Below are 57,671 nucleotides of genomic sequence, written 5' to 3' on the forward strand. Positions count from 1 at the left end.
CCCAGCCCACTGACCCTGCCGCGCCCTGGGTGCTGCTGCACCTGGCGTTCACCCCGCGCCGCGCCGTGGCGGCCAAGGGCGGCACCGTGCGCTTTGCCAGTCTCGTCGGTCGCGCCGAAATCTGGCTCGACGGCGTGCGCGTCGCGCTCAAGGCCGATCCCGCCCCGGCGCCGCTGGCCATCACCCTGCCGCCGGGTAATGGCGAACGCCTGCTCGATGTGCTGTTTGACAACCGCGTCACGCCCGGTCGCTGCGGCCTGGCCGGCATGGTCAGCCTCGGCACTTAAGCCGGCACCACGCCCCGCCCTGGCCACCGTTCATAGAATGGCTATTGACCGTTAAGGAAAAACTTGCGAGCCTAATATCAACTTGAAAGGTTGAGTTATGGCGAATCCGTTTCCGTTCCATGACTTGGCGCGGCGTGCCAGCCATGATGATCTGCCCGTGGCGATCATCGGCGGCGGGTTCAGCGGCACCTTGCTGGCTATCCACCTCGCCCGGCGCGGGGTGCGCGTGGTCATCGTGGAGCGTGATCCCCAGGCGCTGGCCCATGGCCTTGCCTATGGCGCCTGTGGGCCACAGCACCTGCTCAACGTGCGCGCCGGCAACATGAGCGCCTTGCCCGATGATCCCACCCATTTCCTGCGCTGGCTGGGCCACGGCGAAACCGACGCGGCCAACCGCTTTGCCACCCGCGCCAGCTATGGCGCCTATATCGCCAGCCTGCTGGCCAGCGCGCGCGCCGCCATGCCCGATCGCATCACGATCGCGATTGCCAGCGCGCAAGGCGTCACTCCGCTGGGCGATGGCACGCTCCAAGTCGCACTCGATCAGGGCGCGCCGCTCCATGCCCGCGCCGTGGTTCTCGCCCAAGGCAACCTGCCGCCGCAGCGCCACCGCGCGCTGGCCGCCCTGGCACCGCCCCAGGCGCTGCCCGATCCCTGGGCGCCCGGCGCGCTCAATGCGGTCGCGCCTGATGCCCGCGTGCTGCTGCTCGGCACCGGGCTTACCGCGATCGATGTGATCCAGTCGCTCGACGCGCGCGGCCATCGCGGGCCGATCGTCGCGCTGTCGCGGCGCGGTCTGGTGCCGCGCGCCCATGCCGCCAGCGGCCCGGCGATTTCACCGCAGCCGATGCCCGCCGCGCGCGGCAGCGCCTTGCTGCGCCACATTCGCGCCCGCGCCCGCGCCGTGGGCTGGCACCATGCCATCGATGAACTGCGCCCCCATACCCATGCCTTGTGGCAGGCACACGATGGCGCGGCGCAGGCGCGCTTTCTGCGCCATGCCCGCCCCTGGTGGGACGTGCACCGCCATCGCATGGCCCCGGCCATTGCCCAGCGGATCGAGGGGCTGTGCGCCGCCGGGCGCCTGCTGGTTGTTGCCGGCAGCCTGCAACAGGTCGTGCCCGATGGCGATGATGGCCTGCTCGCGCAATGGCGCGCACGCGGCAGCGACAGCGTGGCCACGCTCGCGGTCGATCACGTCGTGGTCTGCACCGGCCCCGGCGGCGATCCCGCGCAAAGCCGCGATCCCCTGCTGCGCAGCCTGCTCGCCGCCGGCCTGGCGCGTCCCTGCCCGCTGCATCTGGGCCTCGATGTCGATGATCACTGGCGCCTGCGCGATGCGCGCGGCCGCGCAGCCTTGCCCATTCACGCCATGGGCGCGCTGTCCAAGGGCCTCAACTGGGAAATGGTTGCCGTGCCCGATATCCGCCTCCAGGCACAGCGCCTGGCCGATCACCTGGTCGCGGCGCAACCCGCCGTCGCGGCCTGATCGCCTTCACCACCACAGCCGCACGCCGGCCAGCGCGCGCAGCACCGAGGCACGCTCTCCCACCGAACGCGCCGCGCGCGCGCTGCCGCCCAGGCTGCGTTCCCAACCCAGACCCACATAGGGCGCAAAATTGCGCTTGATTTCATAGCGCAGGCGCAGCCCACTCTCGATGCGGTTGATCCCCGCGCCCTCGCCCAGATCGGGCATGCCTTGCGCCGCCCAATCCATTTCCACGCGCGGCTGCAACACCAGGCGCTGGGTAATGCGCTGGTCATAGCTCGCCTCGGCCCGGCCGGTCAGCTCGCCCCGCGTCGACAGGAAAACCGATGCTTCCACGTCGAACCAATAGGGCGCCAGCCCTTCGATCGTCAGCGCGGCATGGGTGCGCCGCTGGCCCGTACCCAGCACGCCCCGGTCCAGATCCTGGCGCACCGCGGCGCGCAGGTTGAACCACGGGTCCAGTGCATGCAGCCAGCCTGCCTGCACCTCGGCGCGGTCCACCCGCCCGGCAAAGGCCCCTTCCCCGCGCGATTCCAGCGCCAGGCGGTCGCTGTCCCCGCCCCACCAGCCCTTGGCTTCCCAGGCATAATCGCCGCCGCCGCGCGCTTCCAACTGGTCGACCATCACCTGGCTCACCGCCATGCCGCCATTCTCGTGCACCAGGGCCGCCCGCGCGCGCGCCATCGCCTGCGGATCGAACAGGGCATCGGCAGCATGGTCGCTCGGTGGCGGCGGCGGCGCCGCAGCATCCTGCGCCCGCGCCACGCCCGCGCCGCCCAACACGACAGCCAGCGCGATGGCCAGACCGCGCTCGCTCATGCGGCCTGCTCGCGCACCGTCACCACGCGAAACATGCCGGCATGCATATGCAGCAGCATGTGGCAGTGAAACGCCCAATCGCCCACGGCATCGGCGGTCAGGTCAAAACTGGCCTTGCCACCGGGCAGCACGTTGACGGTGTGCTTGCGCGGCGCCGCCTCGCCCGCACCGTTCACCAGGTCGAAGAAATGGCCATGGATATGAATGGGATGGGGCATCATCGTGTCGTTGATCAGCGTCACCCGCACCCGCTCCCCAGCGCGAAACGCCAGCGGCGCGGGGTTCTCGCTCAGCTTCACCCCGTCGAACGACCACATGTACCGTTCCATATTGGCCGTCAGGTGCACGTCCAGGCTGCGCGTCGGCGGCGCCTGCGGGCGCGGCACGGCGGCCTTGAGATCGGCATAAGTCAGCACGCGATGGTCCACGTCTTCCAGCCCGTTGGGCCGGTCCGCCAGGCGGTCGGCCGGCGCGGCAGACAGCGTCGCCACCCCCGGCCCCAGGCGCAGGCCCGGCGGCGCGAGTGACTTGTCCCGCATCTTCATCCCGCCATGGCCGCCGTGCATGGCATGCCCGCCCTGCCCCGGCGCCGGCATCGGTGCCGAAAGGTCCAGCGTACCGGCGGCCATGTCCATCCCGGTCATGTCCATCGCGCCCATGCCCATGTCGCGCATGGTCAACAGCGGCCGCGCGCGCAGCGGCGGGATCGGCGCTGCCGTGCCCGCAGGCGCGCCCAGTGGCGCCAGCGTCGCCCGGCACTGCCCCGATCGATCGATCGCTTCAGCAATGATCGCAACGGGTTGCGCGGATTTTGGCTGCACCAGCACGTCATAGGTCTCGGCAATGCCAATCTGCAATTCATCGGTGTCCACCGGCACCACATCCTGCCCATCGGCCGCCACCACGCGCATCGGCACGCCCGGCAACCGCAGGTTGAAATTGGTCATCGCCGCGGCATTGATCACGCGCAGCCGCACCGCCTCGCCCGGCACAAACGCCCCGGTCCAGTTCGCCGCGCTGTCGTGCCCGTTGATGCAATAGGTATAGGTCGATCCGGTCACATCGGCGATGTCGGTCGGGTCCATGCGCATGCGGCCCCAGTTCAGGCGCTCGCCCAGGGGCTGGTCGCGGCCGGCCAGCAAGCCCGCCAGGGTCTGCTGCTGCCGGTTGTAAAATCCGCCCTGCTGTTTCAACCGCTTGAGCAGCACGTGCGGATGCACATCGGTCCAATCGTGCAGCATGATCACATGCTCGCGCGCCGTCTCAGTGGTGGGCACGGCCGGGTCGATCACGATCGGGCCGAACAGGCCCATCGCTTCCTGCATCCCACTATGCCCGTGATACCAATAGGTTCCGGCTTGGCGCACGGTAAACACGTGGTCAAAGCTCTGCCCCGGGGCAATGCCGGGATAGCTGATGCCTGGCACCCCATCGAACTGGAACGGCACCAGCAGGCCGTGCCAGTGGATCGAGGTATCCTCGGCCAAGCGGTTGTGCACGCGCAGGCACACCTGCTGCCCTTCGCGCAGGCGGATCATCGGCCCCGGCGTGGTGCCGTTGACAGTGATCGCATGGCCGCTGCGCCCCCCGACGCGCACGGTGGCTTGGTCGATCACCAGTTCGATCAGATCACCCGACAGCGCGGTTGCTGGCGCGCCCATCGCCCCCTCGGCCATGCCCGGCATCATGCCAGCAATGGCGGTGCGCGCGCGTGCCAGATCGGGCAAAACCCCGCCCAGCCCGGCTCCAGCCAGTCCCGCCAAAATCGTGCGCCGATCCACTCTATCAGTCCTTTTCGCCAAGCTGTTGTGCAAGCTTCTTTCTTGCGCGGTAAACTCTTGTTTCAATTGTCTTTTCGCTAACATCCAACATCATGGCAACCTCGCGCTGCGGCATCCCTTCCACGCCATGCAGCACGATCGCCTCGCGCAGCGGTTGCGGTAGGGTATCGATCGCCCGCGTCATGCGTGCCAGATCGGCACGCCCTGCCGCTTCGCGCTCCGGCCCTGGTGCGCTGTCCGGCACGTGCTCTACGGCGGCCTCGCCCTGCCCGCGCCAGCCCAGAAACAGCCGCCGCACCACCTGCCGCCGCCGCCAGTCGCGCCCCTTGTTCAGGGCAATGCGCGCCAGCCACGCCGCCAGCGGCCGCGCCGGATCATAGCGGCGCAGCGCGGCAAAGGCGGCGATGAACGTATCCTGCGTCACGTCGAGCGCGGCATCGGCCTGTCCGGTCTGCGCCCAGGCCACACGATGCACCACGGCGCGGTGACGCGCCATGAGCTGGCGATAGGCCTGCTCCTCGCCCGCCAGCGCGGCGCGCACCAGGGCGGCATCATCGGCCTCGTCCAGAGGATCATCACGCACCGCCGCGCGGCCGCTCAGGGCCGCTGCGAAGCGCTGGGCGCAGGGGATTGCATCAGGGCAGCCACCATCGCCTGGTCAAACCGCGCCTGCTGATCGGGGCGCAGCAGCGCGCGCATCGCAAACAGGTGTTGCAGGGTTTCCTTCTGCAACATGCCCATCGCTGCATGCGAGCGATCTACCGCCGCGGCCACGCGCGGGCCATAGCCGCGCTCGGCCACGATCGCCTGGGCCAGATCGCGGTTATCCTGCGCCATTTGCGCGCCATAGCGGGCCTGCGCGGCCGCATAATCGCCCTCCAGCCGCGCCATGGCCTGTTCCTGCCCGGCATCAAGCGCCAGATCGCGGTGGATCAGCGTGTGAAAGGCGTTTTCCGCAGGCTGCGCGGGCTTAAACAGCATGCGCCCCACCCCCACCCCTGCCAGGGCCGCTGCAAAGGCCAGCAGGGCCACAAACACCATCTGGCGGGCGCCCATCACCCCGCCCCCATCAGCACAACCGAGGGCGCCTGTGCGGGCAAGGCCAGGGGGCTCACCAGCCTGGCAGGCTCATGACGCGGGCCAAAGGCATGCCAGGGCTGCTGGGCCACTCCGCCCGCCAGGCCAACCACCAGCGCCAGCGCCCCGGTCCAGGCCAGTTGCCGCCGTGCCTGCGCGCGTGCCTGATGACGGTGCAGCCCGCCGATCACCGCCTGTTCCAGCGCCGCCCAATCCGCCACGTCGTCTGCCCGCCTGGCCGCTGCATGGCGCAGCCCGGCCAGCCCTTCCTCCACACTGCCCATCGCCCGTGCTTCTCCTGTCCTTGCCCTGCCTGCCCCCTCATACGCACCGGCGTGGCTTGTCCCTCATCCCGTCGCCACATTTTTTGCACATCGGCCAAGGGGTGATGATCGACGCTGCGTATCAGCAGGCAGCCCCGTTTCGAAAGGATCGTCGATGTTCATGCGCCATGCTGCCCTCCCCCTTGCGCTCGCCGCGCTCTGCGCTGCCGCCCCTGCTCTTGCCCAACCGGCACTGACCGCCGCCAGTCCCTCGGCTGATGCGGTGGTCAGCGCGCCAACGGTCATCACGCTGTCCTTTACGGAGGCTGTGGCCGTGCCGCCCTCCTCGCTTGCTCTGGTGATGACCGCGATGCCCGGCATGGCCAACCACCAACCGATGAAGGTCACCGGCTTTGCTACCGCCCTTGCTGACGAGGGCAAGACCCTCAAGGTTACCCTCCCCCGCGCCCTACCGGCCGGCACCTATCGCCTGACCTGGCATGCCGGCTCCAGCACGGGCGAAAGTGCCGATGGCAGCTACAGTTTCACGGTGAAATAGGAAACTGGCGCAAAGGCCTCTTCAAGCCGCTGAAAAACATGAGATTTCCTACTTCGGCCGGTTTTGCTCCCTTTTCGCGCAAAGCCGGCCGAAATACGTTTGCGGCTCGGCGCGGCTCAAATTCAGGCTATCTTTCTAAAAAGAATGGATAATTCTGATAGCGCCCAGTTCCGGCTCGGCACCCGCGTCTATCGCTGACCGTATGAATGCGTTCAGTCCGTGGGCTCACGCAGGTTTGATCGACATGCGGTGGAGCCTTGCGCCCTTCCCCCATTTCAACTCGTCAAAAGACACTTCTAGCGGGTTAGATCCTGTTTAGAGTCTTTAGACAAGTTAAGCGCCGCGCTCACTCGCGCGAATCGCCAGAGTTTCGCGATTCGCCTGCAATGCGCTGTTCCTGATAGATCGACGTTCCGTTCCCGATGGATCGAAGCATCGTTCCCAAAGGATCGATCCCCCGTTCCCGATGGATCGAAAGGCCGTTCCTAAAGGATCGAAACACGCGTTTTGCTGTTCCCGAAGGGTCGATCTTTGCCATCAGGCGGGCGGTAACCGCGGCGGATTGAATTTCTTTTCGGGAACGCAGTGCTTTGAACGTTCAATCGCTGTGGATGATTTCACTGTTGTGACGAGGGGACGATCGGCGCACGACACTTCGCGAACGGCGATTGCGAGCAACAGCACGCGACACGTTCTTTCGAGAACGGCATTGGGGCATTGGCGACTCTTGCGAATGCCGTGAACCGCATTTGCATTGCTGTCATGCTGTGTGGATGGCTTATCCCGCGCGTCGCCAAAGACGAACCGCGCGAAGGCGGAAAGCTGGACCCCCGATCAAGTCCGGGGTGACGCAGGTGGTGACATAGGGGGTAGGCGTTGCCTTGGTACTGCTACCCTCCCCTCCCCGCCCCTTCCCTGTCATCAAGCGTCTGCCGGCAACCATACAGATCGCTGCGACTCAGGCCGGCACACCTGCAGGATTACCCGAGGCTGGATTAGCGTCGTTCCTGATGGTGGAGGTAAAGCGCGATCATGGTGTCGCGCTGGGGCCCGCTCCGTGCGCACGGGGCACGGAACGGGCGGCGCTGGTCAGCGCAGGGTGTGGCGGTGCTTTTCGTGATGGCGCTTGGCCCAGCCGATGAAGGCGCGCTGCCAATCGGCGGGGGTGCGCGCGGGGTCGGCCGAAACCCAGCGTTCGAACTCGGCATGGAGCGCCTGGAAGTCCCAGCCCGGGCAGGTTTCGCGCAAGTGGGCCAGGGTTTCGTCGGTCATGAAACCGCGCGTGGCGGCGTGGCTGAGGCCGGCGATGGTGGAGCGGATCAGGCTGCGTGCATCAACGGTGACGGGTGCTGGCGCGGACGCCGCTACATGCCCCGCGTTGCGCGATGCCGGCTTGGCTGGCGCAGGTGCGGGTGCGGGTGCGGGTGCGGGTGCGGCAGTGACTGCGGGCAGGGGGGCAGGTCGTTTCCCCGGGGAAACGACTTCGGCGCCATCCTTGCCATCCACGCGGCGCATGCGCAGCAGCGGCTCGCCGGCCTTGCCCGCTTCAACGCTCAGCGCATAGCCGGGGAGGGCGTCCTTTTCCGCCAGCTTGAGAATCTCGAATTTGAAACGGCGATATTCGCCTTCTGCCCCGGATTTCTCGAACAGCGTGGGCATGGCGATGGCAAAGCCTTCCTCGCCCGCGCCACCGGCATGCTTGCGCGCCACTTTGTAGAGCCAGCGCTCGCGCCCGCCGGTGATGTTGAAGTAGGCGCGATCGATCGCCAGAACGCCGCCCTGCATCATCACGCCTTCCCAGAACCAATTGGACAGCTCCAGCGTCATGCCTTTGGAGCGTTCGGTGCGCTCGTCCACCAGTTGGGTCCAGCCATCGAGCCACGAGAAGGTGGCTTCACGGCGGTTTTCGGCGCGGATGTTGGTCTTGATCGTGGTGGCAACCAGGCGATCGAGCGCCTGGCCAAGCAATTCGTAGGCGCGGCCCGTGGTGGGGCGGCCGATCGCGCGCAGCAGGTCATAGGGCATGATGGTGAGCTTGCGCGGCACATCGTTGACCCCGCGCCGTACCATGTCGGCCAGAACGCTGGCACAGTAGATCAGGATGTCAGCGTCCCAGATCGTGGCCATGCCATAATCGGGATTGCCCGAGACGTGGACCCATAGCTTGCCATCGGGGCTGGTGTAATCGATCGGCTTGGTGCGCTTGGTCTTGGCCAGCGAAAAGAACGGGCGCTCCATCATCTCGCGCTGATCGCGCAAGGGCATGTCGGCCACGTAGGGCAGGAAGACGTCAAAGCGTTCGCTGCTGACGGAAGGTTTGCTGCGAGTCATGCGATGCCGGAGTGAGGGGAGGAGGGAAGGGCGGGTGACAACACAGCCAACCGGTACTGGCGTGGGCCAGCCCGGGGCAAGATGCGGTGGCGATGAAACGTGTGGAGGGCGGCGCTCTTGAACTCCGACGCGCCATGCACTGGCGGCGGACGGAACACGTCACGCGAGGTTCGCGGGAGAACACATGCGCCAGCAAACGGCACGCTGCGCGCGCCGTTCGCCAGGGGAGGGGGGTGCCAGGGAGGGGGCGGTGTTTCCCCGGGGAAACGGGGAAACGATGGCCTCACCGCTGCATGCCCTTGCCTTGGGCTTCGAGTGCGTCGAGCGCGGCGCGCACGCCTTCGATTAGGTCTTCGGTGGTGGCGCCAGTGCCGTTGTGCAGCTTGATCGTCACGCCCTGGCGCCCGGCCGACAGCACCGATACGGCGCGACGGCCGCTCATCGGCGCGTCCCAGCTGAACAGCGGGCCCGATGGGCTGTTGCCGGCCGTGGGCGCAGCCAGCAGGCGCTTGAGCACCTCGGGCGAGGGCACCGTCGGCCGGCCAGTGCTGCGGGCGGCGTCCTGCTCCCGCGCAAGTTGTCGCGCTTCCTTGAGGATGGCGACCTGGGCGTTCTTGTCATCCAGGGCCTGCGCGAGGGCATAGCCGGGCTTGAGCTGGACATCGGCGGGGGAGGCAAAGGCGGCGACAACGGCATCGGGGATCGTTGCCACGCGCAGCATCTTTGAAAGCCAACCCTTTGAAAGCTTTAGCCTTTCTGCCATTCGCGTGAGGTGGTTGCCGTAATGGTCCTTGAGCGCGAGGGCATAGTTGCGCGCGCGTTCCAGGTCAGACACGTCCTTGCGGGCGCGGTTTTCCAGATCGGCGAGGCGGAAGGCCGCTTCGTCATCAAGCTGGGCCACCTGGGCCAGGAACTGGAACTGCGGATAGGAATTGGCGCGCAGCCAGGCGATCGACCAATGGCGCCGTGTGCCGGCGATGACCTCGTAATCATAGGCCGGATCGTTTTCGATGCGGCGCACCACGGCGGGCACTTTCTGGCCGCCTTCGGCGATGATCGAATCGATCAGTTCGCGGCAGGATTCCTCGCTCAGATGCGCATAGGACCGGGCATTGCCTGCCCATACCCGCACCCGCGCGGGATCGAGCAGCAATTGCGTGACCTGGCGCACTTCGCCGCTGGCGACGCGGGCCAGCGCGCTTTCGCGGTTGAGCAGCGTGGTGCCGCGCAACGGGCCAAGGCCTGGCGCGGCCTGGCGCGGTGGGGAGGCCGGGGCAGGGGACACAGGCGGCGTGGGGGCAGGCTTGGCCTGCGCACCCGGCACGGGCGCTGGTTCATCCGCCACGCCCGAGGGACGCGGCGCGGGCGTGTTGTCGATCACCACCGGCGCAGGGGTGGTGTCTGGCGTTTCTTCGTCTTCCGCCAGCAGCGCGGCGAGGTAATCGGATTGCTTGCGCGCCATGGCTTAGAACCTTGCGAAGGGCGGGAAGGAGGGGAGGGAGGCGGCGCAGCGGCGGGCGGCGTGATCAGGCATGAAGCACATCCTCTTCCCGCGCCGGGGCAACGCGACCCCAGCCCGCGCGCACCAGCTGTTCGAGCTGGCCCAGCGCCTCGTCGAGGTTGGCGCGGCAGCGCTTGTGGGTCTTGGCCGTGCCGATCGGCTTTTCCAGTTCGTAGATCGTCATCATGCGCAGGGCGGCGTGGCTGATTTCCGCGCTTTCCAGGATGGGAACGGGCAGGAGTGCCGGGCCAAAGGTCTGCTCCATGATCGTGCGCACCATGGCGTGGCTGGGATCGTTGCCGTCAAACTTGGAACAGATCAGGCGAACAAACTGATAATCCACGGCAATTCCCGCTTCAACCAGCTGCGCGATAACCTGGTCCATCATCGAGAGGAACTGCACGGTGGAGCAGAAATCGGGCGTGGTGGCAGCCAGCGGTACGAGCAGGGCATTGGCCGCCTGCATCACCGCGAGCGAGATCGTGCCGAGCGCGGGCGGCGGATCGAGGATCACCACGTCATAATCGCGGGCCAGATCGAGCAGCCCCTGCTTGAGCTTGCGAAACCGCGCGGCGAGCACCGACTGGCCATCGGCGCCGGCCGCGGCGAGTTCGTATTCCACGTCGAACAGTTCAAGGTTCGAAGGGATGAGATCGACATTGGGCCAGGGCGTGCGCTTGACCGCATAGAGCAGATCGGCCTGGGTCGGGTCGATCGACAGATAGGGGTAGAGCGTTTCCTCGCGCGTGATGTTGAAATGCGGATTGAAGCCGAACAGCGTGGTCGTGGTCGCCTGGCTGTCGCAATCGACCACCAGCACGCGATAGCCTTGCACGGCGAAATAGTGAGCCAGGTGAGTGGTCACGGTGGACTTGCCCACGCCGCCTTTGAAATTCTGCACCGCGATCATGGCCGGCACATCGTGCGGCCCGCGCGTGGGCATGGCGCCGAGCACTTCGCGCATGTGGAGCATTTCCTGCACGCCATAGCCGATGCGCCGGCCATTGTCGCCCGAAGGCGGGGGCGGCAGGCGCCCATCGTCCTCGGCCATGCGGATGCGGTTGGTGGAACAGCCCATCAGCTGCGCGGCTTCGGCAATGCCAAAGCGCACGTTGAGTCCCTTGCGGCTTTCGGGCAGAAAGGCCTTGCGCCGCAGGCGCTCGATCATTCGTTCGCCGGCCTGGGCCAGATCGCCGATTTGCCCCACGATTGCACTGCTATCAGCCATCATTCGCCCGTTTGAAGCTGTTGATGGGCATGCATAGCAAATTTCATTCAATTGAGCAACGCGTGGCTTGGCAATCTCTCGCGCGCACAAAAAGACCGCAGCATGCATCCCTTGGCCGGCTTGGGCGCCGTTCGGCATGCTTTTGCGATATCCATTTATCTATCTGATATTAAGCGCTATTTATGAAAATCGAACGGATGCGCCGGCGCTCGCTCGTTCAAGCAAGCTTTTGGCGAACGGTCGAATTTGCCGGCCCGGAGGCGCGTCGGCGGGGCGCCTGGGCGAGAATCACGGCAGCGGCTCGCGTGGCGGAATATCGATCGCGTCACCGGGATGAAGCGCGCGAAACCGGCCCGGTGCCACGCCTTGCGCGGCCAGCGCGGCATCGAGCTGGCGCAGGGGATCATGGCGCGGTTCGTCTGTCAGCTTGAACGTGCCCCAATGGATGCCGAGCGCCCATTGCGCGTCGAGATCGTGCATGATCTGCACCGCTTCGGCGGGATCGGTATGCTGCGCCGCCATGAACCACCGCGGGTCGTAGGCACCGATCGGCAGTAGCGCGCAATCGACCGGGCCAAACTGCTGGCGTAGCTGGCGAAAGATGGCGCCCGTGCCATAGCCGGTATCGCCGGCGAAATAGATCGTGCGCCCCGACGCCTGGATCATGAACCCGCCCCACAGCGCCATGCGGCGATCGCGTGGCGAGCGCGAGGACCAGTGCAGCGCCGGCACGAGATGCGCCAGGGCCTGCCCGGTGGCATCGAGCGGGTGGGCTTGCTCCCAATCGAGCGGCGCCAGGCGTGCATGGCGGATGTGGCGGCGCACGATGCGATCGTTGCCCAGCGGCGTGATGATCAGCGGCGCGTGGGCGCGGTGCAGGGCCTTGAGCGTGGCCACGTCAAGATGATCATAATGGTTGTGCGAGAGCAGCACGGCATGGATCGGCGGCAGATCGGCCAAGGCGACGCCGGGCGCCGTCACGCGGCGCGGGCCGGCAAAGCTGACCGGGCTGGCGCGCACCGCCCAGACCGGATCGGTCAGGATGTTGAGCCCGTCGACCTGGATCAGCACTGTGGCATGGCCTATCATGGTCACGCGCAGGCCGGCGACGGCCATTTCGGGATGGGCCGGCACCACCGGCACATGGCGCGGCCAGGCATGGCGCGGCGCGCTGCGCCGCCAGCGTAGCACATCGCCCAGGCTGCGATCGGTTTCCGGCTCGCCGGCCAGGTTGCGGAAGCGCAGCCCGTCGAAATGATCGCTGACCGGGCCATGATAATAGGGATTGCGCGGCATGAAGCCCTTTCGCGGCGGCGAGAGACCGGCGGGATGGGAGGAGGGACCTGGCAATTGGGAACGGCCTGCCGCGATTTCCAGGGGGCGGGCGCCCGATTGCCATTACCCGGCATTGCAATGCAGGGCCAAGTCGGTATGGACTGGCATTGCGTCGGTGCCGTGCCTTGTTTCTTGCGGGGTGGCATTTCCCCCCTCATGCTCGCCCCGGTGGATGGCTGCGTGCTGCCACTCGCCCCGGGCCGGGTCGTTGCCGCGATTGGAATATTTCTTGGTCCAGACCACGCTTGCCCCGGTGCGGGACGAGACGATCCGCCTTATCGACAAGGCGCGCCTGCCCGATGGCGGCGAACTGCTTCTGCTGCAGAGCGGCGACAGCTTTTCGATCGAACTCGATGATGAAGAGCTGATGGGCAATACCGACCATGTTTCGGAAGAGGCCTTGGCGCTGATGACGGCGCACCGCCTGGGCCGCCACGATGCCGCGGTGTTGATCGGCGGGCTGGGCATGGGCTTTACCCTGGGCGCCGCGCTCGATGCCTGGGGCCCCAAGGCGCGCATCCAGGTGGCCGAACTGGTGCCCGAAATCCTGGCGTGGGCGCGCGGGCCGCTGGCCCATGTCATGGCCGGCAAGCTGGATGATCCGCGGGTGAGCGTGACGCTGGGCGATGTGCACGACGTGATCGCGCAAGGGCGCGGCGCCTATGATGCGATCCTGCTCGACGTCGACAACGGCCCCGATGGCTTTGTGCAGAAGCAGAACGACCGGCTCTATGCCGCGCCGGGCCTGACCGCGGCCTATGCGGCGCTGCGCCCCGGCGGCATCCTGGCGATCTGGTCGGCCGATCCCGATGGGCAGTTCACGCGTGTGCTGTGCGACACCGGGTTTGACGTGGAAGTAGAGTTCGTCCCGGCCTATGAAGGCGCCAAGGAAGACGAGCACTGCCTGTGGTTCTGCCGCCGCGATTGACGAAAGCGCGCCCGGCCTGATCCAGCTGCCGGATTAAATTCCTTCTTTCCGAAAGGTTGGGCACGTTTCCGCCAGCGGTGCGTTGCGCTGGCGGGGGCCTATCTTGCCCTTGTCGTGACCAACACCAGGCAAGCAGGGAAACACCGTGAATCAACCCGCACTCGAGACTCTTTCCCGCGCGGAACTGGAGGCAGAAGTGCTGCGGTTGCGGCAGGCCGGCGTGGTGTCGGGCGATGCCGCCGATGCCGCCGATGCCCACCGCCAGGCGCTGTTCGAGGCGATCGACGACGGCTTTTGCATCATCGAGTTCTTTGATGGCCCGCATGGTCCGATGAGCGACTATCGCCATATCGAGGCCAACAGCGGCTATGAGCGCCATACCGGCATTGCCGGCATTGTCGGCAAGACACTGCGCGATATCGCTCCGGCCGAGGCCGATGGCTGGCTGGCGCTTTATGGCGAGGTGCTGCGCAGCGGCGAGCCGGTGCGGTTTGAGCGCGAGTTCGTGACCGCCGAGCGCTTTATCGAAGTATCGGCGCGGCGCGTCGGGCCGGCCTGCAACCGCCAGGTTTCCGTGCTGTTCCGCGATATTACCGCGCGCAAGGCGCAGGAGGCGGCGCTGCGGCGGAGCGAGGCACTGGCGCGCGATAACGTGCAGCGGGTGCAACTGGCGCTTGCCGCTGGCGCGATCATCGGCACCTGGATGTGGGACATCCCCACCGGGCAGGTGGCCGTGGACGAAGGCTTTGCCGGCGTATTCGGCTTGCCGCCCAGCGCTGACCCGGTGAGCTATACTATCGATCGCCTGCTCGAGGCCGTGCACCCCGATGACAAGCCCGGTGTCGATGCCGCGATTGCCGCATGCCTGGCCGATCTGGGGCACTATCGCCACCAATACCGCGTCAGGGGCCACGAGGGCCGCTATGCCTGGGTCGAGGCGGTGGGCCGGGTGGAAGCCGATGCGCAGGGCCAGGCCCGGCGTTTTCCCGGCGTGCTGCTCGATCTGGAGGCGCGCCGCGCGGTGGAGGCCGAGCGCGACCGCGTGACCGACGAACTGCGCCGCCTGACCGATACGCTGGAACAGCGCGTGGCCGATCGCACCGCCGAACTGATGCACGCCGAGGAACAGCTGCGCCAGGCCCAGAAGATGGAAGCGGTGGGGCAGCTGACCGGTGGATTGGCGCACGATTTCAACAATCTGCTGGCGGGGATTTCCGGCTCCCTGGAAATGATCGGCACGCGCCTCGCCCAAGGCCGCTTTGCCGAGGTGGAAAAGTATCTGGCCATGGCCCAGGCGGCCGGGCGCCGTGCCGCTGCACTGACTCATCGCCTGCTGGCCTTTTCGCGGCGCCAGACGCTCGATCCCCGGCCGACCGACATCAACGATCTGATCAACGGCATGGCCGATCTGGTGCGGCGCACGGTGGGGCCGGCGATTGCGGTGGAATGCGTCGGGGCGGCGGGGCTGTGGACCGCGCTGGTCGATGCCAGCCAGCTGGAAAACGCGCTGCTCAACCTGTGTCTCAACGCCCGCGACGCCATGCCCGATGGCGGCCGCATCACGATCGAGACGGCCAATCGCTGGTTCGATGCACGCAGCGCCGACGCCCACGAAATTCCGCCGGGCCAGTATCTCTCGCTGTGCGTCTCTGACACTGGCGTGGGCATGTCGGCCGATGTCATCGCCAAGGCGTTCGATCCGTTCTTCACCACCAAGCCGCTGGGGCAGGGCACGGGGCTGGGCCTGTCGATGATCTATGGCTTTGCCAAGCAATCGGGCGGCCACGCGCGGATTTATTCGGAGGAAGGCAGCGGCACCACGGTGTGCATCTACCTGCCGCGCTATTACGGCGCGGAACAGGCGCAGGGCGAGCTGAGCGGGCACTTCACGTCGGCTTCCGATCTCGCGCCGGCGCCGGGGCAAGGCACCGTGCTGGTGGTGGATGACGAGCCGCTGGTGCGCATGCTGGTGGTGACCGCGCTGGAAGACATGGGCCATCACGTGCTGGAGGCCGAAGACGGCGCGCAGGGGCTCAAGATCCTGCAATCGGATGCGCCGATCGACATGCTGGTGACCGACGTGGGCCTGCCCGGCGGCATGAACGGCCGCCAGATGGTCGACGCCGCGCGCAGCCACCGGCCTGCCACGCCGGTGCTGTTCATTACCGGCTATGCCGAGAACGCGATCATCGGCAGTGGCCATCTGGAGCCGGGGATGCAGATCCTGACCAAGCCCTTTGCCGTGGGCGATCTGGAGCAGCGCGTGCGCACGATGTTGACTGGACGTTAGGACGGCTGAGGCGCGGGCGGGTGTTATCAAGCGGGACCCCGGATCAAGTCCGGGGTGACGACAAGTTTTTACGTTACCTATATTTTCTCGTCACCCCGGACTTGATCCGGGGTCCCGCTGTTCTGCTTGTGCAAGACGCTAGAACGTCCACACAGGAGCAAAAGCCCCCACCGGCATTGGCCCATGCGCGCCAGATCACGGGCGCGGGTGGGCGCCGGTCTTGACCAGCAGCGCCAGTTCGGTGCGGTTGGCCACGCCCAGGCGGTCATAGAGGCGGTGGAGGTTGATCTTTACCGTGCCCTCGGTCACCCCCAGGCTATCGGCGATATCGCGGTTGCGCAGGCCGGCGGCGACGCCTTCGGCAATCTGGCGGTCGCGATCGGACAAGGCGGCCATGGCGTCTTCGCCCGTGGCCGCAGGGCGCGTGGCGGCGGCAAAGGCGCGCTCCATCAGGTCCATGGCAATGGCGCGCTCTCCGGCCATGACGGCGGTGATCGCTGCTTGCAGCGCGCCGGGCGGGGCATGCTTGAGGACGATGGCATTGACCCCGCGTTGCACTGCCGCAACCAGGCTGGCATCGTCGAGTTCGGCCGCCAGGATCAGCACGGGCAAGGCATCGCCGGCATCGCGCAGCGTGGAGAGGACGCCGACGCCATCGGGCGCGGGCATGCGCAGATCGACGATCGCCAGATCGGGCCGGGTCTGGGCAATGGCGGCAAGCGCCGCCGCGCCATCACCGACCGAGGCAACGATCTCGTGCCCCAGGCGGCCCAAGACCTGTTCCAGCCCGGCGCGCAGAAAGGCATGGTCATCGGCAATGAGAATGCGGGTCATGACAGGTCCAGCGGCAGGGTGAAAAGCAAGCAAGTGTGGCCGGCACGCGTTTCCAGCGCAAACGAACCGCCCAGCGCGGCGGCGCGCGTGGCGAGCGAGGCGGGCAGGGCATGGGGCGGCGGCCCGGCAAAGCCCTGGCCATCGTCGCCGATCGCCAGGCACAGCGCGCCATCGCGTTCGGCAAGATCAATGGTGATAGTGCGCGCCTGGCCATGGCGCACGGCATTGGCCACGCCCTCGCGCACCAGGTGCTGGCATTCATAGACCAGTGCGGTGGATACCGGCAGCGGGGCGGGCGCGGGCGTGGGCGAGACGGCCACGTGCCAGTGACGCGAAAGCTGGCGGGCGAGTGCGGCGATTTCGGCATGGATATCGCGCTGGCCGGGCAGGATCTGCCCATGCCGCAGCTGCGCGATGATCGCGCGCACGTGGTCCTGCTCGCCCGCGATGCTCTCGCAGATTTCGGCGATGGCGTGGCTTGCGGGCGTGGCGGGGTTTTCCCCCTGGTCCAGCCGCAGCGCTTCCAGGCGAAAGCGCGCGCCGGCCAGCGTCTGCACCACGCTGTCGTGCAGGTCGGTGGCGATCTGGCCGCGCAAGCGGGCCATGGCCACTTCGCGGGCGAGGGCGCGGGCTTCCTCGTCGTCCAGCGCGGCGGCCACTTCGCGGGCGAGGGCCTGGGCGAGGAACAGGTCATCGGCATTGAGGCCGGGCATGCCATAGAGCACGAGCTGCCCGCGCCCGGTGCGCCCGGACAGCGGGATCGAGAGGCCTTCGTCTTCCGGGCCGGCCATCACCAGGGCGGGCCACTCGGGGTGGCTGCGCGCCACCAGGCGGCCTGATGCGGTAAGGCACAAGGCCCGCCCGCGCGTGCGATCGAACAGCATCGGCGTGGCCTGCGGCGGGGGCAGGGGTGGGATGGCGGCAGGCCGCGCCGCGCTGCCGGCGGCATGGACGCGGGGATGTGGTTCTGCCGTGGCGGCCCAGGCCAGGAGGCCACCCTGCGCCTGGCACAGGCCCATGGCATAGGCCAGGACCTGGGCCGGCAGCACGGCGTCGTCGCCCGCGTTCCCAGGCAGCGAATCCGCCGGGTCATGGCGCGGCAGGGCGGGGCGCTGCCGCCCCTGGACGAACCAGGCGAGCAGCAGCGACAGCACGCCCAGCGTACTCAGCCGTCGCAGGAACTTGGTGGTATCGATCGGCACGCCGGCCCAATCGACCGCCAGCCCGGCCACGAGAAAACACAGCGCCAGCCCCACGGCTGCCAGCATGGCGTTGCGCCGGCTCCAGCGCGCCAGCGAGGTGAGCGTGAGGAACGCGTAGAACGTCATGAACGCGCTGAAGAAATCGAAGGTCACCGCCTCGGTTGCGGCGAGCCCGATCAGCATGGTCAGCGCATCGATGAAAAAGGCCAAGCCGCCGAGGCGAAATTCGAACCACCAGCTGCGCCAGGCGATGGCCAGCATGACCAGGGCAAAGACCAGATAGCCTTCGAACAGGAACGCCGGTTGCGTGCCGCCGAGCACGGCATGGGGCGGCGCGATCCACAGCCACAGCGTGAACAGGCACGCGATCAACGCCCGAATCGCGGCCAGGAACAGCCCGGAGCGCGAGCGCACGCCGGCGGCATTCATGCCATGGTGTGGTGATGTGGCCCCGGTCATGGCGGCCTCCATGCCACGATCGCTGCGCGGTTCAAAGCCGGTGGTCGGGGCGCGGCGTGAATGTGATGGTCTGTCACACAAGTGCAATTATCGATGGGTACTGGCCCCGTAACGAAAGATACAGACTCGTTGCGGAGGAGTGCACAGTGACTTACCCCAAGGCCGCCCTGGCCTCGTCGATGATGGTGCTTGCCTGGCTCAACGCCGGTGTGGCGCATGCTGCCGAAGCACCGGCCGCTGCGCCCGCAGCCGCGGAAGCCGCGCCCGATGCATCGGCCAGCGCCGATAGCGGTTCGCGCCTCTCTGAAATCGTGGTCACCGCGACCAAGCGCGAGACCAACCTGCAAAAGACCCCGGTGGCGATCTCGGTGGTGAGCGACCAGCTCATCAAGGACCGCCACGTGCAGAGCCTGATCGACCTCGCCGATGGCGGCGTACCGTCCTTGCGCGTCGCCACGTTCGAAGCGCGCCAGTCGGCGCTGACCGTGGGCATTCGCGGCATCGTGCCGTTCGACCAGAACCAGACCGCGCGCGACACTGGCGTGGGCGTCTATATCGACGGCGTCTATCTTGCCCGCTCGCAGGGCCTCAATGCCGCGCTGTTCGACGTGCAGCGCATCGAAGTGCTGAAAGGCCCGCAGGGCACGCTGTTTGGCCGCAACACCGAAGGCGGCGCGGTCAGCATCGTGACCAAGGACCCGACCGGCCAGTTCGACGGCCGCTTTTCGGCAGGCGTGGGCAATTTCGGCAGCCACACCGTGGAAGGCCACCTCGACCTGCCCGAATTCAACAACATCGCCATCAAGATCGACGGCGTGCAGCAGCACCAGGACCCCACGGTAAAGAACCCGCTGGCGGGCCAGGCCGGCTGGAACCAGTATGACCGCACCGGTGGGCGCATCTCGGCCAAGTGGACGCCGATGCCCGGTTTCTCGGCGATCGTTTCCTATGACAAGGCCAAGGACGAAAACACCCCGAACTACAGCCAGCTGATCACCTACAACCCGCAGGGGCGCACGGTTGGCCAGTACATCCAGAATCCCAATGGCAACGGCAAGTATATCCTGGTGGCGCCCGGCACCACCTCGGCATGCTCCTCGTGCATCGCGCCGCTTTCGTCGCTGATGACGCCCACGGGTGACAACCGGGTCAAGGTGGCGCCGATCGGCGTGCCGCAGCAGCCCAGCGTCGATCGCACGCAAGGCACCTCGCTGCACCTCAACTATGACGTGGCGCCGCACATGCAGCTGCGCTCGATCACGGCATGGCGCACGGTTTCGACCGAGCAGTGGGACAACTCGGGCGGCGCCGCGCGCACGATCTTTGCCCCCAACACCGGCTTCTCGCGCTACAGCCTCTCGTACCTCAACCAGCGCCAGTTCAGCCAGGAACTCCAGCTCGTCGGCAGCCTGCCGCAGGTGGATTACGTGCTGGGCGCCTATTACTTCAACGAACGCGCCCAGGAACAGGCATCGACGCCCTCGTCCAACACCTGGAATGTCGATGGCACCGGCTATACCATCAACAGCGAAACCGTGGTTGGCCCCGTCACCTCGTCCAACCAGGGCTGGGCCATCGGGCAGCAGTTCCTGCAGCGCGCCAGCCAGGCCTTTGCCAAAAGCTATGCAGCGTTCGGCCAGGCGACGTTCACCCCCGATGCGCTGGGCGACAAGCTGCACCTGACCGTGGGCGGCCGCTACACCAACGACAAGCGCGATGGCACGCTCTATCTCGTGCAGGGCGCGGCGACCAACTATCAGTTCCACGAAAGCGTCAGCCGGTTCGATCCGCTGATCGTGGCGGCCTATGACCTGACCGATAACATCCACGCCTATGCCAAGTATTCGACCGGCTATCGCGCCGGTGGCGCCAACGACCGTTCGCAGACCTTTGCCGCGTTCGGCCCCGAAGCGGTCAAGGCCTATGAAATCGGCACCAAGATGGACCTGATGGACCACCGCGTGCGCCTGAACCTGGCGGGCTATATGATGGACCGCACCGGCACCCAGACCGATTTCGACAACGTCGATACGCGGCCCTATCTCGACAACGGCCAGCCCAACCCGACGTTCAACCTCCACACCGAGGAAACCCGCAACGCGCCGGGCACCTCGCGCATTCGCGGCGTGGAAGCAGACCTGACGGTGCAGGCAGCCGAGGGCCTGACGCTGAGCGCGTCTTACGCCTATACCTATACCCACGTTCCGGCGACGGCGAACCCGTTCCTCAACAACCAGCTGTACCAGGTCTATGTGGTCTATACGCCGGCCAATGCGGCGTCGGGCGCGATCGACTATGCCCTGCCGGTCAATGCCAATGGCAGCGAACTGCGCGTGCACCTCGATGCCAACTATGCCGATCCGCAGTACAGCTTCCAGAACGAATCGGTGAAGACCGACTCCAGCTTCGTGGTCAACGGCCGCATCGCGCTGGCCTCGGTGCCGCTCAATGGCAGCGCCAAGGCGACGTTCTCGGCCTGGAGCCGCAACCTGTTCAACACCACCTACATCTATCGCCGTTCGGGCGCCAACGATGCGGTGCTGGGCGATTATGGCAACTTCAACCCGCCCCGCACCTTTGGCGGCGAGATCGCCATCAGCTTCTGATCACAACGAAATTCCGAGCCCTCACTGGGCGGGCAGTTCCACCGTGGACTGCCCGCTTTTTTTTGCCCGTTTTCCAGCCCATTTGGGCAGAATCGCGCCAAATTCCGGCGGTGTCTTGCCGTGCGGGCGGTTTGCCCTATTTCGGAAGGTGCGATGAAACCGACCGATCTTTCCCAGCTCAAGGCCAATGCCGCGCACATGGCCGGCCGCCTCAAGGTGATGAGCCATCCCGAGCGGCTGCTGATGCTGTGCCGGATGGACGAGGGCGAGGTGAGCGTGACCGAACTGGTGGCGCTGACCGGGCTGTCGCAATCGGGCGTATCGCAGCACCTGGCGCTGCTGCGCGGCGAAGACGTGGTCAACGTGCGCAGCGAGGCGCAGGTGCGCTGGTACAGCCTGAAGGACCCGGTGGTTTCGGGCCTGATCCACGCGATGTGCGTGATGTGCGAAGCTGGCGCGATCAGCCAGCAACATTCTGCCCAGCAACATTCTGAATGAGAGACGACAGCCAGTTCAAGTTTGCGGCAGCGGCCGCGTCATAGCGTGTCTTCCGGGACGACAAGACCCGAGGTGGGAGACACAAGATGAAGACCATTCGCATTGCCGCCATCATGGCCGCCGCGCTGACCATTGGCGGCACGGCCGCGCAAACCGCCCAGGCCCAGGCCTGGGGCGGATACAACCAGGGCTATGGGGGGCAGGGCTATGGCGGCGGTTACGGGCGCGGCTATTACGGCGGCGATGGGGACCGGCAGGGCGGCCGCATGGCTTTCATCTGTTCGGGCCAGCGCGCCCATGGGCTGGAAGCGCGCCTGCGCCACGAGGTGGACGAAGGCGATATCGATCCGCGCCAGGCCGGCCGCATCCACGATGCGATCGACGATCTCGAAGGGCGCCAGCGCAACGAATGCGGCGAGGGAGACTGGCGCTCGGTCAACCGCATCGCCATGCGCTATGACCGCATCGAAGGCTGGATCAACGCCTCGGCCCATCAAGGCGGCGGCTGGGGCGGGCGTGGCTGGTAAGGTCAGCCGAGCGCAATGGCCTGTTGCGCCAGGCTGGCCATCGCCGGGCGATGGCTGACCAGCAGCAGGCCGGTGCCGGTCTGATCCAGCCAGGCGGCCAGGCGCTGGTGCAGCCGCGCCTCGGTCGCCAGGTCCAGCCCCTCGCTCGGCTCGTCGAGCACAAGCCAGGGCCGGCCTGACAGCAGCGCCCGCGCCAGGGCAATGCGCCGGCGCTGCCCACCCGACAGGCGCGCGCCATCGCCGCCCAGCCACTGGTCAAGGCCGTGGGGCAGGGCGGCCACCACGTCATCGGCGCAGGCGACATGCAGGGCGGCCTGCATCACGGCGCGATCGATGCCGGGCCGCGCCAGGGCGAGATTATCGGCCACGGTGCCGGCGATCAGCGGCGCTGCCTGGGGCATCAGCGCAATGGCCGGCCGCACCGCTGCCAGGCCCAGGTCGCGCGGATCGTGCCCGTCGATCGCCAGCGCCTGTGGCGCATCATCGCGCAGGCCAGCCAGCGTTTCGACCAGCCGCGTCTTGCCCGCGCCCGATGGCCCGGCGATCAGCACCCGCGCGCCGGGGGCCAGGGTTGTGCCGGCAATGGTCAGCGTGGGCCGCGCCGCCAGCACTGGCGCGGGCTGCGCCGTGGCCAGGGTGGCGCCGGCCTGTTCCAGGCGTTCCTGCGCCAGGCAGGTATCGGGCGCATTGGCATCGTGCGTGGCAAGCGCGCTCCACGGCTCCAGCGCGGCCATGGCCGCCAGGAGGGCGAGGGCCAGCAGCGGCGCGGTGCCTTGCGCCACCAGCACGATCGCCGCCAGCGTCACCGCCGCGATCAGCGCCTGCACGGCGGCAAGCCAGGCTTCGGCCTGGGCCACGGCATGGTTGGCGCGGCATTGCGCCGTGGCGCGCTCGTGCAGCGCCTCGGCCAGGGCGGGGGCCAGGCCATAGACCGCGATATCGATCGCCGGTGCGGCCATTTCGGCATAATCGGCGGCCAGTGCGGCATGGGCGCGGGCGCGCTCGGCCTGGCGCGCGGGCAACAGGCGCGTGGCCATCGCCGGGCCGGCCACGCGCATGGCTGCCAGGCCCGCGGCCAGCACGATCAGCGCCGCCACCCCCAGCGCCAGCGCGCAGGCCAACGCGACGATTGCGGCCGCCCACGCCCCTACGCGGGAGACACGGCGGATCGCGGCGTCTTCCAGCAGATCGACATCGCGGCCAAAGCGCGCCGCCATTTCCCCGCTGCGCCCGGCCTCGCGCCCGGAAAGCGCCGCCTGTGCAATGCGGGCAAACAGGCCGGCGCGCACTTCTGCCAGGGCAAACAGCGCGGCGCGGTGGCCCAGCATGCGTTCGCCATAGCGGCTGGCAGTGCGGCCGATCGCGGCGGCGCGAATCCCCGCGCTGGGCAAAAGATAGTTGAACCCGGTGACCGCGAGCGGCCCGCCCAGACCCGCTAGGGCGGCCCCAGCCAGGAACCAGCCGGCAGTGGCCAGTAGGCCCACCCCGGCCAGCGCGGCCACGATCGCGCAGGCCATCGCCGCGCGCAACACGCCGCGCTGGCGGGCAAGCGGCGCTTGCAGCAGGGCGATCATGCCGCGTTCCTGGTGGCGGCGGCGTCAACCGCGCAGCGCGTTTGCGCCAGGGCGGCGAGATCGGCATCGTGGGTCGCGGCCACCACCAGGCGGTCTTGCGCGCAGCGGGCCAGCACGGCGCGCACCGCCGCCGCGCTGGCGGGGTCGAGATCGGCGGTGGGCTCGTCCAATAGCAGGAACGGCCGGCCCGACAGGATCGCACGGGCGAGGCCAATGCGCCGCCGCTCTCCGCCTGAAAGCCCGGCGCCGCGATGATCGATCGCCATGGCAAGGCCGCCGCGCCGCGCCAGCATCGGGCCCAGGCCAAGCTGCGTCAGCAGGTCGACCAATGCGGCATCATCGCGTTGCGCGCCGGGCTGCGCCAGGTGCAGGTTGCTCGCCAGGGTGCCAGGCAGCAGCGACACTGCCTGCCCGGCCCAGCCGATCAGGGCATTGGCCGCGCCGCCAGGCCAGGGTGCCCCGTCTGCCACGATCTGCCCCTCCGTCAGTGGCGCCTGCCCAATCAAGGCAAGCAGGAGTGAGGATTTGCCGCTGCCGGTGGCGCCGGTCACGGCATGAAGGCCAGGGCCACGCCAATCCCAGGTGAGCGGGCCGATCCGCGTGCCATCGGGATAGGCGATCACCACACCCGCGCCGTGCAGGTGGCGCGGCGTTGCCGTTGCCGGTTGCGCTGGCCGTTCCACGATCGGCGCGGCATGGGCCAGCGCCTGGTCGATCGCCGCCAATGCGGCCTCGCCGGTCTGCTTGTCGTGATAGGCGGCCGCCAGGCGTCGCATGCCAAGGTAGAATTCGGGCGCCAGCGCCAGGGTATAGAACGCCCGCGCCAGGGTGAGATGCTCGGGCGCGGGAAACGGCAGCAGGCCGAGCAGGGCAAAGCCGCAATAGACCGCGACCAGCGCCACGCAGAGCGCCGCGAAGAATTCGAGAATGGCGTTGGAGGCAAAGGCCACTGCCAGCACGCCCATCGTGCGCCGCGCCACATCCTGCGTCGCCATGGCCAGTTGCCGACCGATGCGCTCTTCCGCGCCGGATGCCAGGATCAGCGGCAGATGGGCGATGCGATCGACGAACAGGCCCGAGGCACGCTCCAGCGCGCGATGCTGCGCCTGCGCGCGGCGTGCCGCCATGCCCCCGGCCAGAATCAGCCCGAACACGAAGGGCACCAGCGTGGCCAGCATGATGGCGGCCGAAACCCAGCTGGCCGGCGCGACGGCCAGGGCGATCAGCAGCGGCCCCAGCGCGCTGGCCCCGCGCAACGGCAGGAACCGTGCGACCAGCCCTTCGGTGCGATCGATCGTATCGACTGCCAGGTGCACGTCTTCGCCCACCAGCGCCCCGCGCGCGGTGCGGCTGGGCAGCAGCGCCGGCCACAGCCGCTGGCGCAGACCGTGCTGGAACCGCGCCGCAGCGGCCTGCCCGGTCAGCCGCGCGCGGGCAAGCGCCAGAGCGCGCCAGGCGCCACCCGCGAGCAGCAGCGCGGCCGCCGGCCAGGCCGGCAGCGCGCCATCTGCGCGCGCCGCCACTGCCCAGGCCAAGCCTGCGGCCAGGGGAATCGCGCCGGCGCTTTCCGTCAGCCACCAGGCGGTGGGGCGCAGGCTGCGCGGAGGGCGGGTCGCCGGGCGGGAATCGCGGGCAGGTGCGGCCTTGTGAGACAATCTGTCCATCTTCTTATAACAGGAAATCGTGATATAAACGGTAATCGATTCGAGGAAACCCGCGTTTTGCCCGGTTTTCCTTTTCGTAATCGGCGTTTGCGCCAATTAAACCGGCGCTGGATTGATCGCCGTCAAAATGCTGCGGCGCAGCGGGGGCTAAGGGCGGTGGCGTGCCCCTGTCGCGCTTTTGGCAGGGCTTCTCCCGATCGTGCGGCCTGCCGCCGATCGGCAGGGCCCGACGGGGAGCCATAGCAGAGGGAACGCGGCCATGGACATGGCAGTCATCGAATTATCCCGCCTTCAGTTCGCGCTGACGGCCATGTACCATTTCCTGTTCGTGCCATTGACGCTTGGCCTGTCGTTCATGCTGGTGATCATGGAGAGCATCTATGTGATCACCAAGCGGCCGATCTGGCGCATCATCACGCGCTTCTGGGGCAAGCTGTTCGGCATCAACTTTGTCCTGGGCGTGGCCACCGGCCTGACCATGGAATTCGAGTTCGGCACGAACTGGGCCTATTACGCCCACTATGTCGGCGATATCTTCGGCGCGCCGCTGGCGATCGAAGGGCTGATGGCCTTCTTCCTCGAAGCGACCATGGTGGGGGTGATGTTCTTCGGCTGGGACCGGCTCAGCCGGCGCCAGCATCTGGCGGTCACGTTCATGGTGGCGCTGGGCACCAATCTTTCCGCGCTGTGGATCCTGATCGCCAATGGCTGGATGCAGAACCCGGTGGGGGCCACGTTCAACCCCGAAACCATGCGCATGGAAGTGACCGACTTTTCCGCCGTGCTGTTCAACCCGGTGGCCCAGGCCAAGTTCGTGCACACGGTCAGCGCCGGCTATGTCTGCGCGGCCACGTTCGTGATGGGGGTTTCGGCGTTCTACCTGCTCAAGGGCAAGTGGACCAACGTGGCGCGCCGCTCGATGATGGTGGCAGCCGCGTTTGGCCTGGCGTCCTCGCTCTCGGTCGTCGTGCTGGGCGATGAAAGCGGCTATACCCTGACCGACAACCAGAAGATGAAGCTCGCCGCGATCGAGGCGATGTGGGAAACCGAGCCGGCGCCGGCGGCGATCACCCTGGTCGGCCTGCCTGACGTGGCGGCGCGCACCACGCACTTTGCAGTCAAGGTGCCCTATGTCATGGGCCTGATCGGCACGCGCAGCCTGACCGGCAAGATCGATGGGATCGAGGAACTGGTACTGCGCGCCGACGGGCGCATCCACAGCGGGCTGATCGCCTATGACGCGGTGGAGCGGCTCAAGGTCAACCGCACCGACCCTGCCGCCCGCGCCGCGTTCGAGGCGCACAAGCAGGATATCGGCTTTGCCATGCTGCTCAAGCGCTATGTCGCCGATCCACGCCGCGCCGATGACAAGCTGATCCTCAAGGCCGCGTGGGACACCGTGCCCAACGTGCCGGTGATGTTCTTCCTGTTTCGCGGCATGGCGGCGCTCGGCTTTGGCTTCATCGCCTTGTTCGGTGCGGCATTCTGGTGCGCTTCCACCTGCCGGTTCCGGCGGCGCTGGTTCCTGAAACTGGCGGTGGTGGCGATCCCGCTGCCGTGGATCGCGATAGAATCGGGCTGGGTGCTGGCCGAAATCGGGCGCCAACCCTGGGCCGTGGACGGCGTGCTGCCCACGTTCCTGGGTGCGTCCTCACTCACCGTGCCGCAGGTCTGGGCCACGATCATCGGCTTTACCGCGCTTTATGGCGGGCTTGCCGTGATCGAGGTGCGGCTGATGCTGGCGCAGATCCGCAAGGGGCCGATCGAACACCACGACACCGACGATCAAGACGCAACGCAACCCCTGGACGCGGGCTTTGCCCCGCTGCCGGCAGAATAAGGGGCAAGGGCCATGCATATTCCCCTGGATTACGAAACCCTGCGGGTCATCTGGTGGGCGCTGTTGGGCGTGCTGCTGATCGGCTTTGCCCTGACCGATGGCTATGACCTGGGCGTGGCCGCGCTGCTGCCGTTCGTGGGGCGCAATGACGCCGAACGCCGCCTGGTGATCAACGCCGTGGCGCCGCATTGGGAAGGCCACCAGGTGTGGCTGATCCTGGGCGGCGGGGCGATCTTTGCCGCCTGGCCGTTCGTCTATGCCGTCAGCTTTTCCGGGTTCTACCTGGCGATGTTCCTGGTGCTGGCGGCGCTGATCCTGCGGCCGGTGGCGTTCAAGTATCGTTCGAAAAAGCCCGATCCGGCCTGGCGCACGCGGTGGGACTGGGCGCTGTTCGTCGGTGGCTTCGTGCCCGCGCTGGTCTTTGGCGTGGCGGTGGGCAATGTCCTGGCCGGCGCGCCATTCCGCCTCGATAGCGATCTGCGCATGACCTATGAAGGCAGCCTGCTGGGTCTGTTCACGCCGTTCACGCTGCTAACCGGGTTGCTGTCGGTCACCATGCTGGCGCTGCATGGCGCGGGCTGGCTGGCGATCAAGATCGAGGAAGGGCCAGTGCTGAACCGCGCCCGCGCCATTGCCCGCGTCGCGGCGATTGCCAGCATCGCGCTGTTCGTGATCGGCGGGGTGATGGTGGCCAAGGGGCACATGGGCATGGCCCTGGCCGGTACGGTCGATCCGCAGGGGCCGTCAAACCCGCTGCTGTCCGCCAGCGTGGCCAAGCCCGGCGCGTGGCTGGCCAACTATGGCGCGCACCCCTGGATGATCGCGGCGCCGCTGTTGGGCCTGGCCGGGCCGATCGTGGCGCTGTGGGGCATCGCGCGCCGGCAGGGCCTGGTAAACCTGGTGGGCACGGCCATGGCCACCACCGGCATCATCGCCACGGTCGGCTGCTCGATGTTTCCCTATATCCTGCCGTCCTCGATCGATCCGCGCTCCAGCCTGACGGTGTGGAATGCCTCGTCCAGCCATCTCACGCTGTTCATCATGCTGGTGTGCACCATCGTGTTCCTGCCGATCGTGCTGGCCTATACCGCCTGGGTCATGACCCTGCTGAGCGGGCGCATCACCCTGCGCGATGTGCGCACCAATCCTGATTTTTACTGACCCCGATTTCTTCTGAAAGGACGCCGCCATGTGGTATTTCACCTGGGTGCTCGGTCTGGGCCTGGCCGTGGGCTTTGGCATCATCAACGGGCTGTGGCACGAATTCAATTCGCCGATCGACGATGACCCCGCGATTTGACCGTAAAGCCTGATGCGCCGCGCGGTTGCGCGTGGTGACAGAGACCTGAAAACGCGGCGCCCGGCCTTGGCCTGGCGCCGTTTTTCGTTGCCAGTGCAGCAACTTGGCAACAGATCTTTGCGATATGATGCGGTGCTTGCGGATTCAAAGTTGAAAGTCGGTTCACCTTTCAGTATTGTGCCCTCACCAAGCGACGGCAAGGCAAGACCGTCGCGCCAAGGAGAGGACCATGGCCCTGACCGCCAGCACCCGCATTCGTTCGATTTCCGCCATTCTGTTTGCCGGCGTGGCGCTGGGCGCGCTGCCGGCCCCGGCCCTGGCGCAGGACACCAGCGACGCGGCCGCGCAGGCTGGCGCCGCCAGCGACGGCGAGATCATCGTCACTGCCCGCCGCCGCAGCGAAACGCTCAACTCCGTGCCGATCGCCATCACCGCGTTTTCCGGCGATGAACTGCAGGCCAAGGGCGCCGGAGACATCACCGCGCTGGCCGACGAAGTGCCCAACGTGACGCTGGAGCCTTCGCGCGGGACCAACTCCACGCTGTCGGCCTTCATTCGCGGGGTGGGGCAGCAAGACCCGGTATCGGGGTTCGAACAGGGCGTGGGCATCTATCTCGATGATGTCTATCTCAACCGCCCGCAGGCCGCCGTGCTCGATATCTATGACGTGGAGCGGGTCGAAGTGCTGCGTGGGCCGCAGGGCACGCTCTATGGCCGCAACACCATTGGCGGCGCGATCAAGTATGTGACGCGCAAGATCGACGATGCCTTTCATCTGCGTCTGCGCGGCACTTATGGCAGTTATGACCAGGCCGATGGTGTCGCCACGGTCAGCTCGCCGCTGACCAGCGATGGCGTGCTGCGCGCCAGTGGCACGGTGGCGCGGCTGACGCGCGGCGGCTTTGGCCGCAACCTGACCACGGGGCTTTCGAACTACAACAAGGATATCTGGGCCGGGCGCGGCACGGTGGAAGTGCACGGCACCGATTTCTTCGCGCGGCTGACCGGCGACTATACCCACGATATGTCCAACCCGCGTGGCGGCCACCGCGAAATTCCCGGTCAGCTGACCGGGGCGCCGGTGCTGGCCAACGTGTTCGACACCCAGGCCGGGCTCAACAGCCCCAAGCAGGACGTCAAGGCGTGGGGCTGGTCGCTGTTCATGGAAGCCAAGCCGACCGACCACCTGACGCTGCGGTCGATCACCGCGTTCCGCAAGGATGACAGCGCCTCGCCGATCGATTTCGATGCCACCGCCTCGCAAGACGTCGACGTGCCGGCCTATTACCGCAACAAGCAGTGGAGCCAGGAAATCCAGCTGCTCTACAACTCGGGCAAGTTCAACGCGCTGCTGGGCTATTACTATCTCTATGCCACGGCGCTGACGCAGTTCGACGTGCGGCTGTTCACCACCGTGCCGGGGCTGGCGGCGTTCACCGGCGCCAATATCCGCACCGATACTTCGGCCGCGTTTGCCAACCTCAGCTATGATTTCAGCGATCACCTCAGCCTGGAAGCGGGCGGGCGCTATACCTGGGACAAGCGCTATGCCCAGATCCTGCGGCAGAACTACCTGGGGGGCGGCTCGCCGGTGTTTGGCGGGGCGGGCGTGGCGTTTGGCGCGCCCAGCACCAATTTCCTGGGCAGCGCGGACTACAAGAAGTTCACGCCGCGCGTGTCGCTCAACTGGAAGCCGAACACCGACAACACCGTCTATGCGAGCTTCAGCCAGGGCTTCAAGGGTGGCGGGTTCGATCCGCGCGGGGTGGGCGTCAATGCGCCGCCGGGAGTGACCCAGGGCGAATTCCTCAGCTTCCGCCCCGAAAAGGTCAACAGCTATGAACTGGGGGTCAAGACCCGGCTGCTGGACCGGCGCCTGTCGCTCAATCTGGCCGCGTTCCGCATGGACTATACCGATGTGCAGATCCCCGGCTCGGTGGCCTGCACGGTGGGCGGGCTGCCCAGCTTCTGCGGGGTGGTGTCCAACGCCGGCAAGGCGCGGATGCAGGGCGTGGAAGCCGAAGGGCGGCTCAAGCTGGGCGGCTTCACGCTCAATGGTTCACTCGGCTATATCGACGCCAAGTACCTCAAATACATCACGCTGATTGCCGGCCAGCCGACTGATGTGGCCGCCTATCGCAAGGTGCAGAATACCCCGGCGTGGACCGGCAGCGCCTCGGCCAGCTATTCCATTCCGGTGGGCACGGGTGCGGTCGACGTGACCGGCGGCGTGTCGTGGAAGAGCAAGACCTATCAGTTCGAAGTGCCCAACCCCTATCTCGACCAGCCCGGCTATGCCCTGTTCGATGCCAGCGTGTTCTACCGCGCGCCGGGCGGGCGGTGGACCTTTGGCGTCTATGGCAAGAACATCCTCGACAAGCGCTACAAGACCTCGGGCTATACCTATGTTGCCGGCAATCCCACCACCGGGGCGTTGACCTATACCCCGGCGGGCAACCTGATCCCGACGCTGGGCAAGGAAGGCGTGCTGACCACCTACTGGGGCAATCCGCGCCAGGTCTTTGCAACGGCGACGCTCAACTTCTGAGTTCAGCAACTGCAAAAAGGGGGGGATGGGGCAGCGCTGCCCCATCCCCCCTTTGGTCATGGCGCTCAGATGCGCGGTTCGCCGTGATCCTTCACCACGCGGCCGCCCTGCATGACAAAGCGCACGCGCTGCAGTTCGGTGATATCGGTCATGGGGTCCTTGTCGGTGGCGACGATATCGGCGAAGGCGCCCGGGCGGATCGCGCCGATGCGGCTTTCCCCGATCAGGTTGGCCGCGCCAGTGAACGAGCTGCGCAGCACGTCAGCCACGGGCATCCCGGCCTTGACCATCAGTTCGAACTCGCGCCCGTTCTGGCCATGGTGATAGACGCCGGCATCGGTGCCGAACGCGATCTTCACGCCCGCTTTCCATGCGGCATAGAGGTTCTTGGCCATGATCGGCCCTACCGCCATGGCCTTTTCCGCCATCGACGGGCCGAGCAGTTCGGGATGCTTCTGCGCGAATTCCACCACCGTAGCCCCGGCGATCAGCGTGGGCACCAGATAGGTGCCGTGTTGCTTCATGATCGCATAGCTTGTCGGGGTGGCAAAGCTGCCATGCTCGATCGAATCCACGCCGATCTCGCTGGCATGGTCGATCGCCTGGGCGCCATGGGCATGGGCCGCCACGGGCAGGTGCAGGGTGTGGGCAGTATCGACCACGGCCTTGATTTCGGCGTCGGTCATCAGCTGGGCCTGTGGATCGTCACCCACGCTGGCGACGCCGCCCGAGGGCACGATCTTGATCAGGTCGACGCCGTCGCGGAAATGCTCGCGCACTTTCTTCACCGCCTCGTCCGGCCCGTCGACAATGCCATCCTGCCAGCCGGGCTTGGTCAGCGCCGGATCAAAGCCGTTGGCCGGATCGCCATGGCCGCCGGTGGGGCTCAGGATGCTGCCTGAAACCCACATGCGCGGGCCGGCAATGGTGCCTGCCTTCTGCGCGCGCTTGAGCGCCACGACCACGGCGGTATCGCCGCCCACATCGCGCACCGAAGTGAACCCGGCCAGCAGGGTGAGGCGGGCATTGCCCACGCCATCGAGCGTTTCGTCATAGCTGCTATGCGTGACGCTTTGCAGCAGGGCATTGCCCTTGGTGAGATCGAGCGTGAGGTGCACGTGCGCGTCGATCAGGCCGGGCATGACCGTGCCCTGCGACAGGTCGATCACCTCGGTCCCGGCGGGCGTGACAAAGCCATCCTGCACTGCGGTGATCTGGTCATCGTGCACCACGATCGAGACCTGGCTGCGTTCGCCAGGGTTGATGCCATCGATGAGGTGCCCGGCATGGATGACATAGTCGCGCGCCATGGCCGGTCCACTCGCCAGCGTGAATGCCAGCGCGACACCGGCCAGCAAGGTCTTCTTCATTGGCTAAGCTCCCCTGAAACGAATGGCTTGGTTGTTGTGCTTGCGGCACAGCCCTACCCGTCACGCTAGCCAAGCGGGGCGTCGTTTGGCAAGCTGGCGGGCAATGAGGGCAGCACCCGCCGGCCGCAATCTGCAAGCAAAGGAACCGTCATGGCTTTTACGCACACACTCCGCCGCCGGCTGGCGCGGGCCACGGGCCTTGCCCTGACGCTTGCTGCCGTGCCGCAGGTGGCCCAGGCCGCGCCGCTCGATCCCGTGGCGGCGCGCGCCGCGATCGATGCGCAGCTCGCCAAGATCTATCCCTCGCTCGATGCGCTGTACAAGGACATCCACCAGCAGCCCGAAGTCGGCTTTCAGGAAACCCGCACCGCCGCCTTGCTGGCGGCGCGGATGCGGGCGCTGGGCTTTACCGTGACCGAGCATGTCGGCCAGACCGGGATCGTGGCGGTCTATCGCAATGGTGATGGCCCGGTGGTTCTGGTCAGGACCGAGCTGGACGCGCTGCCGCTCGAGGAAAAGACCGGGCTGCCCTATGCCAGCCATTATCAGCAGACCATCGATGGCAAGCTGACCCCCACCGATCACGCCTGCGGCCATGACAGCCATATGGCCTGGTGGGTGGGCACGGCGCAGACGCTGCTGGCGCTCAAGGACAAGTGGCACGGCACGCTGGTATTCATCGGCCAGCCGGCCGAGGAAAAGGCCGGCGGCGCCAAGGCGATGCTGGCCGATGGCCTGTTCACCCGCTTTCCCAAGCCGGACTATGCCTTTGCCGCCCATGTCGGGCCCGATGTGGCCGGGCATGTGACGGTCAAGCAGGGCGCGGTCAGCTCTGCCTCGGACTCCGTGATCGTCACCTTCCATGGCCAGGGCGCGCACGGCTCCATGCCGGACAAGAGCATCGATCCGATCGTGATGGGCGCGCACTTTGTCGATGATGTGCAGACGGTGATCAGCCGGCAGAAAGACCCGCAGAAGTTCGGCGTGATCACCGTGGGCGCGTTCAACGCCGGTTTCGTGCCCAACATCATTCCCGATACGGCGGTGCTCAAGCTGACGCTGCGATCCTATGATCCCGATGTGCGCAAGCTGCTGCTCGATGGCGTGGGCATCACCGCGCGCGCCGTGGCGAGCATGGCCCGCGCGCCCGAACCGGGGGTTGACCATACCGAGGCCACGGCATCGGTGGTCAACGATCCCGCGCTCGCCGGGCAATTGGCCGGCATCCTCAAGACCGCGCTGGGCGATGCCCAGGTGGCGCTGGTGCCGGCGATGATGCCCGGCGGCACCGCGAGCGAGGACTATTCTGAATACGTCAATGCCGGGGTGAGCAAGTCGGTGTTCTTTGGCGTGGGCGGCAGCGATCCGGCGATGCTCGCGCGGCTCAAGGCCGAGGGCAAACCAGTGCCGGTCAACCATTCGCCATTCTTTGCCCCGCAACCCGAACCGACGATCCGCGCCGGGGTGGAAACGCTGACCCTGGCCGTGCTGGGCGTGGCGGGGAACTGATCCCCCGCCACTGCACGTCAGCGCCCGAAGAAGGCCGGGCCGTCGAGCGTGAACTTGAAACCGAACACCAGCGCATCGCGGGTGTTGGTGGTATTGAACGGCGCCCCGGTGTTATCGGGGTGCAGGACATATTGCACATTGGGCGAAATGCGCAGGCCCGGAACCAGATCGGCGCCATAGGCCAGTTCCATCATCACCTCGTGGCGATGCACGTTGTCTTCGCCGCCGGCGGCCAGGCGCGCGGCGCGCATGCGCTGCATCGCCAGGTCGGAAAAGCGCTGGTCGTTGATGACAAAGCCCAGCGTATCGGTATCGCGCCCCTTGAACGTGCCGGTCTGGACGATCCCGAAATCGAGATAGCGGCTTTCCTCCACCTGGCCCGACAGGTTGGTCATCGCCACGCCAAAGATCGACAGCCCGCGCCGGCTTTGCGGATCGGGGCGGGTCAATTGCTGGTCAAAGCGGGCATAGATCCCGCTGCGCCCGTGCAGCGTGCGGGCCGGGCGCCCGGTGAGAATGGCAATGCCGCCGGCATCGTCGCGCAGCGGATCGGCATAGTCGGCGCGGTCGAACCAGCCGCCCAGGATATAGTGGCCGGGCAGGCGGGTCTCGCCCTTGTCATCGGCATAGCCTAGTTCCCACGGCACGATCACGCCCGTGCGGTTGGCCGAGGAGAAGTTGAAGCCATCATCGTTCCAGCGCTTGCGATCGGGGTTTACTTCATAGACCCCGGCATGGGCGAACCAGCGCGGCGCCACCCACAGCTTGGCCTGGGCCATCCAGCTTGACGCCGGGAAATAGGTGAAGTTGCTGTTCTTGAACACGAAGGTGGGGTTGCCGCAGGTCGAATTGGTCTGGAACAGGCAATAGAGCGGCGAATTGAGGAAGTGGATATTGGCCTGGCTGCGCCCGGCCTCGATCACCAGGCGATCGTTGAGCAGCTTCTGCTCCCAGGTCAGGATCGCCAGGTGGGTGTTCTGCGTGCCCCACACTTCCTGGACCGAGGTATTGTTGCCCAGCGCAATGCCCGACAGGCTCTTGCCGTGGCGGTTGGTCACGGCAAAGTGGATCGTGGCGCCACTGATCCCGGCGATGCGATCCATGTCGAGATCGGCACCCACATAGACCTGGCCGGTATAGGCGCTCTTGCGCGCCAGGCCGCCGGTCACGTTGCCGGCGGCTTCTCCGGTATAGCTCCATTGCAGCGTCACGCCCTGGTCGGCCAGCGGTTGCAGTGGTTGGCGCGCGGCGGGCGCCTGCCCGGTTGCCGGAAGCGTCGCTGGAAGCGTTGGCGGGGGCGGGGGAGCGGCATCATCGGCCAGCGCCGGGGCGGCAGAGGCGAGGAGAGCAGGCAGCACGAGGGCAAGGGCGCCTGCGCGGCAGGCACCATGGGGCAGGGCGAACATGGGTTTTGCTCCTTGCGGCCGGGGGCTGGCCGCATGTGAAAGGGTTCAGGCGGTGGCGGGCAGCGCCGTGGTTTCTTGGGCAAGCGGGCGGCGCAGCAGCCCGGCGAGCAGTGCGGTGGTGAGCGTGCCGGCAGCAATCGCCACGGCATAGGCGCCAAGGTGCGTGACCGCGCCGGGGATCGGCAGCACGAACACGCCGCCATGCGGCACGCGCAGTTCCACGCCCATCGCCATCGAAATCGCCCCGGCCAGGGCCGATCCGGCAACGAAAGCCGGGATCATGCGCAGGGGATCGCGCGCGGCAAAGGGAATTGCGCCTTCGGTGATGAACGCCAGGCCAAGCACCGCCGTGGCCCCGGCGCCATCGCGTTCCTCTGCCGAAAAGCGGTTGCGGAACAGGACTGTCGCCAGCGCGATGCCAAGCGGCGGGGTCATCCCGGCGGCCATCGTCGCGGCCATCGGCGTGTAAACCTGGCTGGCGATGAGGCCGACGGAAAAGGCATAGCTGGCCTTGTTGACCGGGCCGCCCATGTCGAACGCCATCATCGCGCCCAGGATCAGGCCCAGCGCAATGGCGCTCGATCCCTGCATGCCGCGCAGCCATTGCGTCAGGAACGACAGCACGGCGGCCACCGGCGTGCCCACGGCATAGACCATCAGCAGCCCGGTGAGCAGCGTACCGAGCAGCGGCAGGATCAGCATGGGTTTGAGCCCAGCGAGGTTACGCGGCAGGCGGATCGCGCGGTTCAGCGCGTACACGCCATAGCCGGCGATGAAGCCCGCGACGATTCCGCCGAGAAAGCCCGCGCCCTGGCTGGCCGCGATCATGCCGCCGATCATGCCCGGGGCAATGCCCGGCCGATCGGCGATGGAATAGGCGATATAGCCCGCGAGCGCCGGCACGATCAGGGCAAAGCCGCCCTTGGCGCCGATCTCGAACAGGGTGTGCGCCAGGGTGCCGGCGGCGGCATCGTCATTGGCGTGAATGCCGCCCAGGGCAAAGGCCAGCGCGATCAGCAGGCCGCCCGCCACCACGAAAGGCAGCATGAACGAAACCCCGGTCATCAGGTGCTTGTAGGGGCCGGTGCGCTCTGCCTTGGCCGGGGCGGTGGCAGCGCCTTGCGCGGCGGCCTGGACGCTTGCTTCGGCCAGGGCGCGGGTGATCAGCGCGGCGCCGCCGGTGATGGCGGGCTTGGTGTTGCTGGCAAACACGCGCTTGCGGGCAAAGCGGGCGCGATCGACCTCGCGGTCAGCCGCGATGATCACCACGTCGGCCTCGGCAATTTCCTGCGCGGTGAGCGGCGTGCCGGCGCCCACCGAACCTTGCGTTTCGACGCGGATGGCATGGCCCAGTTCAGCCGCGCCCTGTTGCAGCCCTTCGGCCGCCATGAACGTGTGGGCGATGCCCGTGGGACACGAGGTGATGGCGACGATGCGCATTGGCGTGGCATCAGCGGCCGGCGCGGCGGCCAGGTCAGCCAGCACGGCGGCGGGATCGGCCAGCACGGCATCGACCGGGACCACCCGCGCGGACGGATGGGCCAGCGGCGCGGCATCGTCGAGGGCAAGTTGCACCTCCACGTCGAGCCCGGCCTCGCGCGCGGCCTTGCGCAGCGCTTCGGCGGCAAGCACCGCTTCCACATCGCGCCCCGGCGCGGCGATCAGCACATGATGTTTCATGGTCAAACCCAATCCCAAGGTCATTTCTGTTGCAGCCACGCGTTACGGACGCGGGCCGATGATCACGTCTTGCGCCAGCGCCATCACGCTGGCCTTTTCCGGCAGGTTCGGCCCGGCCATGCCCAGCTTGGCCACGGCGAAGGCCGTGGCGAGCCGCGCGGTTTCCGCCAGGCCCAGCCCGGCGACATGCGCGGCGGCGAGGCCTGCCACCATGGCATCGCCCGCACCCACCGTGCTGGCCACGCCCAGCGGGCCCAGCGGGGGCAGGGCAAGCTGGGCATGGACCGCGCCATCGCCGGTCACGAACAGTGCGCCCTGGCTGCCCATCGACACCACCACCTGTTCCACCCCGCGCGCATGCAGCGCCCGCGCCGCAGCGAGCACGGCAGTGCAATTGGGCAGCGCCTCTCCGGCCCAGGCGGCCAGTTCATCGCGGTTCGGCTTGATCACGTGTGGCAGCACCGGCGCTGCCAGCGCGCGCGCCAGCGGATCACCACTGGCATCGAGCAGCACGTGCACGCCCTGTGCGCGCAGCCGCGCCACCAGCGTGGCATAGCACGCTGGCGGGCAGCCGGGGGGGAGACTGCCCGCCAGGACCACCATGTCTCCTGGCGCGGCCATGGCCGTCAGCCCATCGAGCACGGTAGCAAGGGTTTCGTCGGTCACCGCCAGGCCATCGAGATTGATGTCGGTGGTATCGTCGGCATCGACCAGCTTGAGGTTGACGCGCGTGGCGCCATCCACCCGCACCATGGCATCGGTGATCGGCTTGGCGGCAAACAGCGCCTCGAACGGGGCGGCATTGTCGCGGCCGAGCAGGCCATGGGCGGAAACCGGGGTGCGCCAATCGGCCAGGCAGCTGGCCACGTTGATGCCCTTGCCCCCGGCGTTCTGGCGCACGCCACGGGCGCGGTGGACCTGGCCGGGCACCAGGCGATCGAGCGTGATCGTCTCGTCGATCGCGGGATTGAGCGTGAGGGTATGAACGCGCATCAGGCCGCTCCTGCATCGAGCGCGCGCACTTGCGCGGCGCCGGGCTGGGCCAGGGCGCGGCGCGCCAGGTCTTGCAGATCAGCCAGGCTGGCGCCGCGCAGCCGCGCCTTGACGGCGGGAATGTCGCGCGGGGTCATCGACAGTTCGCTCACCCCCAGGCCAGTGAGCAGCGCGGCGCCAAACGGATCGCCGGCGAGGCCACCGCACACTCCCACCCAGCGGCCATGCGTGGCCGCGCCTTCCACCGTCAGCGCGATCAGGCGCAGCACTGCGGGGTGCAGGCTGTCTGCCTCGGCGGCCAGATCGGGGTTCTGGCGATCGATCGCCAGGGTATATTGCGTGAGGTCATTGGTGCCGATCGAAAAGAAATCGGCATGTTCGGCGAGCGCGGCTGCCTGCACTGCGGCGGCCGGCACTTCGATCATGATGCCGATCGGCACGGCGGGGGCATCCAGCTCGGCGCGGATTTCCTCGCAACGCGCGCGCAGCCGCTGCAATTCCCAGGTAGAGGTGATCATCGGGAACATGATCGACAGATCACCGCCGTGCTTTGCCGCGCGATAAAGCGCGCGCAGCTGCGGATCGAGCAGGTCGGGCCGGCGCAGCAGCAACCGCGCGCCGCGCACGCCCAGGAACGGGTTTTCCTCGGTCGGCAGATCGAGATGCGGCACCTGCTTGTCTCCGCCGATATCGAGCGCGCGCACGATCAGCGGGCGATGGCCGTCCGGCCCATCACCCAGCGCGGTGATCATCGCGCGATAGATCGCTTCCTGCTCGTCCTCGCCCGGCGTGTCGCCGCGTTCCAGAAACAGGAACTCGGTGCGCATCAGGCCCACGCCCTCGGCGCCTTCGGCCAGGGCAAAGGCCACCGAATCCGGGCGGTTGACGTTGGCGGCGATGGCCACCTGATGCCCATCGGTGGTGATCGCCGGGCGGCTGCGTTCGGCCTCTTGCGCGCGGCGGCGGGCGGCGATGCGATCGATCCATGCTTGCGCGCTGGCGATGTCTGCCGCCGTGGGATCGAGCCAGACGCGGCCAGCATCGCCATCGACGATCACCGTGGCCCCGGCGCCCAGCGCCAGCAGGTCATTGCCCAGCGCCACCACCGAAGGCAGCCCCAGGGTGCGCGCCAGAATCGCGCTGTGCGAGGTGGGGCCGCCCAGCGCCGTGGCGATGCCCGCTACCTTTGCGGGATCGAGCGTGGCGGTGTCGGACGGCGAAAGATCGCCCGCTAGCAGCACGCAAGGCGCCGCATCCGGGCCGTCGGGCAGGGTTTCGAGCGAGCCTGTGGCAAGTGCCGGATCGATCGCGGCCAGCACGCGGCGGCCCACATCGTGCAGGTCTGCCGCGCGGGCGGCGAGCACCGGATTGCCCAGCGCGGAAAGCTGCCCGGCAATGCGGCTGACAGCCTGGTGCCACGACCACGCCACGCCATGGCCCTCGACCATGAGCTGGCAGGTCAGCGTGATCAGGTCGGTATCATCGAGCAGGTCGGCCTGCGCCTTGAAGATCGCCGCATCGCCCGCGCCCAGGCGGCGCGTGGTATCATCGATCAGCGCGGTCATCTGCGCGCGGGTGCGGCGCAGTGCCTCGTCCAGCATGGCGCCGCCCCGGCCCAGGTCCACCGGCTCATCCGGCACCGTGAGTTCGGCGGCGGCAACCACATGGACGCGGCCGATCGCCAGGCCCGGGCTGGCCGCCACGCCCGCCAGCATGGCCAGCGGCGTTTCCGGTTGCCAACCCTTGCCGCCGTTCTGCGCGGCAGCGGCAGCGACCTTGGCGGCGGCACGCGCGGCGTCTTCCTTTTCGCGCGCGGTCAGGCGGCGGGCCACGGCCAGGAACTGGTCCACCGCCGCGCGGCCCTGCGGGCCATCGGCCGACACGGTGATCGTGTCACCCTGCTTGAGGCCCAGTTGCAGCAGCGAGACCAGGCTTTTGGGATCGGCGCTGTCATGGCCGTGGCGGACGCGCAGCGCGGCGGGCGCGGCGCGTGCCGCATCCATCCAGGCAGAAGCGGGGCGGGCGTGGAGGCCTGCGGGATAGTCCACCGTCCACTGCGCGCTGTGGGCCAGATCGGCCACTGGCGCTGCGGATGTCGGGGCGGCGCCATCTTCGCCCAGGGCGCGGGCAATGGCATGGGGATCATCGCTGGCGATCAGCGCGGCCAGGCGTGCCTCGTCCTGGATCAGGCGGGTCAGCCGGCGCAGGATGGCGATATGGCTGTCGGAACTGGCGGCAATGCCCACCACCAGCTGCGCGGTCTGTCCGGGGTTCCATTCCACCCCGTCGCGCAGTTGCAGCACGGCGATGCCATCGCGCCGCACCAGGCCCTTGTCTTCGCCCAGGCCATGCGGGATCGCCACGCCTGCGCCAAGGAAGGTGTTGGCCACGTCCTCGCGGCGGACCATGCTGTCTTCATAGCCCGGCGCCACGCATCCGGCTGCCACCAGCATCTGCCCGGCCTGGCGAATCGCGTCTTCCTTGCTCGCGGCCGTGGCGGCGATGCGCACCAGAACGGCATCGCCAGCGGCTGCGCCATGTGGCGCATCTTCGGGCAAAATCGCGGGGTTGGGCTGCATTTCGCGCATCTCTCCTGGTGCCATTCGTCGGCGGGCTTAAGCCGCCGCTGTGCGTTGAGAAAACGTTTTCTCGTGAATTTTGTCAAGAGGCTTGCGCAAATGGGCGGATTGGGGCCATGCTTGCCGCGAAAACAGGCTGCAAGGCCGGGGTTTTGGAGAGAACGTTTTCTGATGGCGGTGGGGATCAAGGATGTAGCGCGGGTGGCCGGCGTTTCGGCGGCCACGGTTTCGCGGGTGCTGGCGGGCAAGGCAGTGGACGCGGCGATGCAGGCGCGCGTGCTCGATGCGGTGAAAAGCACCGGCTATCGTCCCAACCTGGCGGCGCGACGGCTGCGCTCGCGGCATTCCAACGTGATCGGCCTGATCGTGGCTGATATCCGCAACCCGTTTTTCACCGCCGTATCGCGCAGCGTGGAAACCGTAGCGGCCGCGCGCGGCATGCAGGTGATCTTGTGCAACACCGACGAAGATCCCGCGAAAGAGGCGATGTACCTTGACCTCATGCACCAGGAACGCGCCGCCGGCGTGATCCTGGCGCCTTCGCGCCAGCGCGTGGCCCGCACCGAATGGCCCGGGGGAGAACGTCCCGTGGTCCTGATCGACCGCGCCATTCCCGGCGCCGATCTCGATTGCGTGCTGCTCGACAACGAACGCATGGCGGCCGTGCTGGTGGAGCATCTCCACGCCCAGGGCCATCGCTGCATCGCCGGCCTGTTCGGCGCGATGAGCATGACCGGCCTGGAACGCCGCGCCGGGTTCGAGCGCGCGGCCAAGGCGCTTGGGCTGGAGACGCAGGCGATCGCCGTGCCCCACAGCGCCGGCGAGGCCGAGCGCGCCCTAGCCGGCCTGCTGTCTGGCCCGCAGCGCCCCGATGCCGTGGTGGCGAGCAACGGGGTCATGCTGCTCAACGTGCTGCGCACCTTGCGCGCGCAGGGCCTGTCGGTGCCCAACGACATGGCGCTGGCCGGGTTTGACAACAACGACTGGATGGATTTCGTGGGCCAGGGCGCCAGTGGCGCGGGCGGGATCAGCGTGATCGAGCAGCCAGTGGAGGAAATCGGCCGCACTGCCACCACCATGCTGCTCGACCGGTTGGACAATCCGCAAGCGCCCACCCGCAAGGTGGTGCTGGCGGGCAAGTTGGTGGCGCGGGGCTAGGCCACGACAACCTCGCGGGAAGGGCGGCGCACGCGGCTGGCGAGGCGCGCGCCAAGTTCCATCCCTGGGCGTTCGACCAAGCGATAGGCATAGCGTGCCACGGTTACGATGACGACGAGGTAGAGCACCGTTACGCCGTCCATGATGAACGGCGATTGCTTGATCGTGGCCAGCTCGGTGCCGGGCACCACGGCCGGCGAGTGCAGCAGCTTGGCCACGACTTTCAGCACGTTGGCAACGACGAAGGCGATGAAGAAATGCACCATGTAGATCGAATAGGAGGTGCGGCCGAGGAACAGGCAGAACGGCTTTTTGAGGAGCTTGGCAACCGCGCCATCTTCGAACGAGACAGCCGCGATCACGAACAGGAACACGATCGGCCCCACCAGGAACAGGCCATAGCCCGCGCCAAAATAAAGCATGGCAAAGGCCGCCGCGATGGCGACGATCTGGAACGGCGTAGCCGGAATGCGCGAGAACATGCCACGATAGTTCCACAGCGCCACGCCGATGAAGAACGAATAGATGCAGCGCGGCAGGAACGCATAGAAGCCCGGCTCGCCATCGGCATGGATCAGCCAGGCAAGCCCAAGCGCGATGGCAGCAAACTGGCACAGCCGCACGTGCCGCTTGGCCAGGAGCAGGATCAGCGCGAACAGGACATAGCTGACCAGCTCGACGCTGATGCTCCAGCTCGGCCCGTTCCATTCCGATCCGGGAATCGGCAGGAAGCCGTTGAGCAGGAAGAAGTTGGCTGGAACGCCCGACAGTGTGCGATTTTCGCTGAACGGCGGGCGGGCCAGGGGCAGCGCGATCTTGTGCGAGAGAATATAGAGCGTTGTTTCCGCGCAGAGGAACGCGGCCAGCATGACGAGATGGAGTGGCCAGACCCGCGCAATGCGCTTGATCGCGAAAATCTTGAAGTCTTGCCGGTTATGGATCTTGTCCTGATAGGCGCAGGCGATGACGAAGCCGCTCAAGACAAAGAAGAATTCCACGAACAGGAACGAATTGCGCACATAGTGCCAGAAATAGATGTGGCTGCCCACTTGCAGGTGATGCAGCGCCACCGACAGCGCCGCGAAACCGCGCAGGCTGTCGATCGCTTCGAAACGATGGGGCGAGGGCCTGCTGCTGATGGCGACGTTCGAGATTGGCTCTTGTGCCATGGTCTAGCGATCCTGAAAGGGGGCAGGGATCAGTCGCGTCTCGACCCTGTTGGGCGAGATTGCGGCAGGGGCATTTGCAAAGCATGCAAATAAAGGCCGATATGGCGTTCAGAATTGCTGATTATTATTTTTTAAAATCATTCCGATATAGCAGTTTTATAAGTCAAAGCCGTTAGTGGTCACAAGACGTGCGGCGGAAACCTGTAAAAAAGTTCATGTTGTTTTGGAAATATTCAGCAATGTTGCTGATGTGGGCGGCATAATTCCAAGCGCATGACGATTTTTTAATACCGAGGTCATGCGTTTTTGCCGGCCTTGCCGGCGCTTCGCCTCCCGCAACGTGCGCTTGGCCGCACACGCCGCAGGGGGCAGGCAGCACCGCTGGGCGCAAATCATGCCCTTTCGTCTTCGCATTTGCACAAGACTTGGCCTAGAGAGGGCCGCATCGCCCGGCCAGGCCGGGCCCAGGCAGGAGAGATTCGCCCGATGAGCACCCAGACCCCCGTGATCGACAGCGCCCCCGCCGCACCCGCTGCGCCGGCGCCCAATCCGCAATCGGGGCAGCCGGTCACGCTCACCCGCTTTCTGATCGAGCAGCAGCGGCGGCCGGATTCGCCTTGCCCGCCGCAATTGCGCCTGTTGCTGGAAACCGTGGCGCGCGCCTGCAAGGCAATCAACTTTGCCATTTCCAAGGGCGCGCTGGGCGATGTGCTGGGTTCGCTGGGCAGTGAAAACGTCCAGGGCGAAGTGCAGAAGAAGCTGGACGTGATCGCCAACGACCTGCTGCTCGATGCCAACGAATGGGGCGGGCAACTGGCCGCGATGGCGTCGGAAGAAATGGAATCGCTCCATCCCATTCCGGGCCGTTTCCCCAAGGGCGAATACCTGCTGGTGTTCGATCCCATCGACGGGTCGAGCAACATCGACGTGAACCTGTCGGTCGGCACGATCTTTTCGGTGCTGCGCGCGCCCGAGGCCTGCGCCGGGCGCGACGTGGCCGAGGCCGATTTCCTGCAGCCCGGCACCAGCCAGGTGGCGGCCGGCTATGCCATCTATGGCCCGCAGACGCTGCTGGTGCTGACCGTGGGCACCGGCGTCTATGAATTCACACTGGACCGCGAGATCGGTTCGTGGCGGATGACCGACGGGCCGATGCAGATGCCGCGCGGCAACCGCGAATTCGCCGTCAACATGGCGCGCCGCCGCCAGTGGTCGCCGCACGTGGCGCGCTATATCGAAGAGCGCATTCAGGGCAGCGAAGGCCCCCTGGGCGTGGATTACAACATGCGCTGGCCCGCCTCGATGGTGGCCGACGTGCACCGCATCATCAAGCGCGGCGGGATTTTCCTCTACCCGGCCGATCACCGCAAGGGCGGTAGCGCGCGCCTGCGCCTGCTCTATGAAGCCAACCCGATGAGCATGCTGATCGAGCAGGCCGGCGGCGCATCGAGCAATGGCCATGCGCGCATTCTCGACCTGGTGCCCACTGGCCTGCACGAACGCGTCGGCGTGATCCTGGGCGATCCGGAAGAAGTCGCCGCCGCCAGCGAGCCGCAGGGCTAAGCGCCGAGGCTGGCGCGCACGGCGGCGACGGGGGGCGGGCCATGGACATGTTCGCCGCGTTGCAGGCCTTCGTGGCCGTGGTGGACGAGGGTGGCTTTGCCCCGGCGGCGCGGCGCGCGGGGCAGGCCACGTCATCGTTCACCCGCCATGTCGATGCGCTGGAAGCGGCGCTGGGCACCCGGCTGTTTACGCGCACCACCCGCCAGGTCAGCCTGACCGAGGCGGGCGAGGCCTATTACCCGCGCGCCCGTGCCATCCTCGATACCCTGGCCGAAGCCAACCGCACCGTGCGCGAGGGGCCGGGCGCGGCGCGCGGGCTGTTGCGGGTGAGCCTGCCGGTCAGCTTTGCCCGGCTGCATGTCACCCCGATCCTGCCCGCGTTCATGGCGGCCCATCCCGATATCACGCTCGACGTGGTGGTAACCGACACCCCGCTCGATCTAGCGACGCAGCGCATAGACGTGGCTGTGCGGCTGGGCGCGCTCGATTCCTCCAGCCTGGTGGCGCGGCGGCTGGCGCCGCAACGCCGCCTGGTCTGCGCCAGCCCGGCCTATCTTGCCGCGCATGGCACGCCCCAGGTGCCGCAGGACCTGGCCGATCACGCCTGCCTGACCTTTGCCTTTGCCGATGGCGAGCGGCGCTGGCGGCTGACCCGCGACGGCCAGCACGAATGGGTGCGCGTGGCCGGGCCACTGCGCACCAACCACGCCGATACGATCCGCGAAACCGCACTGGCCGGGGCGGGACTCGCGCTCTTGCCCACCTGGCTGGTGGGTGAAGACGTGGCGCAGGGGCGGCTGCGCCCGGTGCTGGCTGAGTGGCACGGCGACATTGCCCGCCCCGGGGCGCCGCCGCCGGGCGATCCCGGCATCCACGCGCTTTACCTGCCCGATCGGCGCGGCATGGCCAAGGTGCGCCTGCTGGTCGATTTCCTGGCGGAAAGTTTTGGCACGCCGCCCTATTGGGAGCGGTGCCTGCCGGGCTGAGCTTTGCCCGCCATCATTGCGTGAAATGCAATAGTGCGTGCCACTTGGGGCAGATTATCATTTGCCGGCCAATGGTGCATAGGGGGTGCAACCAAGCCCGGCAGCAACCGTTTCCCCCCGGCCTGCCCCTGCACGAGAGCCCTGATCATGTCGGACACCATCCTTGCCGGCGCGCCCGCGCGCCAGGCGTCTCAGCCATCGGCGCAAACGCCACGCCCGGTTCTGGGCAATGCCCTGATCCTGGCGATGGCCGCCACCACTGGCCTCGCCGTCGCCAATATCTATTACAACCAGCCGATGCTGGGCCTGATCGAAACCAGCATGCCCGGTGCGCTGACGGCGCTGGTACCCACGGTCACGCAGCTGGGCTATGCCCTGGGGCTGTTCCTGCTGGTGCCATTGGGCGACCGGGTCGAGCGGCGCGGGCTGATCGTCCTGCAGTTCCTGCTTCTCTCCGTTGCGCTGGTGCTCGCCGCCGTCGCGCCCACGCCCGCGCTGCTGCTCGGCGCCTCGCTCGTGCTTGGCGCGCTGGCCACGGTAGCGCAGCAGATCGTGCCGTTTGCCGCGCACCTGGCCCCGGCCGAACGCAGCGGCGCAGTGATCGGCAAAGTCATGGCCGGGTTGCTCTGTGGCATCCTGCTCAGCCGCACGCTCGCCGGCTTCGTGGCCGAACATGCCGGCTGGCGCGCGATGTTCTGGCTGGGCGTGCCGCTCGCGCTGATCGCGGCGGCGATCCTGCGGGCGATGCTGCCCACTTCGCGCGCCAAGGGTGACCACCACGGCGAAGGGCCGCGCTATGCCCAGCTCCTCGCCTCGCTGTGGCACCTGTGGCGCCGCCACCGCGCGCTGCGCCTGGCGACGCTGACGCAAGGCCTGCTGTTTGCCGCGTTCAGCGCGTTCTGGAGCATTCTTGCCCTGCGCCTGGCGCAAGTGGGCCAGGGCGCGGGCGTGGCCGGGCTGTTTGGCGTGATCGGCGCCGTGGGCATTCTTGCAGCGCCCATGGCCGGGCATGTTGCCGACCGGCGCGGGCCCCATGCCACGATCGTGGTGGGCGTGGCGCTGATGGTCGTGGCCTGGATCATCGCCATGACGTTCTCGGGCGTGGTTGGCCTGGCGCTTGCCTGCGTGGTGCTCGACCTGGCGGTGCAAAGCGCGCTGATCTCGCACCAGCATATCGTCTATGCGCTGGACCAAGGCGCCCGCGCGCGGCTCAACACACTGTTCATGGGCGGCATGTTCCTGCTGGGTGCGGCCGGCTCTGCCCTGGCGGCGCTGGCCTGGCACGGCGCGGCCTGGACCGGGGTGAGCGTGCTGGGCCTGGCGCTGGGCGTGGGGGCGGGGCTGGTCAACTGGTTGGCGCGGCGTCCGCAGGAAGCATAAAAGAATAATAATTACAGATGTATATGTGATTTCCCCGGGGAAACCTTGCGGTTTCACCGGGGAAATTCAGTAAAATGCTGCACTGCACAATAATGCGGTTCAGCCAAACACGATGGTCTTGTTGCCATCGACCATCACGCGCCGTTCGATATGCCACGACACCGCGCGGGCCAGCACCTGGCATTCCACGTCACGGCCCAGCGCCACCAGCGTGTCGGGCGCATGGACATGGCTGACGCGGCGTACGTCCTGTTCGATGATCGGCCCTTCATCCAGGTCGGTCGTGACATAGTGCGCGGTGGCGCCGATGATCTTCACCCCGCGCTCGTGCGCCTGGTGATAGGGTTTGGCGCCCTTGAAGCTGGGCAGGAAGCTGTGGTGGATATTGATGCAGCGCCCCGCCACCTTGGCGCAGAGCATCGGCGAGAGTATCTGCATGTAGCGCGCCAGCACCACCAGATCGGGCTGCGTCTCGTCGATCAGCGCGGCAAAGCGGGCTTCCTGCGCGGCTTTGCCATCCGGCTTGGTCGGCAGGTGGTGATAGGGCAGGCCGCTCCATTCGACAAAGCTGCGCATGTCATCATGGTTGGAAACCACGCCGACGATATCGACCGGCAGCAGCCCGGCGCGCCAGCGGTGCAGCAGATCGAACAGGCAATGCCCGAATTTCGATACCGCCAGCAGCAGGCGCGGGCGTTGGGCCATGTCGTGCAGCGACCAGTCCATGGCAAAGCGATCGGCGATCGGGGCAAAGCGCTGGCGCAGCGTGGCCACATCGGGCAGCGGTGCGCCATCGCCGGCAAACGCCGTGCGCATGGCGAACTGGCCCTTGGTGCCGTTGTTGAAATGATTGGATTCGGTGATCGTGGCCCCCTGTTCCGCCAGGAAGCCGGCCACCGCCGCGACGATGCCGCGCTGATCGGCGCAGCGCAGCAAGAGAGCCTGACCTGGCATGGCCAGCGCCCCCGGATCAACAATTCCGGTCATGCTTTGCGTTCCCCCCGGCGGGCCGGCCGTGTGCCGCCCGCGCTTTCACGCCCTGCAAAGACCGGTCGTCAGGCGTTTTTGGCAAATCACATTTTCGGCCATGGGGATGACATTTTTAGACGCGACGGGATCGCCCTGCGCCACTTACCCATGATGGCGTGACAGGAACCCGATCAACCCGTTGGCCGCAGGGCCGCTATTCCGCGCTGGCCTTGCTGCGTGGCGCGCTGGGCGGCCATCGCCACTGGGGCCGTGCCTGGCGCGCGGCAGAGCCCCGGCCGAGCTATGACGTGGTGATCATCGGCGGCGGCGCGCATGGCCTGGCCACGGCCTATTACCTGGCGAGCCAGCACGGCATCCGCAACGTGGCGGTGGTGGAAAAGGGCTGGATCGGTGGCGGCAACACCGGCCGCAACACCACGATCGTGCGGTCCAACTATCGCCAGGCCCCGCTGCAGCGTCTGCTCGAGCATTCGCTCACGCTGTGGGAAGGCCTGTCTGACGAACTGAACTACAACGTCATGTTCTCGCCGCGCGGTGCGCTGTTCCTGGGCCATTCCGATGCCGACATGACGCGTCTGGCCGAACGCGGCGATAGCTTGCGCGCGATGGGCATCGATGCCGAGCTGATGGACGTGGACGCGGTGCGCCGCCTGGTGCCGCTGCTCGATTTTTCCCCCCATGCGCGCTGGCCGATTCAGGGGGGGATGATCCAGCATCGCGGCGGCACTGCGCGGCACGATGCCGTAGCCTGGGGCTATGCCCGCGCGGCCGACAACCTGGGCGTGGACGTGATCGAGAATTGCGAGGTGACCGGCTTCGTTCGCGAGGGCGACCGCGTGACCGGCATCGAGACCACGCGCGGCGCAATCGCGGCGGGCAAGGTGGCAATCTGCGTGGCGGGCAACAGCGGCCATGTCGCGGGCCTTGCCGGACTGCGCCTGCCGATCGAAAGCCACACGCTGCAGGCCTATGTCACCGAGCCGGTCAAGCCGATGATCGATACGGTGATCATGTCGCAATCGCTGCACTGCTATATCTCGCAATCCGACAAGGGCGGGATCGTGGCGGGCGGCGATCCCGATGGCTTTCCCAGCTATGCCCAGCGCGGCCAGCCGGTGCGGCTGGAAGATGCGATCGCCCAGGCGATTGCCCTGGTGCCGGCGCTCAGCCGGTTGCGCATGGTGCGCTGCTGGTCGGGCGTGACCGACATGAGCTTTGACGGCTCGCCGATCATCGGCGACCTGCCGCTGCGCAACCTCTATATCAACGGCGGCTGGTGCTATGGCGGGTTCAAGGCGACGCCGGGATCGGGGCATCTCTATGCCCACCACCTCGCCACGGGCCAGCCGCACCCGATCGCCGCGCCGTTTGACCTGGCGCGCTTTGCCCAGGGGCGCACCATCGACGAAGCGGGCGTTGGCCCGATGCCGCAGCACCGCTGAGGGGGAGAGCAGGCCATGATGCTGATCGATTGCCCCCATTGCGGGCCGCGCGCGCAGGAAGAGTTCACCTATGAGCGCACGCGCGACAGCGTGGTGCCGCTCGATGCCGCGCCGGCCGCGGCGATGGCCACGCTCTATGCCCGCGCCAATCCGCGCGGCGAGGAGGACGAGATCTGGCGCCACACCCTGGGTTGCCGTGGCTGGCTGGAACTGCGGCGCCACCGCATGACCCACGCCATCGTGGCAGTGCGCCCGCTGGGCCCGGCGGTGCTGCCATGAGCGGCGCTGCGCTGACGTTCACGTTTGACGGCAAGACCTATGCCGCGCGGCCGGGGCAGACCCTGGCGGCGGCCCTGCTCGACAACGGCGTTGCCGTGGTGGCGCGCAGTTTCAAGTATCACCGCCCGCGCGGGATCATGGCGGCCGGGGTGGAAGAGCCATCGGCGCTGGTCACCGTGGGTGAGGGCGGGCGGGCGGAACCCAATACCCGCGCCACCGACGTGTTCGTCTATCAAGGCCTGGTGGCGCGCAGCCAGAATGTCTGGCCCAGCCTGGCGTTTGACGTGGGCGCGATCAATGGCCTGGCATCGCGGCTGATCCCGGCAGGCTTTTACTACAAGACCTTTTTCGGGCCGCCGCGCCGCTGGATGGTCTATGAGCGGTTCATCCGCAAGGCCGCTGGCCTGGGCCCGGCACCGGCCGATGCCGATCCCGACAGTTTTGACCACCGCGCCGCGTTTTGTGACGTGCTGGTGGTGGGCGCCGGGCCAGCCGGCCTGGCTGCCGCGCTGGCTGCGACGCAGGCGGGCCAGCGCGTGATGCTGGTGGAGCAGGACAGCGTGCCCGGCGGCGCGCTGCTGCGCGAGGATGTGCGCATCGATGGCGTGGGCGGGCCCGAGTGGGCCGCGCAGGCCGTGGCGCAGATTCGCGCGGGCGGCGGGCGCGTGCTGCTGCGCGCCACGGCGACCGGCTATTGGGATGGCAACCTGGTTTCGGTGGTGCAGCGCCTGGCCGAGCCGGGGCAGGTGCCGGCGGCTGCTGCGTCGGTGCAGCGCCTGTGGAAAGTGCGCTGCGGCAAGGTCTTGCTGGCCACCGGCGCGATCGAGCGGCCGCTGGCCTTTGGCGGCAACGACCGCCCCGGGGTGATGCTGGCGCAGGCCGTGCGCGCCTATGTGCGGCGCCATGGCGTGGTGCCGGGGCGCCGCGCGGTGGTGGCGACCAGCAATGACGATGGCTATCGCACCGCCTTTGCCCTGGCCGATGCCGGGGCGCAGGTGGTGGCGGTGCTCGACAGCCGCGCCGCGCCTGACAGCGCGATCGTCGATCAGGCGCGCGGCCGCTTTGCCGTGCTGACCGATGCCCGGCCGATCGATACCCGCGCGCGGGGCCAGCGGCTGGCGACCCTGATCGCGCAAGTGGGTGGCGGCGAGCAGCGCCTGGCGGCCGATCTGCTGGCGATGTCGGGCGGGTTCACCCCGGTCGCGCATCTGCACAAGCAGGCCGGGGGCGACCTGGCGTGGGACGCGGCGGCCCAAGCTTTTGTGCCCGGCACCGCGCGGCAGGCGCAGGCCAGCATCGGCGCGGCGGCAGGCGGGCACGATCTGGCCGCGATCCTGGCGCAGGGCTGGGCCGCGGGCAGCGGCGGGGCGCCGCGCGGCTTTGCCGTGGACGATCCGCTGGGCATGGGCACGCCGGCCGGCGCGGCCGAGGTGCCGCAGGCCGCGCGCGGCAAGGCCTTTGTCGATTTCCAGAACGATGTGACGCTCAGCGATATCGATCTGGCCTGGCGCGAAGGCTATCGCTCGGTCGAGCATCTCAAGCGCTATACCACGCTGGGCATGGGCACCGACCAGGGCAAGACCGGCAACATGGCGGCGCTGGCGCGACTGGCGCAGGCGCAGGGCGTGGATATTCCCCAGGCCGGGCTGACCACGTTTCGCCCGCCCTATACCCCCACCACGCTGGGCGCGTTTGCCGGTGCGGCGGTGGGCGATCATGCCGGGCTAGTGCGGCGCCTGCGCCTGCGCCAGGCGCACGATGATCTGGGCGCGGCGTGGCAGCCGGTGGGCTATTGGTTTCGCCCGCGCAGCTATCCGCGCGCCGGGGAAAGCCTGGGCGTGGCATCGCTGCGCGAGGCGCGCATGGTGCGGCACAGCGTTGGCATAGTGGATGTTTCCACGCTGGCCACGTTCGAGGTGAGCGGCCCGGATGCCGCCGCGCTGCTAGAAATGGCTTGCGCCACCACGATCGGCCGCCTGGGGGTGGGGCGCGGGCGCTATACCGTGATGCTGCGCGAAGATGGCCTGGTGATGGATGATGGCACCGCCTGGCGCCTGGCCGAGCAGCGCTATCTCCTCACCAGTTCGACCGGCGGGGCAGACCGCATGGCGCAGCACCTGTCGTGGTTGCGCAACGTGATGGCGCCGCATTTGAAGGTCAGCGTGGTCAACGTGCAGGAGCATCTCGGCGCGGTGGCGCTGGCCGGGCCACAATCGGCCCGCGTGCTGGCCGCGTTGACCGGTGCGGAAGCGCCCGCGCACATGCGCTGCACCCGCGCGGTACTGGCCGGGGTGGACGTGCTGATCCTGGCGGCAAGCTATAGCGGGGAGCGCGCGTTCGAGGTCTATGCCCCTGGGCACCAGCTGCGCACGGTGTGGGATGCGCTGCATGGTGCGGCGGTGGCGGCCGGCGGCGGCGCCTATGGCCTCGATGCCATGGACCACTTGCGCGTGGAAAAGGGCCACGTGGTAATCGGCGCCGAAGTGGATGGCCGCGTGAGCGCACACGACATTGGCCTCGGCGGCATGCTGCGCAAGACCGGCGGTTTTGTCGGCTGGCAGGGGCAGCAGCGCCCGGCCATCGCCACCGCCAGCGGGCGGCGCCAGCTGGTGGGCCTGACGGTGATCGGCCGCCAGGCCCTGCCCGAAGGCGCCATGCTGGTGACGCAGGAAGGGCAGGAACCGCTGGGCCATGTCACCACCGCCGCGCCGCGCGTGGCGGGCGAGGGCTGGATCGGCCTGGCGCTGTTGAGCGATGGCATGGCCCGCCGTGGCCAGGAACTGCTCGCCTGGTCGGCCACCCGAAATCTGCGCGTGCCGGTGCGGGTGTGCGATCCGGTATTCTATGACCGTGAAGGGGCGCGCTATCGTGATTGAGCTTTCGGTCCACGATGCCGCCGATGTGCTGGCGCTGGAGCTGTGGGATACGGCGGGTGCGGCGGCGGTGGCGCAGGCGCTGGGCTTTGCCCTGCCGCCGGCCGGGCGCAGCGCGGGCGATGATCACCTGCGCGCCATGCGTTTTGAACCGACGGTGTGGCTGGTGGAAGGCGCCGCGATCGACCGCGCCGCGCTGGACGCGGCCGTGGCGGATCATGGCGCAGTGACGCCGATCGGCGGTGGCCTGGTGCGGGTGCGGCTGGTGGGTGCCGGCTGGCGCGGGTTGCTGATGCACGATGGCGTGTTCGATGCCGAAAATCCCGCGTTTGCGCCCGGCTGCACGGCGGCCACGGTGATCGCGCATGTGGCCTTGCGCCTTAACGTGGTGGCGCCCGATCGCTGCGACGCGCTGGTGCCGGCGAGCCTGGCCGATGGCCTGATCGCGCGCTGGTGCGAGGTGGCGGCAAGGGTAGATACGCCGGCATGACCCGGCGAAGGTGAAAGGATTAGGCACAAGAGACTGGATTGTATCGCATTGATCTCGTCATCCCGGGCTTGACCCGGGATCCCGCTGCCTGTTCCTGCGGGAAGGCAAGAAAGCGGGACCCCGGGTCAAGCCGGGGGTGACGGAATTGCGATACATTCGGGTTTTGCCATGCTGGGCGAACGAGAACAGAGCCAGTGGCCGGGGAGAAAAGACAATGCGCGATGGTGAGGCAATGCTGGCCCCGGTTCCGCCCGTGATCGGCGCGCGCGGGCCTGCGCCTGTGGCATCGGCCCGGCAATGGTATGTGCTGGTGCTGCTGTCGCTGGTCTATGCGATGAACATTGCCGATCGCTATGTCATTACCACGGTGATGGAATCGATCCGGCTCGATCTCAAGCTGACCGATTCGGGCGTGGCCCTGCTCACCGGCGTGGCGCTAGCGCTGTTCTATGTGACGATCGGCATTCCGGTGTCGGCGCTGGCCGACCGCTTCAACCGGCGCAACATCATTTCCGGCGCGCTGCTGCTGTGGTCTGGCCTGACCATCCTGACCGGGCTGTCGGCCACGTTCGGGCAGATGCTGCTGGCGCGCATTGGCGTGGGCATTGGCGAAAGCGGTGGCACCCCGCCATCCACCTCGATGCTGGCAGACTATTTCCGGCCCGCGCAGCGACCGGCGGCGCTGACCGTCTATGCCCTGGGTTCGTGCCTGGGGGCGTGGATCGGCGCGGACGTGGCCGGGCGTGTCGCCGATCTCTATGGCTGGCGCCATGCGTTCCTGGCGCTGGGCGTGCCCGGCGTGGTGCTGGCGGCGCTGATTTTCCTGACCGTGCGCGAGCCGCGCCGCGGGGCGATGGATGCGCCGCGTGCAGCCGATGCCGCACCTGCCGCGCCGCGCCTGCCCTTGTGGCGCGCGCTGGCGTTCCTGCTGCGCCAGCGCGCCACCATGCACCTGATGATGGGCGGCGCGGTGACGGCGCTGTGGGGCTGGGGCCTGATGTGGTGGACGCCCACCTATCTCCAGCGCGCCTATGGCCTGACGGCGGGCCAGGCGGGAGAAATCCTGGGGCCGATGCACCTGATCGCCGGCAGCCTGGCAACCGTGGCCACGGCCGTGCTGATGGCCAGCAAGGCCATGGCCGATCCGCGCCGCGTGCTGATCCTGATGGCAGTGGTGGTGGCGGTGATCACCGTGCCATCGTTCTTCATCTTCTGGACGCATGACCTGGGCGTGGCCAAGCTGTGTCTGTGGCTGTTCGTGCCGGCGATGTATTTCTACATCGGCCCTTCGTTTGGCCTGTTGCAGAACGTGGTGCCGGCGCAGATGCGCGCCACGGCCTGTGCGCTCACGCTGCTCATGGCCAATATCGCCAACCTGGTGATCGCGCCGCAGTTCGTCGGCCTGGTCAGCGACCATATGGCCGGTGGCCATGGCGCCGATGCCGCATCACTGCGCATTGCGCTGCTGATCCTGGCCCCCACCGGCCTTTGGGCCGCGTGGCATTACTGGGCCGCGACGCGCAATATCCTCGCCGAACAGGCACGCGCCACGGCCGGTGACCACGCCTAACGCGGGTTTGGCGGCGCGGCGGCGCGCAATTCGGCGATCAGGCTGGCTTTCATCAGCTTGCCGGTGGGTTCGCGCGGGAGAGTGTCGCGAAACAGGATGCGCTTGGGCGTCTTGATCGCGCCCAGGCCGGCACGGGCAAAGGCGGTGATGCTGGCGGCCAGGGCATCGTCGGCCACCACGCCTGGCGCCGGCTGGATCACGGCGACGGCCACTTCGCCCAGATCGGCGTCGGGTGCGCCGACCACGGCGACGTCGGCCACGGCATCATGGCCGATCAGCAGGTTTTCGATCTCTTGCGGATAGATGTTGACCCCGCCCGAGATGATCATGAAATGCTTGCGATCGGTCAGATAGAGGAACCCATCGGCATCGAGATAGCCGATATCGCCCAGCGTCGCCCAGCCCTGGGGCGAAAGCGCGGCGGCGGTCTTGGCCGGATCGTTGTGATAGGCAAAGGCCGGGCCATTGGCGAAATAGACATTGCCCGGCGTGCCGATGGGCAGTTCGTGGCCATCATCGTCAAGGATATGCACTTCGCCCAGCACGGCGCGGCCCACTGATCCGGGATGGCTGAGCCATTCGGCGGCGCTGAGCGCGGTGATCCCGCAGGTTTCGGTGCCCGAATAGTATTCGTGCACGATTGGCCCCCACCAATCGATCATCGCCTGCTTGACTGCCACCGGGCAGGGCGCCCCGGCATGGATCGCCGCGCGCAGCGATGACAGATCGGGCTGCGCGCGCTGCGCCGGATCGAGCTTGAGCAGGCGCACGAAATGCGTGGGTACCCAGGTGCCATGGGTCACGCGCCAGCGCTCCACCAGGGCGAGCGCGGCCAGGGCATCGAACTTGTCCATCACCACCACGGTGCCGCCCAGGCGGTGGATCGTCATCGCCCAGCGCAGCGGCGCGGCATGATAGAGCGGCGAGGTGGAGAGATAGACGGTGTCGGCCGCCATGCCATAAAGCGCCTGCCCCATGTTCACCAGCGGCGTGGGATCGCCCAGCGCGCCATCGGGCAAGGCCGGCTTGACCCCCTTGGGCCGCCCCGTGGTGCCCGAGGAATAGAGCATGTCGGTGCCCGGGCTTTCATCACCCACCGGGGCATCGGGCATGGCCGCGGCCAGTGGCGCCCAGCCGGGCAGGCCATTGCCGCCCGCGCCGGTCAGCAGCACGGTAACCGCCGTGCCCTGCGCGGCGAGCAACCGCGCCACCTGCGCTGCCAGCGGGGCCAAGGCATCGGCCACGACCAGCAGCTTGGCGCCGCTGTCGGCCACGATATAGGCTGCGTCTGCCGGGCTGAGCCGGGTGGAGATGCTGGTAAGATAAAGCCCGCTGCGCTCTGCCGCCCAGCCAATGGTGAACACCTCGGCCGTGTTGTGCAGCATGACCGCGATCACGTCTCCGCGCGCCAGGCCCAGCCGGCGCAGCGCCTGCGCGCCCTGGTTTGCTGCAGCCTCGAGTGCAGCATAGGTCAGCACGGGCGGCTGGCCGGCCGTGGCATCGGCAAAGATGCAGGCGGCCTTGTCGGGGCTGGTCTGGGCGTGGGCGCGGGGGTGAAACACCGGTGATTCCTCTTCCATGACGGGTGCCGGGGTCGCTGCCCTGGCGGTTGCCACCGACAAGCCGCTCCACGCGCGATCAGGCAAGCGCAGAGCAGGAAATGCACAAATCGGCGACAACCACGACTAAAGCCAGTGCCGCGCCGCGCGGCTAGAACAGGCAAATGAGGACGGCGGCCCCGGCACTGGCATGGTGCCGCTGTCTTCACGCCAACAACAAGAATGACCCGGCCCAAGCAGGACGGGAGGAGAGGAATCATGAAGGCATCTGCCCGCGCGCAGTTTCACGTCTTGGCCAGCCTTGCCGCGCTGGCCGCCGCCACCGCCGCGCCGCGCGTCGCGCTGGCCCAGGATGCCCCCGCCGCGCAGGATGCTGCACCCACGCCGGCGCCGGCCGTTGGCGAAATCGTGGTGACGGCGCAGCGCCGCGCGCAATCGGTGATGGACGTGCCGCTGGCGATTTCGGCGGTTTCGGCGCAGGGCCTGGTGGCCAAGGGCGTGACCAATTCGGCCAACCTGGCCCAGGCGGTGCCCAATCTACAGGTCAGCACCAATTTCGGCGCGGCGCAGCCCAATTTCTCGATGCGCGGCATTTCGGTGGCCAACGAATACAATTCCAACCAGGTTTCTCCCGTTGGCGTCTATATGGACGACGTCTATCTCGCCGCGCGCGCCAGCCATGGCATGGGCCTGTTCGATCTCGATCGCGTGGAAGTGCTGCGCGGGCCGCAGGGCACGCTGTTTGGCCGCAACACCACCGGCGGGGCGATCAACTTCATCACCCGCGCGCCCTCGCTTTCGGGCAGCAATGGCTATGCCGAAGTGGGCTATGGCAACTTCAACACCTTTACGGCGCAGGGTGCGGCCGAAACCACCCTGGCCGATGACCAGGTGGGCCTGCGCGCGGCGGTCAACTATGTGAAGGGTGACGGGCAGATCCACAATGTCTATCCCGGCGGCCGCGATGCGATGAGCCAGGATACCCTGCAGGGCCGCGTGGCCCTGCGCATCAAGCCGACCGGTTCGGGCCTCGACATCAAGATCCGTGCCTATGCCGGGCGCGACAATCCCACTGGGGCAGGCACGATCGGCCTGCAATCGGCCCGCACCGGGCTGGGCTTCTTCGAGGTGAACGAAAAGAACCTGGGCGATTTCCGCACCCGCGCCTGGGGCGTGGCCGCCAACGTTTCCTATGAACTGTCGCCCGCCGTCACGCTTACCTCGATCACGTCATACGATGGTGGCAGCCTGGACATGGGGCAGAATGCAGATGGCGCGCCGGCCGATATTCTCTTCATCAACTGGAAATCCAATTTCCGCCAGTTCGCCGAAGAGGCGCGGATCAACTATTCGTCTGACAAGCTCAAGCTGGTGGCGGGCGTGTTCTATGGCTGGGACCGCACGATCACCGACAACGATTTCAACATCGGCAGCGCGCTGGCGCCGGGGGTGAACGGCGGCTTTTTCCAGCACTTCCGCCAGAGCCGCTTTTCCATCGCCGGGTTCACCCAGGGCGATTACAGCCTGACGCGCAACCTCACGCTGACGCTCGGCGGGCGCTATACTTCGGACAAGGCGCGCTATCGCGATGGCTATGCCTATCTCTTTGCCGGCGGGTTCGGCGCGGGCGAAACGCCGCTGGCCACGACTGTGCCATGCGCAACCGGGCCGGGCACCTGCGCCTATGATCCCAACGCGCGCTACAACCTTGATGGCAACAACAACGCCTTCACCG

44 protein-coding genes (2 of these 44 cut by a window edge) are annotated in these 57,671 nt (G+C 67.4%); 23 read left to right on the forward strand and 21 right to left on the reverse strand.

All coding sequences use genetic code 11. The features are described from left to right. Positions 1 to 287 carry the end of a glycoside hydrolase family 2 TIM barrel-domain containing protein gene (locus IP65_RS08710; RefSeq protein WP_054131451.1) on the forward strand. The gene continues 2,611 nt to the left of window position 1, outside the view, so 287 of the gene's 2,898 nt are visible here — the last part of the coding sequence; its start codon lies off the left edge, out of view; its stop codon occupies positions 285 to 287. A gap of 97 nt (positions 288 to 384) precedes the next feature. Beyond that, positions 385 to 1,776 (forward strand): FAD/NAD(P)-binding protein, encoded by a 1,392-nt coding sequence (locus tag IP65_RS08715; protein ID WP_054131452.1) that lies wholly within the window; start codon positions 385 to 387, stop codon positions 1,774 to 1,776. 6 nt (positions 1,777 to 1,782) lie between these two features. Here the strand turns inward: IP65_RS08715 and IP65_RS08720 are convergent, their stop codons facing one another. Genes IP65_RS08720 through IP65_RS08740 form a run of 5 tightly spaced genes read right to left on the reverse strand, consistent with a single transcriptional unit; the run spans position 1,783 to position 5,737 of the window. After that, complete coding sequence (locus IP65_RS08720) at positions 1,783 to 2,595, reverse strand: copper resistance protein B (RefSeq protein ID WP_082349979.1); 813 nt, start codon at positions 2,593 to 2,595, stop codon at positions 1,783 to 1,785. After that, entirely contained in the window at positions 2,592 to 4,376 is a 1,785-nt protein-coding gene (locus IP65_RS08725; RefSeq protein ID WP_231627617.1) for a copper resistance system multicopper oxidase, read from the reverse strand. Before IP65_RS08725 ends, IP65_RS08720 begins: the two co-directional genes overlap by 4 nt. 4 nt (positions 4,377 to 4,380) lie before the next feature. Next, positions 4,381 to 4,959: an RNA polymerase sigma factor gene (locus tag IP65_RS08730; protein WP_054131454.1), complete on the reverse strand. Its 579-nt coding sequence runs from the start codon at positions 4,957 to 4,959 to the stop codon at positions 4,381 to 4,383. Positions 4,960 to 4,973: 14 nt separating this feature from the next. Further along, positions 4,974 to 5,432 (reverse strand): periplasmic heavy metal sensor, encoded by a 459-nt coding sequence (locus IP65_RS08735; RefSeq protein ID WP_022678045.1) that lies wholly within the window; start codon positions 5,430 to 5,432, stop codon positions 4,974 to 4,976. Further along, positions 5,432 to 5,737, reverse strand: a complete 306-nt coding sequence (locus tag IP65_RS08740; RefSeq protein WP_054131455.1) for a hypothetical protein — start codon at positions 5,735 to 5,737, stop codon at positions 5,432 to 5,434. Before IP65_RS08740 ends, IP65_RS08735 begins: the two co-directional genes overlap by 1 nt. A 160-nt stretch (positions 5,738 to 5,897) precedes the next feature. On the opposite strand from IP65_RS08740, the gene IP65_RS08745 reads away from it, so the two are divergent. Then, positions 5,898 to 6,275, forward strand: coding sequence for a copper resistance protein CopC (locus IP65_RS08745; RefSeq protein WP_028658316.1), 378 nt, complete (start codon positions 5,898 to 5,900; stop codon positions 6,273 to 6,275). Between the two features lie 1,089 nt (positions 6,276 to 7,364). Here the strand turns inward: IP65_RS08745 and IP65_RS08750 are convergent. The 4 genes from IP65_RS08750 to IP65_RS08765 form a co-directional block, all read right to left on the reverse strand. Beyond that, positions 7,365 to 8,606, reverse strand: a complete 1,242-nt coding sequence (locus tag IP65_RS08750; protein ID WP_054131456.1) for a replication initiator protein A — start codon at positions 8,604 to 8,606, stop codon at positions 7,365 to 7,367. 283 nt (positions 8,607 to 8,889) lie between these two features. Then, complete coding sequence (locus IP65_RS08755) at positions 8,890 to 10,068, reverse strand: ParB/RepB/Spo0J family partition protein (RefSeq protein WP_054131457.1); 1,179 nt, start codon at positions 10,066 to 10,068, stop codon at positions 8,890 to 8,892. 64 nt (positions 10,069 to 10,132) lie between these two features. Further along, the gene (locus IP65_RS08760; RefSeq protein WP_028658115.1) at positions 10,133 to 11,335 is read right to left on the reverse strand and encodes an AAA family ATPase; all 1,203 of its coding nucleotides are present in this window, start codon (positions 11,333 to 11,335) and stop codon (positions 10,133 to 10,135) included. A gap of 288 nt (positions 11,336 to 11,623) precedes the next feature. Further along, positions 11,624 to 12,631 (reverse strand): MBL fold metallo-hydrolase, encoded by a 1,008-nt coding sequence (locus IP65_RS08765; protein ID WP_054131458.1) that lies wholly within the window; start codon positions 12,629 to 12,631, stop codon positions 11,624 to 11,626. Between the two features lie 268 nt (positions 12,632 to 12,899). Here IP65_RS08765 and IP65_RS08770 point away from each other — a divergent pair, with 268 nt between their 5' ends. Next, the gene (locus IP65_RS08770; RefSeq protein ID WP_054131563.1) at positions 12,900 to 13,598 is read left to right on the forward strand and encodes a hypothetical protein; all 699 of its coding nucleotides are present in this window, start codon (positions 12,900 to 12,902) and stop codon (positions 13,596 to 13,598) included. A gap of 703 nt (positions 13,599 to 14,301) precedes the next feature. Continuing rightward, on the forward strand, positions 14,302 to 15,888 hold the full coding sequence (locus IP65_RS08775; protein WP_231627637.1) for a PAS domain-containing hybrid sensor histidine kinase/response regulator: 1,587 nt from the start codon (positions 14,302 to 14,304) through the stop codon (positions 15,886 to 15,888). A gap of 195 nt (positions 15,889 to 16,083) precedes the next feature. Here IP65_RS08775 and IP65_RS08780 read toward each other — a convergent pair whose 3' ends face one another. Further along, the gene (locus IP65_RS08780) at positions 16,084 to 16,722 is read right to left on the reverse strand and encodes a response regulator transcription factor (protein ID WP_022677240.1); all 639 of its coding nucleotides are present in this window, start codon (positions 16,720 to 16,722) and stop codon (positions 16,084 to 16,086) included. Continuing rightward, positions 16,719 to 18,383, reverse strand: a complete 1,665-nt coding sequence (locus IP65_RS08785) for a sensor histidine kinase (RefSeq protein WP_169041357.1) — start codon at positions 18,381 to 18,383, stop codon at positions 16,719 to 16,721. The genes IP65_RS08780 and IP65_RS08785 overlap by 4 nt, the downstream gene beginning before the upstream one ends. Before the next feature lie 179 nt (positions 18,384 to 18,562). Between IP65_RS08785 and IP65_RS08790 the strand changes: the two genes are divergently transcribed. The 3 genes from IP65_RS08790 to IP65_RS21945 all read left to right on the forward strand — a co-directional run bounded on the left by IP65_RS08790 (position 18,563) and on the right by IP65_RS21945 (position 22,014). Beyond that, complete coding sequence (locus tag IP65_RS08790; protein WP_028657547.1) at positions 18,563 to 20,989, forward strand: TonB-dependent receptor; 2,427 nt, start codon at positions 18,563 to 18,565, stop codon at positions 20,987 to 20,989. Positions 20,990 to 21,142: 153 nt separating this feature from the next. Continuing rightward, entirely contained in the window at positions 21,143 to 21,487 is a 345-nt protein-coding gene (locus IP65_RS08795; protein ID WP_022675147.1) for a helix-turn-helix transcriptional regulator, read from the forward strand. A gap of 86 nt (positions 21,488 to 21,573) precedes the next feature. Beyond that, on the forward strand, positions 21,574 to 22,014 hold the full coding sequence (locus tag IP65_RS21945) for a hypothetical protein (RefSeq protein ID WP_022675148.1): 441 nt from the start codon (positions 21,574 to 21,576) through the stop codon (positions 22,012 to 22,014). A 2-nt stretch (positions 22,015 to 22,016) separates the two neighbouring features. Here IP65_RS21945 and IP65_RS08805 read toward each other — a convergent pair whose 3' ends face one another. Beyond that, positions 22,017 to 23,588, reverse strand: coding sequence for an ATP-binding cassette domain-containing protein (locus tag IP65_RS08805; RefSeq protein WP_054131460.1), 1,572 nt, complete (start codon positions 23,586 to 23,588; stop codon positions 22,017 to 22,019). After that, positions 23,585 to 25,252, reverse strand: coding sequence for an ATP-binding cassette domain-containing protein (locus tag IP65_RS08810; protein ID WP_082349988.1), 1,668 nt, complete (start codon positions 25,250 to 25,252; stop codon positions 23,585 to 23,587). The genes IP65_RS08805 and IP65_RS08810 overlap by 4 nt, the downstream gene beginning before the upstream one ends. A gap of 259 nt (positions 25,253 to 25,511) precedes the next feature. Here IP65_RS08810 and IP65_RS08815 point away from each other — a divergent pair, with 259 nt between their 5' ends. The 4 genes from IP65_RS08815 to IP65_RS08825 all read left to right on the forward strand — a co-directional run bounded on the left by IP65_RS08815 (position 25,512) and on the right by IP65_RS08825 (position 30,940). Beyond that, complete coding sequence (locus IP65_RS08815) at positions 25,512 to 27,092, forward strand: cytochrome ubiquinol oxidase subunit I (RefSeq protein ID WP_054131461.1); 1,581 nt, start codon at positions 25,512 to 25,514, stop codon at positions 27,090 to 27,092. Between the two features lie 12 nt (positions 27,093 to 27,104). Continuing rightward, the gene (gene cydB, locus IP65_RS08820; RefSeq protein WP_054131462.1) at positions 27,105 to 28,253 is read left to right on the forward strand and encodes a cytochrome d ubiquinol oxidase subunit II; all 1,149 of its coding nucleotides are present in this window, start codon (positions 27,105 to 27,107) and stop codon (positions 28,251 to 28,253) included. Positions 28,254 to 28,281: 28 nt separating this feature from the next. Beyond that, positions 28,282 to 28,392: a cytochrome bd-I oxidase subunit CydX gene (gene cydX / locus IP65_RS20825; RefSeq protein WP_022674874.1), complete on the forward strand. Its 111-nt coding sequence runs from the start codon at positions 28,282 to 28,284 to the stop codon at positions 28,390 to 28,392. Positions 28,393 to 28,621: 229 nt separating this feature from the next. Continuing rightward, positions 28,622 to 30,940: a TonB-dependent receptor gene (locus tag IP65_RS08825; protein WP_054131463.1), complete on the forward strand. Its 2,319-nt coding sequence runs from the start codon at positions 28,622 to 28,624 to the stop codon at positions 30,938 to 30,940. Positions 30,941 to 31,005: 65 nt separating this feature from the next. On the opposite strand, the gene IP65_RS08830 is transcribed toward IP65_RS08825, so the two are convergent. Then, positions 31,006 to 32,310: an amidohydrolase family protein gene (locus tag IP65_RS08830; RefSeq protein WP_054131464.1), complete on the reverse strand. Its 1,305-nt coding sequence runs from the start codon at positions 32,308 to 32,310 to the stop codon at positions 31,006 to 31,008. 150 nt (positions 32,311 to 32,460) lie between these two features. Between IP65_RS08830 and IP65_RS08835 the strand changes: the two genes are divergently transcribed. Continuing rightward, positions 32,461 to 33,819, forward strand: coding sequence for an amidohydrolase (locus IP65_RS08835; RefSeq protein ID WP_054131465.1), 1,359 nt, complete (start codon positions 32,461 to 32,463; stop codon positions 33,817 to 33,819). Between the two features lie 17 nt (positions 33,820 to 33,836). Here the strand turns inward: IP65_RS08835 and IP65_RS08840 are convergent, their stop codons facing one another. Genes IP65_RS08840 through ptsP form a run of 4 tightly spaced genes read right to left on the reverse strand, consistent with a single transcriptional unit; the run spans position 33,837 to position 40,486 of the window. After that, positions 33,837 to 35,225: a carbohydrate porin gene (locus IP65_RS08840; RefSeq protein ID WP_054131466.1), complete on the reverse strand. Its 1,389-nt coding sequence runs from the start codon at positions 35,223 to 35,225 to the stop codon at positions 33,837 to 33,839. Between the two features lie 45 nt (positions 35,226 to 35,270). Further along, positions 35,271 to 36,905: a PTS fructose transporter subunit IIC gene (locus tag IP65_RS08845; protein WP_054131467.1), complete on the reverse strand. Its 1,635-nt coding sequence runs from the start codon at positions 36,903 to 36,905 to the stop codon at positions 35,271 to 35,273. A gap of 42 nt (positions 36,906 to 36,947) precedes the next feature. Continuing rightward, positions 36,948 to 37,898: a 1-phosphofructokinase gene (gene pfkB / locus IP65_RS08850; RefSeq protein ID WP_054131468.1), complete on the reverse strand. Its 951-nt coding sequence runs from the start codon at positions 37,896 to 37,898 to the stop codon at positions 36,948 to 36,950. After that, on the reverse strand, positions 37,898 to 40,486 hold the full coding sequence (gene ptsP / locus IP65_RS08855) for a phosphoenolpyruvate--protein phosphotransferase (RefSeq protein WP_082349991.1): 2,589 nt from the start codon (positions 40,484 to 40,486) through the stop codon (positions 37,898 to 37,900). The genes pfkB and ptsP overlap by 1 nt, the downstream gene beginning before the upstream one ends. A gap of 162 nt (positions 40,487 to 40,648) precedes the next feature. On the opposite strand from ptsP, the gene IP65_RS08860 reads away from it, so the two are divergent. Continuing rightward, positions 40,649 to 41,635, forward strand: a complete 987-nt coding sequence (locus tag IP65_RS08860; protein ID WP_054131469.1) for a LacI family DNA-binding transcriptional regulator — start codon at positions 40,649 to 40,651, stop codon at positions 41,633 to 41,635. Here the strand turns inward: IP65_RS08860 and IP65_RS08865 are convergent. After that, positions 41,632 to 42,804: an acyltransferase gene (locus IP65_RS08865; RefSeq protein WP_054131470.1), complete on the reverse strand. Its 1,173-nt coding sequence runs from the start codon at positions 42,802 to 42,804 to the stop codon at positions 41,632 to 41,634. The genes IP65_RS08860 and IP65_RS08865 overlap by 4 nt on opposite strands. A 486-nt stretch (positions 42,805 to 43,290) precedes the next feature. Between IP65_RS08865 and IP65_RS08870 the strand changes: the two genes are divergently transcribed. From IP65_RS08870 to IP65_RS08880, 3 genes are all read left to right on the forward strand, one after another. Beyond that, entirely contained in the window at positions 43,291 to 44,367 is a 1,077-nt protein-coding gene (locus IP65_RS08870; protein ID WP_082349994.1) for a class 1 fructose-bisphosphatase, read from the forward strand. A gap of 41 nt (positions 44,368 to 44,408) precedes the next feature. Then, positions 44,409 to 45,353: a LysR family transcriptional regulator gene (locus IP65_RS08875; RefSeq protein WP_054131471.1), complete on the forward strand. Its 945-nt coding sequence runs from the start codon at positions 44,409 to 44,411 to the stop codon at positions 45,351 to 45,353. A 147-nt stretch (positions 45,354 to 45,500) separates the two neighbouring features. Then, positions 45,501 to 46,733, forward strand: a complete 1,233-nt coding sequence (locus tag IP65_RS08880; protein ID WP_369801250.1) for an MFS transporter — start codon at positions 45,501 to 45,503, stop codon at positions 46,731 to 46,733. 99 nt (positions 46,734 to 46,832) lie between these two features. On the opposite strand, the gene purU is transcribed toward IP65_RS08880, so the two are convergent. After that, the gene (gene purU, locus IP65_RS08885) at positions 46,833 to 47,720 is read right to left on the reverse strand and encodes a formyltetrahydrofolate deformylase (RefSeq protein ID WP_051146502.1); all 888 of its coding nucleotides are present in this window, start codon (positions 47,718 to 47,720) and stop codon (positions 46,833 to 46,835) included. Between the two features lie 158 nt (positions 47,721 to 47,878). On the opposite strand from purU, the gene IP65_RS08890 reads away from it, so the two are divergent. From IP65_RS08890 to IP65_RS08910, 5 genes are all read left to right on the forward strand, one after another. Next, on the forward strand, positions 47,879 to 49,165 hold the full coding sequence (locus IP65_RS08890; protein WP_054131472.1) for a sarcosine oxidase subunit beta family protein: 1,287 nt from the start codon (positions 47,879 to 47,881) through the stop codon (positions 49,163 to 49,165). 15 nt (positions 49,166 to 49,180) lie between these two features. Further along, positions 49,181 to 49,444, forward strand: coding sequence for a sarcosine oxidase subunit delta (locus IP65_RS08895; protein ID WP_022678459.1), 264 nt, complete (start codon positions 49,181 to 49,183; stop codon positions 49,442 to 49,444). Beyond that, positions 49,441 to 52,320, forward strand: a complete 2,880-nt coding sequence (locus IP65_RS08900; RefSeq protein ID WP_054131473.1) for a 2Fe-2S iron-sulfur cluster-binding protein — start codon at positions 49,441 to 49,443, stop codon at positions 52,318 to 52,320. Before IP65_RS08895 ends, IP65_RS08900 begins: the two co-directional genes overlap by 4 nt. Continuing rightward, positions 52,313 to 52,807, forward strand: a complete 495-nt coding sequence (locus tag IP65_RS08905) for a sarcosine oxidase subunit gamma family protein (protein ID WP_169041350.1) — start codon at positions 52,313 to 52,315, stop codon at positions 52,805 to 52,807. The genes IP65_RS08900 and IP65_RS08905 overlap by 8 nt, the downstream gene beginning before the upstream one ends. A gap of 232 nt (positions 52,808 to 53,039) precedes the next feature. After that, a complete protein-coding gene (locus IP65_RS08910) occupies positions 53,040 to 54,377 on the forward strand; it encodes an MFS transporter (RefSeq protein ID WP_022676842.1) in 1,338 nt (445 codons plus the stop codon). On the opposite strand, the gene IP65_RS08915 is transcribed toward IP65_RS08910, so the two are convergent. Then, on the reverse strand, positions 54,374 to 55,957 hold the full coding sequence (locus tag IP65_RS08915; protein ID WP_054131475.1) for an acyl-CoA synthetase: 1,584 nt from the start codon (positions 55,955 to 55,957) through the stop codon (positions 54,374 to 54,376). The two genes, IP65_RS08910 and IP65_RS08915, sit on opposite strands and share 4 nt — an antisense overlap. A gap of 237 nt (positions 55,958 to 56,194) precedes the next feature. Here IP65_RS08915 and IP65_RS08920 point away from each other — a divergent pair, with 237 nt between their 5' ends. Then, positions 56,195 to 57,671, forward strand: the 5' portion of a protein-coding gene (locus IP65_RS08920) for a TonB-dependent receptor (RefSeq protein ID WP_054131476.1). Its footprint extends 791 nt past the window's final position; the window shows 1,477 of its 2,268 coding nt (coding positions 1–1,477); its start codon is at positions 56,195 to 56,197; its stop codon lies beyond the right edge, outside the window.

The organism is Novosphingobium sp. AAP1, from assembly GCF_001295765.1.
Classification (GTDB): domain Bacteria; phylum Pseudomonadota; class Alphaproteobacteria; order Sphingomonadales; family Sphingomonadaceae; genus Novosphingobium; species Novosphingobium capsulatum.

Bases quoted from the DNA above. Each gene is read 5' to 3' on its own strand.
- IP65_RS08715 (WP_054131452.1), top strand. From the start codon at position 385: ATGGCGAATCCGTTTCCGTTCCATGACTTGGCGCGGCGTGCCAGCCAT.
- IP65_RS08720 (WP_082349979.1), bottom strand. From the start codon at position 2,595: ATGAGCGAGCGCGGTCTGGCCATCGCGCTGGCTGTCGTGTTGGGCGGC.
- IP65_RS08735 (WP_022678045.1), bottom strand. From the start codon at position 5,432: ATGGGCGCCCGCCAGATGGTGTTTGTGGCCCTGCTGGCCTTTGCAGCG.
- IP65_RS08740 (WP_054131455.1), bottom strand. From the start codon at position 5,737: ATGGGCAGTGTGGAGGAAGGGCTGGCCGGGCTGCGCCATGCAGCGGCC.
- IP65_RS08745 (WP_028658316.1), top strand. From the start codon at position 5,898: ATGCGCCATGCTGCCCTCCCCCTTGCGCTCGCCGCGCTCTGCGCTGCC.
- IP65_RS08750 (WP_054131456.1), bottom strand. From the start codon at position 8,606: ATGACTCGCAGCAAACCTTCCGTCAGCAGCGAACGCTTTGACGTCTTC.
- IP65_RS08755 (WP_054131457.1), bottom strand. From the start codon at position 10,068: ATGGCGCGCAAGCAATCCGATTACCTCGCCGCGCTGCTGGCGGAAGAC.
- IP65_RS08760 (WP_028658115.1), bottom strand. From the start codon at position 11,335: ATGGCTGATAGCAGTGCAATCGTGGGGCAAATCGGCGATCTGGCCCAG.
- IP65_RS08765 (WP_054131458.1), bottom strand. From the start codon at position 12,631: ATGCCGCGCAATCCCTATTATCATGGCCCGGTCAGCGATCATTTCGAC.
- IP65_RS08775 (WP_231627637.1), top strand. From the start codon at position 14,302: ATGTGGGACATCCCCACCGGGCAGGTGGCCGTGGACGAAGGCTTTGCC.
- IP65_RS08780 (WP_022677240.1), bottom strand. From the start codon at position 16,722: ATGACCCGCATTCTCATTGCCGATGACCATGCCTTTCTGCGCGCCGGG.
- IP65_RS08785 (WP_169041357.1), bottom strand. From the start codon at position 18,383: ATGACCGGGGCCACATCACCACACCATGGCATGAATGCCGCCGGCGTG.
- IP65_RS08790 (WP_028657547.1), top strand. From the start codon at position 18,563: ATGATGGTGCTTGCCTGGCTCAACGCCGGTGTGGCGCATGCTGCCGAA.
- IP65_RS08795 (WP_022675147.1), top strand. From the start codon at position 21,143: ATGAAACCGACCGATCTTTCCCAGCTCAAGGCCAATGCCGCGCACATG.
- IP65_RS21945 (WP_022675148.1), top strand. From the start codon at position 21,574: ATGAAGACCATTCGCATTGCCGCCATCATGGCCGCCGCGCTGACCATT.
- IP65_RS08805 (WP_054131460.1), bottom strand. From the start codon at position 23,588: ATGATCGCCCTGCTGCAAGCGCCGCTTGCCCGCCAGCGCGGCGTGTTG.
- IP65_RS08810 (WP_082349988.1), bottom strand. From the start codon at position 25,252: ATGGACAGATTGTCTCACAAGGCCGCACCTGCCCGCGATTCCCGCCCG.
- IP65_RS08815 (WP_054131461.1), top strand. From the start codon at position 25,512: ATGGACATGGCAGTCATCGAATTATCCCGCCTTCAGTTCGCGCTGACG.
- cydB (WP_054131462.1), top strand. From the start codon at position 27,105: ATGCATATTCCCCTGGATTACGAAACCCTGCGGGTCATCTGGTGGGCG.
- cydX (WP_022674874.1), top strand. From the start codon at position 28,282: ATGTGGTATTTCACCTGGGTGCTCGGTCTGGGCCTGGCCGTGGGCTTT.
- IP65_RS08825 (WP_054131463.1), top strand. From the start codon at position 28,622: ATGGCCCTGACCGCCAGCACCCGCATTCGTTCGATTTCCGCCATTCTG.
- IP65_RS08830 (WP_054131464.1), bottom strand. From the start codon at position 32,310: ATGAAGAAGACCTTGCTGGCCGGTGTCGCGCTGGCATTCACGCTGGCG.
- IP65_RS08835 (WP_054131465.1), top strand. From the start codon at position 32,461: ATGGCTTTTACGCACACACTCCGCCGCCGGCTGGCGCGGGCCACGGGC.
- IP65_RS08840 (WP_054131466.1), bottom strand. From the start codon at position 35,225: ATGTTCGCCCTGCCCCATGGTGCCTGCCGCGCAGGCGCCCTTGCCCTC.
- IP65_RS08845 (WP_054131467.1), bottom strand. From the start codon at position 36,905: ATGAAACATCATGTGCTGATCGCCGCGCCGGGGCGCGATGTGGAAGCG.
- pfkB (WP_054131468.1), bottom strand. From the start codon at position 37,898: ATGCGCGTTCATACCCTCACGCTCAATCCCGCGATCGACGAGACGATC.
- ptsP (WP_082349991.1), bottom strand. From the start codon at position 40,486: ATGCGCGAAATGCAGCCCAACCCCGCGATTTTGCCCGAAGATGCGCCA.
- IP65_RS08860 (WP_054131469.1), top strand. From the start codon at position 40,649: ATGGCGGTGGGGATCAAGGATGTAGCGCGGGTGGCCGGCGTTTCGGCG.
- IP65_RS08865 (WP_054131470.1), bottom strand. From the start codon at position 42,804: ATGGCACAAGAGCCAATCTCGAACGTCGCCATCAGCAGCAGGCCCTCG.
- IP65_RS08870 (WP_082349994.1), top strand. From the start codon at position 43,291: ATGAGCACCCAGACCCCCGTGATCGACAGCGCCCCCGCCGCACCCGCT.
- IP65_RS08875 (WP_054131471.1), top strand. From the start codon at position 44,409: ATGGACATGTTCGCCGCGTTGCAGGCCTTCGTGGCCGTGGTGGACGAG.
- IP65_RS08880 (WP_369801250.1), top strand. From the start codon at position 45,501: ATGTCGGACACCATCCTTGCCGGCGCGCCCGCGCGCCAGGCGTCTCAG.
- purU (WP_051146502.1), bottom strand. From the start codon at position 47,720: ATGACCGGAATTGTTGATCCGGGGGCGCTGGCCATGCCAGGTCAGGCT.
- IP65_RS08895 (WP_022678459.1), top strand. From the start codon at position 49,181: ATGATGCTGATCGATTGCCCCCATTGCGGGCCGCGCGCGCAGGAAGAG.
- IP65_RS08900 (WP_054131473.1), top strand. From the start codon at position 49,441: ATGAGCGGCGCTGCGCTGACGTTCACGTTTGACGGCAAGACCTATGCC.
- IP65_RS08910 (WP_022676842.1), top strand. From the start codon at position 53,040: ATGCTGGCCCCGGTTCCGCCCGTGATCGGCGCGCGCGGGCCTGCGCCT.
- IP65_RS08915 (WP_054131475.1), bottom strand. From the start codon at position 55,957: ATGGAAGAGGAATCACCGGTGTTTCACCCCCGCGCCCACGCCCAGACC.